60 protein-coding genes (2 of these 60 running past the window's edge) are annotated in these 57671 nt (G+C 50.4%); 59 read left to right on the plus strand and 1 reads right to left on the minus strand.

Annotated features, from left to right (window positions below; all coding sequences use genetic code 11):
* From fabD to PAECUDRAFT_RS02755, 20 genes are all read left to right on the plus strand, one after another.
* Positions 1–798 carry the 3' portion of an ACP S-malonyltransferase gene (gene fabD / locus PAECUDRAFT_RS02660; RefSeq protein ID WP_006036550.1) on the plus strand. The gene continues 138 nt to the left of window position 1, outside the view, so the window shows 798 of its 936 coding nt (coding positions 139–936); the start codon falls outside the window, past its left edge; it ends in the stop codon at positions 796–798.
* Positions 799–846: 48 nt separating this feature from the next.
* A complete protein-coding gene (fabG, locus tag PAECUDRAFT_RS02665) occupies positions 847–1596 on the plus strand; it encodes a 3-oxoacyl-[acyl-carrier-protein] reductase (RefSeq protein ID WP_006036551.1) in 750 nt (249 codons plus the stop codon).
* A gap of 94 nt (positions 1597–1690) precedes the next feature.
* Complete coding sequence (gene acpP, locus PAECUDRAFT_RS02670) at positions 1691–1924, plus strand: acyl carrier protein (protein ID WP_006036552.1); 234 nt, start codon at positions 1691–1693, stop codon at positions 1922–1924.
* A 193-nt stretch (positions 1925–2117) separates the two neighbouring features.
* On the plus strand, positions 2118–3356 hold the full coding sequence (gene fabF / locus PAECUDRAFT_RS02675) for a beta-ketoacyl-ACP synthase II (RefSeq protein WP_006036553.1): 1239 nt from the start codon (positions 2118–2120) through the stop codon (positions 3354–3356).
* A complete protein-coding gene (gene rnc, locus PAECUDRAFT_RS02680; protein WP_006036554.1) occupies positions 3346–4044 on the plus strand; it encodes a ribonuclease III in 699 nt (232 codons plus the stop codon). The genes fabF and rnc overlap by 11 nt, the downstream gene beginning before the upstream one ends.
* Before the next feature lie 224 nt (positions 4045–4268).
* Positions 4269–7859: a chromosome segregation protein SMC gene (gene smc / locus PAECUDRAFT_RS02685; RefSeq protein WP_006036555.1), complete on the plus strand. Its 3591-nt coding sequence runs from the start codon at positions 4269–4271 to the stop codon at positions 7857–7859.
* 46 nt (positions 7860–7905) lie between these two features.
* Positions 7906–8901, plus strand: coding sequence for a signal recognition particle-docking protein FtsY (ftsY, locus tag PAECUDRAFT_RS02690; protein ID WP_006036556.1), 996 nt, complete (start codon positions 7906–7908; stop codon positions 8899–8901).
* A gap of 132 nt (positions 8902–9033) precedes the next feature.
* Entirely contained in the window at positions 9034–9411 is a 378-nt protein-coding gene (ylxM, locus tag PAECUDRAFT_RS02695; protein ID WP_006036557.1) for a YlxM family DNA-binding protein, read from the plus strand.
* A gap of 19 nt (positions 9412–9430) precedes the next feature.
* On the plus strand, positions 9431–10816 hold the full coding sequence (gene ffh, locus PAECUDRAFT_RS02700; RefSeq protein ID WP_040711095.1) for a signal recognition particle protein: 1386 nt from the start codon (positions 9431–9433) through the stop codon (positions 10814–10816).
* A gap of 60 nt (positions 10817–10876) precedes the next feature.
* Positions 10877–11149, plus strand: a complete 273-nt coding sequence (rpsP, locus tag PAECUDRAFT_RS02705; protein ID WP_006036559.1) for a 30S ribosomal protein S16 — start codon at positions 10877–10879, stop codon at positions 11147–11149.
* A gap of 24 nt (positions 11150–11173) precedes the next feature.
* Positions 11174–11407: a KH domain-containing protein gene (locus PAECUDRAFT_RS02710; RefSeq protein ID WP_006036560.1), complete on the plus strand. Its 234-nt coding sequence runs from the start codon at positions 11174–11176 to the stop codon at positions 11405–11407.
* 123 nt (positions 11408–11530) lie between these two features.
* Positions 11531–12061 carry a ribosome maturation factor RimM gene (gene rimM, locus PAECUDRAFT_RS02715; RefSeq protein ID WP_006036561.1) on the plus strand — a complete coding sequence of 177 codons (531 nt, stop codon included), beginning with the start codon at positions 11531–11533 and terminating at the stop codon, positions 12059–12061.
* Between the two features lie 5 nt (positions 12062–12066).
* On the plus strand, positions 12067–12831 hold the full coding sequence (trmD, locus tag PAECUDRAFT_RS02720; RefSeq protein ID WP_006036562.1) for a tRNA (guanosine(37)-N1)-methyltransferase TrmD: 765 nt from the start codon (positions 12067–12069) through the stop codon (positions 12829–12831).
* A 155-nt stretch (positions 12832–12986) separates the two neighbouring features.
* Positions 12987–13328 carry a 50S ribosomal protein L19 gene (rplS, locus tag PAECUDRAFT_RS02725; RefSeq protein ID WP_006036563.1) on the plus strand — a complete coding sequence of 114 codons (342 nt, stop codon included), beginning with the start codon at positions 12987–12989 and terminating at the stop codon, positions 13326–13328.
* Between the two features lie 156 nt (positions 13329–13484).
* Positions 13485–14138 (plus strand): signal peptidase I, encoded by a 654-nt coding sequence (gene lepB / locus PAECUDRAFT_RS02730; RefSeq protein WP_040711383.1) that lies wholly within the window; start codon positions 13485–13487, stop codon positions 14136–14138.
* Between the two features lie 70 nt (positions 14139–14208).
* A complete protein-coding gene (gene ylqF / locus PAECUDRAFT_RS02735) occupies positions 14209–15081 on the plus strand; it encodes a ribosome biogenesis GTPase YlqF (RefSeq protein WP_006036565.1) in 873 nt (290 codons plus the stop codon).
* 38 nt (positions 15082–15119) lie between these two features.
* A complete protein-coding gene (locus tag PAECUDRAFT_RS02740) occupies positions 15120–15740 on the plus strand; it encodes a ribonuclease HII (protein ID WP_006036566.1) in 621 nt (206 codons plus the stop codon).
* 195 nt (positions 15741–15935) lie between these two features.
* Positions 15936–18023 (plus strand): hypothetical protein, encoded by a 2088-nt coding sequence (locus PAECUDRAFT_RS02745; protein ID WP_006036567.1) that lies wholly within the window; start codon positions 15936–15938, stop codon positions 18021–18023.
* Entirely contained in the window at positions 18020–18334 is a 315-nt protein-coding gene (locus PAECUDRAFT_RS02750) for an EscU/YscU/HrcU family type III secretion system export apparatus switch protein (RefSeq protein ID WP_006036568.1), read from the plus strand. Before PAECUDRAFT_RS02745 ends, PAECUDRAFT_RS02750 begins: the two co-directional genes overlap by 4 nt.
* Entirely contained in the window at positions 18327–18701 is a 375-nt protein-coding gene (locus tag PAECUDRAFT_RS02755; RefSeq protein ID WP_006036569.1) for a YraN family protein, read from the plus strand. Before PAECUDRAFT_RS02750 ends, PAECUDRAFT_RS02755 begins: the two co-directional genes overlap by 8 nt.
* Before the next feature lie 79 nt (positions 18702–18780).
* Here the strand turns inward: PAECUDRAFT_RS02755 and PAECUDRAFT_RS02760 are convergent, their stop codons facing one another.
* Positions 18781–20343 carry a YifB family Mg chelatase-like AAA ATPase gene (locus PAECUDRAFT_RS02760; RefSeq protein ID WP_006036570.1) on the minus strand — a complete coding sequence of 521 codons (1563 nt, stop codon included), beginning with the start codon at positions 20341–20343 and terminating at the stop codon, positions 18781–18783.
* A gap of 354 nt (positions 20344–20697) precedes the next feature.
* Between PAECUDRAFT_RS02760 and sucC the strand changes: the two genes are divergently transcribed.
* The 39 genes from sucC to PAECUDRAFT_RS02955 all read left to right on the plus strand — a co-directional run.
* Positions 20698–21858 (plus strand): ADP-forming succinate--CoA ligase subunit beta, encoded by a 1161-nt coding sequence (gene sucC, locus PAECUDRAFT_RS02765; protein ID WP_006036571.1) that lies wholly within the window; start codon positions 20698–20700, stop codon positions 21856–21858.
* 51 nt (positions 21859–21909) lie between these two features.
* The gene (sucD, locus tag PAECUDRAFT_RS02770; RefSeq protein ID WP_006036572.1) at positions 21910–22842 is read left to right on the plus strand and encodes a succinate--CoA ligase subunit alpha; all 933 of its coding nucleotides are present in this window, start codon (positions 21910–21912) and stop codon (positions 22840–22842) included.
* A 192-nt stretch (positions 22843–23034) separates the two neighbouring features.
* A complete protein-coding gene (dprA, locus tag PAECUDRAFT_RS02775) occupies positions 23035–24147 on the plus strand; it encodes a DNA-processing protein DprA (RefSeq protein WP_006036573.1) in 1113 nt (370 codons plus the stop codon).
* An 18-nt stretch (positions 24148–24165) separates the two neighbouring features.
* Complete coding sequence (gene topA / locus PAECUDRAFT_RS02780; protein WP_006036574.1) at positions 24166–26280, plus strand: type I DNA topoisomerase; 2115 nt, start codon at positions 24166–24168, stop codon at positions 26278–26280.
* Between the two features lie 87 nt (positions 26281–26367).
* Entirely contained in the window at positions 26368–27687 is a 1320-nt protein-coding gene (trmFO, locus tag PAECUDRAFT_RS02785; RefSeq protein ID WP_006036575.1) for an FADH(2)-oxidizing methylenetetrahydrofolate--tRNA-(uracil(54)-C(5))-methyltransferase TrmFO, read from the plus strand.
* 42 nt (positions 27688–27729) lie between these two features.
* Positions 27730–28272, plus strand: coding sequence for an ATP-dependent protease subunit HslV (gene hslV, locus PAECUDRAFT_RS02790; RefSeq protein WP_006036576.1), 543 nt, complete (start codon positions 27730–27732; stop codon positions 28270–28272).
* 84 nt (positions 28273–28356) lie between these two features.
* Entirely contained in the window at positions 28357–29754 is a 1398-nt protein-coding gene (gene hslU, locus PAECUDRAFT_RS02795; RefSeq protein WP_006036577.1) for an ATP-dependent protease ATPase subunit HslU, read from the plus strand.
* Between the two features lie 28 nt (positions 29755–29782).
* Positions 29783–30553 (plus strand): GTP-sensing pleiotropic transcriptional regulator CodY, encoded by a 771-nt coding sequence (codY, locus tag PAECUDRAFT_RS02800; RefSeq protein WP_006036578.1) that lies wholly within the window; start codon positions 29783–29785, stop codon positions 30551–30553.
* Between the two features lie 218 nt (positions 30554–30771).
* The gene (gene flgB, locus PAECUDRAFT_RS02805) at positions 30772–31182 is read left to right on the plus strand and encodes a flagellar basal body rod protein FlgB (protein WP_006036579.1); all 411 of its coding nucleotides are present in this window, start codon (positions 30772–30774) and stop codon (positions 31180–31182) included.
* Between the two features lie 3 nt (positions 31183–31185).
* Positions 31186–31635 carry a flagellar basal body rod protein FlgC gene (flgC, locus tag PAECUDRAFT_RS02810; RefSeq protein WP_006036580.1) on the plus strand — a complete coding sequence of 150 codons (450 nt, stop codon included), beginning with the start codon at positions 31186–31188 and terminating at the stop codon, positions 31633–31635.
* A 19-nt stretch (positions 31636–31654) separates the two neighbouring features.
* Positions 31655–31963, plus strand: coding sequence for a flagellar hook-basal body complex protein FliE (gene fliE / locus PAECUDRAFT_RS02815; RefSeq protein WP_006036581.1), 309 nt, complete (start codon positions 31655–31657; stop codon positions 31961–31963).
* Between the two features lie 44 nt (positions 31964–32007).
* Entirely contained in the window at positions 32008–33591 is a 1584-nt protein-coding gene (fliF, locus tag PAECUDRAFT_RS02820) for a flagellar basal-body MS-ring/collar protein FliF (RefSeq protein WP_006036582.1), read from the plus strand.
* A gap of 11 nt (positions 33592–33602) precedes the next feature.
* On the plus strand, positions 33603–34616 hold the full coding sequence (fliG, locus tag PAECUDRAFT_RS02825; protein WP_006036583.1) for a flagellar motor switch protein FliG: 1014 nt from the start codon (positions 33603–33605) through the stop codon (positions 34614–34616).
* Positions 34609–35448 (plus strand): FliH/SctL family protein, encoded by an 840-nt coding sequence (locus tag PAECUDRAFT_RS02830; protein WP_006036584.1) that lies wholly within the window; start codon positions 34609–34611, stop codon positions 35446–35448. The genes fliG and PAECUDRAFT_RS02830 overlap by 8 nt, the downstream gene beginning before the upstream one ends.
* Positions 35429–36754: a flagellar protein export ATPase FliI gene (gene fliI, locus PAECUDRAFT_RS02835; protein WP_006036585.1), complete on the plus strand. Its 1326-nt coding sequence runs from the start codon at positions 35429–35431 to the stop codon at positions 36752–36754. Before PAECUDRAFT_RS02830 ends, fliI begins: the two co-directional genes overlap by 20 nt.
* A gap of 7 nt (positions 36755–36761) precedes the next feature.
* Positions 36762–37208, plus strand: a complete 447-nt coding sequence (fliJ, locus tag PAECUDRAFT_RS02840; RefSeq protein ID WP_006036586.1) for a flagellar export protein FliJ — start codon at positions 36762–36764, stop codon at positions 37206–37208.
* 39 nt (positions 37209–37247) lie between these two features.
* Positions 37248–38162 (plus strand): magnesium transporter MgtE N-terminal domain-containing protein, encoded by a 915-nt coding sequence (locus PAECUDRAFT_RS02845; RefSeq protein ID WP_407636288.1) that lies wholly within the window; start codon positions 37248–37250, stop codon positions 38160–38162.
* A gap of 56 nt (positions 38163–38218) precedes the next feature.
* Positions 38219–39589, plus strand: a complete 1371-nt coding sequence (locus PAECUDRAFT_RS02850) for a flagellar hook-length control protein FliK (RefSeq protein WP_006036588.1) — start codon at positions 38219–38221, stop codon at positions 39587–39589.
* 42 nt (positions 39590–39631) lie between these two features.
* Entirely contained in the window at positions 39632–40123 is a 492-nt protein-coding gene (locus tag PAECUDRAFT_RS02855; protein WP_006036589.1) for a flagellar hook capping FlgD N-terminal domain-containing protein, read from the plus strand.
* Positions 40116–40508, plus strand: coding sequence for a TIGR02530 family flagellar biosynthesis protein (locus PAECUDRAFT_RS02860; protein ID WP_006036590.1), 393 nt, complete (start codon positions 40116–40118; stop codon positions 40506–40508). The genes PAECUDRAFT_RS02855 and PAECUDRAFT_RS02860 overlap by 8 nt, the downstream gene beginning before the upstream one ends.
* 99 nt (positions 40509–40607) lie before the next feature.
* Positions 40608–41426, plus strand: a complete 819-nt coding sequence (gene flgG, locus PAECUDRAFT_RS02865; protein ID WP_006036591.1) for a flagellar basal body rod protein FlgG — start codon at positions 40608–40610, stop codon at positions 41424–41426.
* A 123-nt stretch (positions 41427–41549) separates the two neighbouring features.
* Positions 41550–41777, plus strand: a complete 228-nt coding sequence (locus PAECUDRAFT_RS02870) for a flagellar FlbD family protein (RefSeq protein WP_006036592.1) — start codon at positions 41550–41552, stop codon at positions 41775–41777.
* A complete protein-coding gene (locus tag PAECUDRAFT_RS02875; protein ID WP_006036593.1) occupies positions 41774–42238 on the plus strand; it encodes a flagellar basal body-associated FliL family protein in 465 nt (154 codons plus the stop codon). The genes PAECUDRAFT_RS02870 and PAECUDRAFT_RS02875 overlap by 4 nt, the downstream gene beginning before the upstream one ends.
* Positions 42239–42274: 36 nt before the next feature.
* The gene (fliM, locus tag PAECUDRAFT_RS02880) at positions 42275–43276 is read left to right on the plus strand and encodes a flagellar motor switch protein FliM (protein ID WP_006036594.1); all 1002 of its coding nucleotides are present in this window, start codon (positions 42275–42277) and stop codon (positions 43274–43276) included.
* A complete protein-coding gene (fliY, locus tag PAECUDRAFT_RS02885; protein WP_006036595.1) occupies positions 43266–44501 on the plus strand; it encodes a flagellar motor switch phosphatase FliY in 1236 nt (411 codons plus the stop codon). The genes fliM and fliY overlap by 11 nt, the downstream gene beginning before the upstream one ends.
* A 23-nt stretch (positions 44502–44524) precedes the next feature.
* Positions 44525–44887 (plus strand): response regulator, encoded by a 363-nt coding sequence (locus PAECUDRAFT_RS02890; RefSeq protein WP_006036596.1) that lies wholly within the window; start codon positions 44525–44527, stop codon positions 44885–44887.
* 12 nt (positions 44888–44899) lie between these two features.
* The gene (locus PAECUDRAFT_RS02895) at positions 44900–45526 is read left to right on the plus strand and encodes a flagellar biosynthetic protein FliO (protein ID WP_006036597.1); all 627 of its coding nucleotides are present in this window, start codon (positions 44900–44902) and stop codon (positions 45524–45526) included.
* Positions 45519–46289: a flagellar type III secretion system pore protein FliP gene (gene fliP, locus PAECUDRAFT_RS02900; protein ID WP_006036598.1), complete on the plus strand. Its 771-nt coding sequence runs from the start codon at positions 45519–45521 to the stop codon at positions 46287–46289. Before PAECUDRAFT_RS02895 ends, fliP begins: the two co-directional genes overlap by 8 nt.
* 21 nt (positions 46290–46310) lie before the next feature.
* Positions 46311–46580, plus strand: a complete 270-nt coding sequence (fliQ, locus tag PAECUDRAFT_RS02905) for a flagellar biosynthesis protein FliQ (RefSeq protein ID WP_006036599.1) — start codon at positions 46311–46313, stop codon at positions 46578–46580.
* An 11-nt stretch (positions 46581–46591) separates the two neighbouring features.
* A complete protein-coding gene (gene fliR, locus PAECUDRAFT_RS02910) occupies positions 46592–47383 on the plus strand; it encodes a flagellar biosynthetic protein FliR (protein ID WP_006036600.1) in 792 nt (263 codons plus the stop codon).
* A 45-nt stretch (positions 47384–47428) separates the two neighbouring features.
* Positions 47429–48538 (plus strand): flagellar biosynthesis protein FlhB, encoded by a 1110-nt coding sequence (gene flhB, locus PAECUDRAFT_RS02915; RefSeq protein ID WP_006036601.1) that lies wholly within the window; start codon positions 47429–47431, stop codon positions 48536–48538.
* Positions 48539–48554: 16 nt separating this feature from the next.
* Positions 48555–50588, plus strand: a complete 2034-nt coding sequence (gene flhA / locus PAECUDRAFT_RS02920) for a flagellar biosynthesis protein FlhA (protein WP_006036602.1) — start codon at positions 48555–48557, stop codon at positions 50586–50588.
* Entirely contained in the window at positions 50585–51988 is a 1404-nt protein-coding gene (flhF, locus tag PAECUDRAFT_RS02925; RefSeq protein ID WP_040711101.1) for a flagellar biosynthesis protein FlhF, read from the plus strand. Before flhA ends, flhF begins: the two co-directional genes overlap by 4 nt.
* Complete coding sequence (locus PAECUDRAFT_RS02930) at positions 51981–52853, plus strand: MinD/ParA family protein (protein WP_006036604.1); 873 nt, start codon at positions 51981–51983, stop codon at positions 52851–52853. The genes flhF and PAECUDRAFT_RS02930 overlap by 8 nt, the downstream gene beginning before the upstream one ends.
* A gap of 23 nt (positions 52854–52876) precedes the next feature.
* Complete coding sequence (locus tag PAECUDRAFT_RS02935; protein WP_006036605.1) at positions 52877–54226, plus strand: protein-glutamate methylesterase/protein-glutamine glutaminase; 1350 nt, start codon at positions 52877–52879, stop codon at positions 54224–54226.
* 60 nt (positions 54227–54286) lie between these two features.
* A complete protein-coding gene (locus PAECUDRAFT_RS02940; protein WP_006036606.1) occupies positions 54287–56350 on the plus strand; it encodes a chemotaxis protein CheA in 2064 nt (687 codons plus the stop codon).
* 14 nt (positions 56351–56364) lie between these two features.
* Complete coding sequence (locus tag PAECUDRAFT_RS02945) at positions 56365–56826, plus strand: chemotaxis protein CheW (protein ID WP_006036607.1); 462 nt, start codon at positions 56365–56367, stop codon at positions 56824–56826.
* Between the two features lie 3 nt (positions 56827–56829).
* Positions 56830–57450, plus strand: a complete 621-nt coding sequence (locus tag PAECUDRAFT_RS02950; RefSeq protein WP_006036608.1) for a chemotaxis protein CheC — start codon at positions 56830–56832, stop codon at positions 57448–57450.
* Positions 57447–57671: the 5' end (the start) of a chemotaxis protein CheD gene (locus PAECUDRAFT_RS02955; RefSeq protein ID WP_040711104.1), read on the plus strand. 270 nt of this gene lie beyond the right edge of the window; only the first 225 of its 495 coding nucleotides appear in the window; the start codon lies at positions 57447–57449; its stop codon lies beyond the right edge, outside the window. Before PAECUDRAFT_RS02950 ends, PAECUDRAFT_RS02955 begins: the two co-directional genes overlap by 4 nt.

A 57671-nucleotide genomic window follows, 5' to 3' on the forward strand; every position in this document is an offset into this window, starting at 1 on the left:
ATTATTTTTAACGGCCCGGACGATTCCCTTAAGCAAACCGCCAATACGCAGCCTGCGCTTCTCACTGTAAGCGTGGCGTTGCTTGAGGCGCTTAAGGATCGTGGGCTAACGCCGGATTACGTAGCAGGGCATAGCCTCGGCGAGTATAGCGCGCTCGTTGCGTCGGGCGTACTGTCATTTGCAGATGCTGTGCGTACGGTACGTTCGCGAGGCGAGTTTATGGAGCAAGCTGTACCTAGCGGCAATGGCGCGATGGCTGCTGTTCTTGGCGCAGAGCGCGAAGCGTTGGCACAGCTGTGTAAAGCCGTTACCGCTGAGGTTGGCGCTGTCGAATTAGCGAATGTCAATTGCCCGGGCCAAATTGTCGTTTCAGGCACAGCTGCAGGCGTACAAGGCGTTGTCGAGCGCGGGAAGGAAGCAGGCGCTAAGCGGGTAATCCCTCTTGAGGTTAGCGGACCGTTCCACTCCTCGCTCATGAAACCGGCTGCTGAGCGGTTGGCTGGCGTTTTGGAGGGCGTATCGTTCCATGATGCGGCAATCCCTGTCATTGCTAACGTGACGGCAGAGCCTGTATCGGCGGCTAGTTCGATTCGAGAGCTGCTGGTCGAGCAAGTTTATTCGCCGGTTTTATGGGAAGATACGATTCGGAAGCTGATCGACCTGGGAGTCACGACCTTCGTTGAAATCGGATCCGGGAACGTGTTGGCAGGGTTGATTAAGAAGGTTGACCGCAGCGTTACCATTATCCCTGTAAACAGCGTCGAAACGCTTCAGGCCGTTGTTACGCCTGCTGGCTAACGATTTGTTTAAACTAGTCACATAACGACGTAAGATAGGGGGCATACGATGTACGCAAGTTTGGAAGGACAAACCGCACTCGTTACAGGCGCATCGCGCGGCCTGGGTCGCGCAATTGCAATCGCGCTGGCTGAAGCAGGCGCAGATGTGGCTGTTAACTATGCGGGCAGCGAGGCTGCTGCGCAAGAGACGGCTGATGCTATTAAGGCACTTGGCCGACAAGCAATCCTTGTGCAAGGCAATGTAGGGAAGTTTGATGAGTTCGACGGCATCGTTAAGAGCACGATTGAACAATTCGGCAAGCTTGATATTTTGGTGAATAACGCTGGCATTACTAGAGATAATTTAATCATGCGCATGAAAGAAGAGGAGTTCGATCAAGTGATCGAAACGAATCTGAAAGGCGTGTTCAACGGCATTAAAGCTGTGACTCGCCAAATGATGAAGCAGCGCGCTGGCCGCATTATTAATATTTCTTCGGTTGTCGGCTCTCTTGGCAACCCTGGGCAAGCGAACTACGTTGCGGCGAAGGCAGGCGTTATGGGCTTGACGAAGTCAGCAGCTCGCGAGCTTGCGTCACGCGGTATTACGGTTAACTGCATCGCGCCAGGGTTTATTGAGACCGATATGACGGACAAGCTGTCGGATGAGGCGAAGGCGCATCATGTCGGCCAAATTCCGCTAGCGCGCCTCGGGCAACCGAACGATATTGCGAATGCTGTGCGCTTCCTTGCATCTGACGCTGCATCGTACATGACGGGACAGACGATTCATATCGACGGCGGCATGTACATGTAAGGTGCTATACTAGGGTGGTTCCGTGCAAAATGAAACGGTTACTCTGGTATTTTGTCTGCAATTCTCGTATAATACCATGGAGGAGGTGAACCGGATGTCCGAAGTATTGGATCGTGTCAAACGCATCGTCGTTGACCGCCTCGGCGCAGAAGAAGCTGAAGTTACGCTTGAAGCGAACTTCAAGGATGACCTCGGCGCTGACTCTCTCGACGTAGTCGAGTTGGTCATGGAGCTTGAAGACGAGTTTGACTTGGAAATCTCTGATGAAGATGCAGAGAAAATCACCACTGTGGGAGAAGTAGTAAACTACATACAATCTCATACGTAAGGAACGTAAGTCCCGTTATTGCAACGGGACTTCTCTCCATCATTAACGGTTTTCTGATTGTAATGTGCGGCGAATCGTGCAATGTTACAGCCGTAGATTAGGCAAGGAAAACGAAGGCTGATGCCTTCGTTACATATAAAGCTTTTGATGGTAGCGCATACCATTCATATTGCTGTCCGTAGAGGTGAACTGAATGAAACAGAGAGTTGTTGTCACAGGCATGGGGGTCATGACCTCGCTCGGCTCCGATCTGGATCAGTTTTGGGGTAATTTGATGGAAGGCAAATCCGGTGTTTCGGTGATCGAAGCGTTTGACGTATCCGAGTATCCGACACGTATCGCTGCCGAGATCAAAGGGTTCAACCCGGAATTGTTTGCAGATCGCAAAGAAGCTCGCAAGATGGATCGTTTCGTCCAACTTGCCGTAGCGGCTACGAAGAAAGCGGTTGAGGATGCAAAGCTTGAGATTGGTACGAATGCAGATCCAGAGCGCGTTGGCGTTATGATTGGATCAGGCATTGGCGGTTTGGGCACATGGGAAGATCAACATAATATTTTGCTGGAGAAAGGGCCGAAGCGGGTTAGCCCATTCTTCATTCCGATGATGATCGCGAATATGGCGTCCGGCCAAGTGTCGATGGCAACAGGTGCAAAAGGTCCGAACAGCACAGCTGTAACGGCATGTGCAACAGGCACCCATTCCATTGGCGACTCGTACAAAATGATTCAACGCGGAGATGCCGATGTGATGTTATGCGGTGGTGCCGAAGCGACGATCAGACCGACGGGGATGGCAGGATTTTGCGCCATGCGCGCGATGAGCGTGCGGAACGACGAGCCAGAGAAAGCTAGCCGTCCGTTTGACGTAGACCGTGACGGTTTCGTTATGGGCGAAGGCTCAGGCGTATTGGTGCTTGAGTCGCTAGAGCACGCGCTGAAGCGCGGTGCGCACATTTATGCAGAAGTTATTGGCTATGGCATGAGCGGCGACGCTCACCATATGACTGAGCCTGATCCAGACGGTGCAGCGCGTTGTATGACGCGTGCATTGAAGGATGCTGGCATTGCGCCTGAAGAGATCGATTATATTAATGCACATGGTACATCGACGCCAGTGGGCGACCGTTCCGAAACATTAGCTGTGAAAAAAGCTATGGGCGATCATGCTTACAAGGTTGCTATTAGCTCAACGAAGTCGATGACAGGCCATCTGCTCGGCGCAGCAGGCGGCGTTGAAGCTGTTATCCTCGGATTGACGATCCAAAATGGCATCATCGCACCGACGATCAACCTCGATAATCAGGATCCGGAGTGCGATCTCGATTACGTGCCGAACAAACCGCGTAAAGCGTCGGTTCGTACAGCTCTTTCCAACTCGTTTGGATTCGGCGGTCACAATGCGACGATCGTGATGAGAGCGTATGAGGCATGATGCGCTTGACCAGTTACAGCAGCGGCTGCTGATTCGTTTTCGGCAACCGCGGCTGCTGAGGCAGGCCTTTACGCACACGTCATATGTGAATGAACATAGAGGCAAGCCGATCGAGGATAATGAACGTTTAGAATTTCTTGGCGATGCTGTACTTCAGTTACTGGTTTCCGAGCATCTATTCCTAACCTATCCGAATCGTCCTGAGGGCGAGCTTACTCGCATGCGCGCGTCGATTGTTTGCGAGCCATCGCTTGCGCGCTTTGCCGATCTGCTCGGGCTCGGGGCGTGCGTGCTTCTAGGGCGGGGCGAGGAACAGCTGGGAGGACGGCATCGTCCGGCATTGCTAGCCGATTTGTTCGAAGCTTTCGTAGGCGCTGTATATTTGGATCAAGGCCTGGACCGTGTGCGACTCTTTTTGACCGAGCGTATTTTTCCTCAGATCGAGGAGAATGGTTCCTTGCTAGTGAAAGACTTCAAGTCGAAGCTGCAAGAAAAAGCGCAGCACGGTACGCTTGGTACCGTGGAATATCGGATCGCAGAGGAGCGCGGGCCTGCGCATGATCGTGAATTTGTCGTTGAAGTCCGGATTGGCGACCAGCCATATGGTATCGGAGTCGGTCGGACGAAGAAGGAAGCGGAACAGCGTTCTGCTGAAGCAGCTTGCTTGAAGCTTGAACAGGACAACTAGAGCGATGATGGAGGCGCCGCGGCAGCATAACCTATGCTGCCGCGGCGCTTCGCGTATGGGTACCTTTCCTCTTGTAAAGCGGCTATGCGACCAACTGCGGAACACCGCTCCCTAGTCCATGTGGATATAGAGGAGCGGTTTTTTGATGGACGGTTATGCGGATGTATAGTCCTGACCTTTCTTCTGCAATATGGTACAATAGTCGGTGAGGTGAACGGGAGAACATGTTCCTGAAACGGATTGAATTAGCTGGGTTTAAGTCGTTTGCCGACAAGACAGAAATGGAGTTCGTACGCGGCATAACAGCCGTCGTAGGGCCCAACGGCAGCGGAAAGAGCAACATATCGGACAGCATCCGGTGGGTGCTGGGCGAACAAAGCGCGAAGAGCTTGCGCGGCGGTAAAATGGAAGATATCATATTCGCCGGTAGTGACGCGCGTAAAGCTGTGAATTTCGGAGAAGTTTCGTTAACGCTGGATAACGGCGATAACGCGCTCCCTCTTGAGTACGATGAGGTTACGGTGACAAGGCGTGTTCATCGCAGCGGCGATAGCGAATATATGATTAATAAACAGCCATGCCGGCTTAAGGACATTACCGAGCTGTTCATGGACACCGGGATCGGGAAAGAAGCGTATTCGATTATCGGGCAGGGCCGGATCGAAGAAATATTAAGTACGCGTTCCGAAGACCGCCGAGGCATTTTTGAAGAGGCATCCGGTATCGTGAAATTCAAGTCGCGTAAACGCGAGGCGCAGCGCAAGCTGGACGAGACGGAGCAAAACCTGCTGCGTATTCATGACTTGGTTTCTGAGCTCGAAGATCAGGTTGAGCCTTTGCGCGCACAATCCGAGAAAGCGATTCGTTACAAATCGTTGCGCGAACAGTTGCAAACGCAAGAGATTTCCATGTATGTGCATCAAATTGAGACCGTACATACGTCGTGGAACGAAGCGACGGCCAAGCTGGGTGACCTGGAGAAGGTGCGGCTGACGCATGCATCCGTTGTAAGCAAACATGATGCTTTGCTAGAGAAGGATCGCCAGCGGCTGCGGGAAATTGAGACAGAGCTCGATCAGTTGCATGAATCGATGCTTCAGCTAAGCGAGGATTATGAGAAATGCGAGGGTTTCGGTGAAGTTCTGAAGGAACGGAAGCGAAACCTTGAGCAAAATAAACGTCAGTTGGAAGAGTCGGTCACTTCTTTGGATGAGCGTATCGTTTCGCTAATGAAAGAAGAAGCCGATTATCGTGCGAAAGTGGCAGTCTTGGAAGAGCAAACAGCTCGCCTTCGAGAACAGCTTGTCCAAGAGGAAGAGCAGCTCATTGGCGCTGTAGGCGCCTCCGGCCAAGAGGCAGAAGAGACGCTGAAGACGGAACTGCTTGAAGTTTTGAGCGCAATGTCCCAAGCACGCAATGAAATTCGTTACTGCGAGCAGCAGCAGGAAGCTGTGAAGCGGAAGATGGATCGGCTAGGCGATGAAGAGACGAAGTGGTCGCAGCAGCAAGAGGAGCTAAGCGCTAGACGGGTAGAGCTATCCGAGCGTTTGGAATCGACGCTTGAATCGCTTAACAAAGCCAAGACTCGCTATATGGAAGAGAATCAACGGTCACAATCCTCGAGCAAGCTCCTTGAGGAGACGCAGCAGACGGTGCGTAAATGGGAGCAGCGGCTGGATGCGCTCGTAGCTCGTCGAGATACGATGAAGGAAATGCAGGATGCGCTCGATGGCTTTATGCACGGGGTACGAGAGGTGCTTAAAGCAGCGCGGAAGCCCCAAGGCGGCTTAAGCGGCGTGCATGGCGCGGTAGCGGAGCTCATGCGTGTTCCTGAACGGATTGAGATGGCAGTTGAGACCGCGTTAAGCGGGGCCCTTCAGCACGTTGTCATGGAGAATGAGGCGTCCGCTCGTACGGCGATTGCTTTCCTGAAGCAGCGTCAGCTTGGCAGAGCCACGTTCTTGCCGCTTGACGTTATTCGTGGACGGAATGTGCCCGAGGCTGACCGCCGGCATGCCTCTTCTGTAGAAGGGTTCGTAGGCGTAGCAGCAGACCTCGTATCCTGCGAGCGCAAATACGAATCGATTGTTGCCAATTTGCTAGGCAATGTGCTTATAGCAGAGACGCTGGAGCAAGCGAATCGAATCGCTTCCAAATGCCAATATCGCTACCGGGTCGTTACGCTTGAAGGCGATATTGTGAACGCAGGCGGCTCCATGACGGGCGGCAGCTTGCAGAAGAAAGGCGCTAGCTTGCTTGGTCGCCAACGGCAAATCGAGCAGATGGACGAGGAAATTAAACAATCGGAGCAGCAAGTAGAGAAGCTGCGATTGCAGCTGTCCGACCTGCGCAAGGAGCAATCAATACGCGGCCAAGATATCGAAGAGCTGCGCGCGCAGGGCGAGCGCTATCGGATTGAGGAGCAGCATCTGAAATCGGAACTGCAGCAGATCGACAAACAGCTGGCGCAGCTTCAAGAGCAACTGGAGCTTCATCATGCGGATCGCACGGGACAATTGACCGAGCAGGGGGATTTGGCAGCGGCATCAGAAGCTGCGCGTGCGAGATTAGTTGAACTGACAGCTCGCGAAGCGCAGCTGCAGCAGCTTATTCAAGAGGCTGAGGTACGGCGTAAAGCGTCCGAATCCGCACGTGAAGAGCTGCAAGGGCAGCTGACGGATTTGAAGATATTAGCGGCGAAGACCGAGCAGGAGAAGTTCTCGTTAGAGGATCAAGCTGCAAGGATTCGGGTCGATATCAATCGCGCGAAGCAAGAGTTGTCGGCGATGCGGGGCATCCAAGCCCAACTGAAGGAAGACGAGGATCGTCACGCAGAGGAATCGATCGGACAAATCGAGCAGTTGAATGATCTGAGGCTCAAGAAGGATGGCTGTGCGGAACGGACCGACTTCATGCGTGCCGAGCGGGCCCAAATGGTCAGAGGCCTCGAGGATGGCGAAAGCGAGACGAAAGAGCAGCGGAACATGCTCCGAGAGACCGAGGATAAAATGCGCCAAACCGAAATCGCGGTGAATCGCTTGGATGTCGAATTGGACAATCTTCTTCGTAAGCTTAGTGAAGAGTACGAGCTCAGCTATGAGCTTGCCAAAGAACGATATCCAGTGCCTGAGGACGTTCCGGCTGCACAGCAAGCGGTTCGCGACTTGAAGCGCCAAATTGCATCATTAGGCGATGTCAATCTCGGGGCGATCGAGGAATACCAGCGCGTGAAGGAACGGTATGAGTTTTTGGATACGCAGCGCAACGACCTCATTGATGCGAAGACGACGCTCTATCAAGTCATACGTGAGATGGACGATGAGATGTCGAAACGTTTCCGCGTGACGTTCGAGGCGATTCGTACCCATTTTGTTGTCGTTTTTGCGAAGCTGTTCGGCGGAGGCCGAGCGGATTTGATTTTGGCAGAGCCAGATCGTATTCTGGATACGGGCATCGATATCGTAGCTCAGCCACCTGGTAAGAAGCTTCAAAACTTGCAGCTGCTGTCGGGCGGCGAGCGCGCGCTTACCGCGATTGCGTTATTGTTTGCCATTTTGCAGGTCAAGCCTGTGCCATTCTGCGTGCTTGACGAGGTTGAAGCCGCATTGGATGAAGCAAACGTCGCTCGTTTTGCACAATATTTGCGCGAGTTCTCGCACTTGACGCAGTTTATCGTCGTTACTCACCGGAAGGGCACGATGGAAGAAGCAGATGTGCTGTATGGCGTAACGATGGAGGAAGGCGGCGTTTCCAAGCTTGTATCCGTTCGTTTGGAAGACGAGGATTTCGCTGATGAGGAAGTCGCTTCGGCTTAGCGCATAGACATAGAATAGACTCGGATGTGGAAAGGGACGGCATGATATGAGCTTTTTTAAACGATTGAAAGAAACGATCGCTTCCAAAACGGAAGCAGTTACGAATATATTCAAGGATGGTCTTGCGAAAACCCGCACTGCGATCGTCGAGAAGGTTGAAGAGCTGATCACGCGGCGCAAAAAGATCGATGAGGCATTCTTCGAGGAACTGGAAGAGATTTTGATCGGTGCAGACGTAGGCGTAAACACGGTCATGCAGTTGATTGACGATTTGCGCGCGGAAGTAAAAGCGAGGAAAATCGAGGACGCATCCGATCTCCAGCCTGTGCTTTCGGAGAAGCTGGTCGAGATTTTGAAGGGCGTTGACGATCCTGAGCTGCATATGGCAGAGAGCGGAATGACGGTTATTTTGTTCGTTGGCGTCAACGGTGTCGGCAAAACGACAACGATTGGCAAGCTGGCGCACAAGTTTAAGTCAGAGGGCAAAAGCGTGCTGCTTGCGGCAGGCGATACGTTCCGTGCCGGCGCGATCGAGCAGCTCGAGGTTTGGGGACAACGCGTCGGCGTAGACGTCATTAAGCAAAGCGCAGGCGCAGATCCAGCAGCGGTTATGTATGATGCGGTACAGGCGGCAAAACAACGCAGCGTTGATGTGCTGCTCTGCGATACGGCGGGACGTCTGCAAAACAAAACGAACTTGATGGATGAGCTGAATAAAATTTTCCGCGTCATCCAGCGTGAGGTTCCGACGGCGCCGCATGAGGTTCTGCTCGTGTTGGACGCAACGACGGGGCAAAATGCGCTTAGCCAAGCGAAGCTGTTCGGTGAGAAGAGCGGCGTAACCGGTCTCGTGCTCACGAAGCTTGACGGTACGGCTAAAGGCGGCATTATCATTGCCATCCGCAATGAATTGAATCTGCCGGTTAAACTCGTCGGACTGGGCGAAAAAATGGACGATCTTCAGCAATTTGATTCCGATCAATTCGTTCATGCGCTATTCGCGGGGCTCATTCAGAAAAAGGATGAGGAAGAGCAAGCATAGCATCTATTGATGGAGAATGAGTTATTTTTGCCCTGACAAGGACAAAAGCTTGACACCAGCTATCGTATCCTGTACCATAAGGAAAGTTGATACAGTGTCAAGGTGTTTGACTTGACGGAAGGAGACGTGCCCGTGACCAGCGGTGGACCGGATGCGCTCGATAAGACGAATCGCATCAACCTGCTGTTTGACTTTTACGAGCCGTTACTGACGGATAAGCAACGGACGTTTCTCATGCATTACTTTATCGAAGATTTCTCGCTTGGCGAGATTGCGGCTGACTTCGGCATTAGCCGCCAAGCGGTCTATGAACATATTAAACGTGCACAGACGGTGCTCGAGAGCTATGAAGCCAAGCTGGGCCTCTTAACTCGACACGAGTCATTGCGTCGTGCGATGGATGGGCTAGAGGCGTGCGTCGAAGCGTTGCCAGATGATAGCCAATATAAATCGGAGCTGCTTGGCATAGCGGAATTGCTTCGCGAAGCGGAACAAACAAGGATTAAATAGTGAAAGCGGGTGATTCATCATGGCGTTTGAAGGTTTGACGAGCAGGCTGCAGAATGTGTTCGGCAAATTGCGGGGCAAAGGAAAGCTGTCGGAGGACGATGTTAACGAAGCGATGCGTGAAGTCCGGCTAGCCCTGCTGGAAGCGGACGTAAACTTCAAGGTCGTCAAAGATTTTGTCGCCAAGGTGAAAGAGCAGGCCGTTGGCATTGAGGTTCAGAAGAGCTTCACGCCAGGCATGGTCGTCGTTGACATCGTGCACAAAGAGCTCATTGAGCTCATGGGCGGTTCAGCGACGCAGATTGCCAAGGCAAGCAAGCCGCCAACCGTCATTTTGATGGCTGGTCTCCAAGGTGCAGGTAAGACGACGACGACTGCAAAGCTTGCTAAAATGCTCATGAAGAACAATCATAAGCCATTGCTTATTGCAGGCGATATTTATCGTCCTGCAGCAATCAAGCAGCTGCAAGTGCTCGGCGAACAGATTGGCGCGCAAGTGTTTACGCTCGGAAACGACGTATCGCCAGTCGAGATCGCTCGCCAAGGCTTACAGCATGCCAAAGCGAACAGCTTTGATTATGTAATCGTCGATACGGCAGGGCGCCTGCAAATCGATGAAGCGCTTATGGATGAGATCAAACAAATTCATGCGGTAGTCGAGCCAGACGAGGTCTTGCTCGTTGTCGATGCGATGACAGGTCAAGAAGCGGTCAACGTCGCACAGAGCTTCCATGAGCAGCTGGAGCTAACGGGCGTTGTGCTGACGAAGCTGGACGGCGATACGCGTGGCGGTGCAGCGTTGTCCGTCAAAGCAGTCACCGGATGCCCGATTAAATTCGTTGCAACTGGCGAGAAAATCGAGCCATTGGAGGCTTTCCATCCTGAGCGGATGGCTTCTCGGATACTCGGAATGGGCGACATGCTTTCCCTTATTGAGAAAGCACAGTCCAATATCGATGCTGATAAAGCGGCTGAGATGGAACGGAAAATGCGCAATGCAGAATTCACGTTCGAAGATTTCCTCGATCAGATGGAGCAGGTTCGTAAGCTAGGTCCATTGGACCAACTGCTCGACATGCTCCCAGGCATGAACAAAGTCAAGGGCTTGAAGGATATGAAGGTTGACGACAAGCAGATCGGCCGCGTCGAAGCGATTGTACGCTCGATGACGACGGACGAGAAACGCAATCCTGATCTTCTCAACTATAGCCGCCGCAGACGGATAGCAGCAGGCAGCGGTACGCAGATCGCTGACGTTAACCGTCTCATCAAGCAGTTCGATGAGATGCGCAAAATGATGAAGCAGTTCTCAGGCATGATGGGGCCGAAAGGTCCTAAAGGCGGCCTGAAAGGCTTGAAGGGTCTTATGGGTAAAGGAAAAGGCATGAAATTCCCGCCATTCGGCTAAGCAACCCTGAATTGCTATGCAATACAACGAAGTTGATTCTTGTAAGGAGGTGAATGAATAATGGCAGTTCGTATTCGTCTGAAACGTATGGGTGCTCACAAAGCTCCTTTCTATCGCGTAGTCGTATCCGATTCCCGTTCCCCGCGTGACGGCCGCTTCATCGAAGAAATCGGCACGTACAATCCGGTTGCTCAACCGGCGCAAGTGAACATCGATGAAGAGAAAGCGCTGAAATGGCTGCAAACCGGTGCACAAGCTTCTGATACGGTTCGCAACCTGCTTTCCAAAGCAGGCGTCCTCAAGAAGTTCCATGAGCTTAAGCAACAGAAATAACTGTTGATAGCGGAGGGCCTTTAGATGAAAGATTTAGTTCTTGTCATAGCAAAGGCTTTAGTGGATCATCCGAATGACGTTCGCGTCAGTGAGAAGGAAGACGGACGAGGGAATCTTGCATTCAGCTTGTCTGTTCATCCTTCCGATGTCGGTAAAGTCATCGGCAAGCAAGGCCGCATAGCGAAGGCGCTGCGAACTGTCGTATCGTCTGCTGCGGTTAAGACCGGTCGAAGAGTGACCATTGACATCGATTCTTGAATAGCGTACGACACCGAGGGTTAGGATGAATGTCCTAGCCCTTTTTCGATACATAATAATAAGGACCATTGAACGGATTGAACGATCGCAAGTTGTTAGGATTGCGGGAAAGGCGGAATAGAGATGGCAGAAAAATGGTTTACTGTTGGCAAGCTTGTGAATACGCATGGCATTCGCGGGGAAGTTAAAATTTGGCCGCAGACGGATTTTCCAGATGTTCGCTTTGCTCCGGGCAGCAAGCTGACCTTGTTCGAGGAAGGTAAAAACGGGCGTCTGGACGTAGAAGTGGTGAGTTCGCGTTCGCAAAAAAATGTGTATGTTTTGAAATTAAAGGGCTATGACAATATAAACGACGTCGAGAAATATAAAGGGTGGATTCTTAAGGTCTCAGAGCAAGACCTGATCGATCTGGATGAGGATGAATATTATTACCATGAAATTATCGGCTGCGTTGTCATCACCGATGCGGGCGAAGAGCTGGGTACAGTAACGGAGATATTGTCGCCTGGAGCGAATGACGTGTGGGTTGTCAAAGGCAAGGGCGCCAATGGCAGACCGAAAGAAATCTTAATTCCAGTCATCGACGATGTGCTTGTAGACGTTGATGTCGACAGCAAAAAAATTACGGTTCATCTGATCGAAGGATTGATCTAACCACTATGCAAATTGATGTGCTAACGCTTTTCCCTGAAATGTTCGACGGCGTGTTTGGCGCCAGCATTCTGGGGAAAGCACGGGATAAAGGGATTGTATCGCTTAAGGCGACGAACTTCAGGCAGTTTTCGACCAATAAGCATAGTACGGTTGATGACTATCCTTATGGCGGCGGCGGCGGGATGGTGCTTAAGCCTGAGCCAATGTTCGCAGCGGTTGAACATTTGGTGCCGCATGAGGGACCTCGGCCTCGCATCATTTTACTATGTCCGCAAGGCGAGACGTTTACGCAGCGCAAAGCAGAGGAGCTGTCGCAGGAGAAGCACTTGATCTTCGTGTGCGGCCATTATGAAGGCTATGATGAGCGGATTCGCGAGCATTTGGTCACAGATGAGCTGTCAATCGGGGATTACGTGCTAACAGGCGGGGAGCTGCCTGCGATGGTTGCTATTGATAGCATCGTTCGTCTGCTGCCAGGCGTGCTAGGCAATGAGACGTCTGCGGTAACCGATTCGTTCAGCACGGGACTGCTTGAATACCCGCATTATACGAGACCCGCTGTTTTTCGCGATTGGGAAGTGCCTGAAGTACTGATTTCGGGCAATCATGCGCGAATTGATGCATGGAGACGCGAGCAGTCGTTGCTTCGAACATTGCGGAGAAGGCCTGAGTTGCTGGATCGTGTTGCGTTGACGCCCAAAGAAAAGGCCTGGCTTCAAGCTATAGCAGAGCAGGAGTCGAATACGGCAGGATCTTCCGATTCTGAGTAAGAAAAATGCTCGCATAGCATTGTGTTTTGGCCTATCGTATGATAAAATTGACGATGTTGTGTGAAAGTCGGACGGTCCGCTATTAGCCATGACCTGGTCGATCGATTGATCAGCGAGCTCATAAGAACGTCTGTTGGGGAAGGAGTGATTACAAGATGAATATTGTACAAGCGATTACGCAAGAACAACTGCGCAAAGACATTCCTAGCTTCCGTCCAGGCGACACGCTGAAGGTGTACGTAAAAGTCATCGAGGGCTCGCGCGAGCGGATTCAGCTCTTCGAAGGCGTTGTCATCAAGCGTCGCGGTGGCGGCATTAGCGAAACGTTCACGGTTCGTAAAATTTCTTACGGCGTTGGCGTGGAAAGAACGTTCCCGGTTAACTCGCCTAAGATTGATAAAATCGACGTGGCTCGCCGTGGTAAAGTTCGTCGTGCGAAGCTCTACTACTTGCGCGAACTGCGCGGTAAAGCAGCAAGAATTAAAGAAATCCGTTAATCGGATGGTTGAGAGGGGCTTGCCACAGACAAGCCCCTTTTCGCATTCCAATAACGATCGTTCGTCCAAGCACAAGTCCCCCCTGTCAGGGCAAAGACAGTATGATGAGAAGCGGGTGATAATATGGAGCATAATCGTACGAACGACCAGGAAAATATGAATCATGCTACAGATTCCGATGTGGACAAGCAGCCGGTGAGCAATTCGCCTGCAGACCACAAGCCGGCAAAGCGCAGCGGTGCAACGAAAGAAATTACGGAGTGGGTAAAAGCAATCGGGATCGCCGTTATCCTCGTTTTGATCATTCGCTGGCTGTTATTTATGCCATTTATCGTGGACGGGCCTTCGATGCAGCCTAACTTCGAAACAGGCGAGCGCGTTATCGTTAATAAAGTGCTTTATAAATTCCGTGAGCCAAAGCATGGTGAAGTTGTTGTATTCTTTGTTCCTGAAGAGAATCGTAATTTTATTAAGCGCGTTATCGGCGTGCCAGGCGATAAAATTCGATACGAGGGCGACGACTTGTATGTGAATGATCAGAAGGTTGACGAAACGTACTTGAAGGAGCCGATCGCTCAGGCGCATGCCAAAGGCGAGCTTTATAACAACAGCGCGATGACTCCGAACTATCCGAATGAACGGTTTACAGAGTCTGTCGTACCGGAAGGCCATATTTTCGTTCTTGGCGATAATCGCCCGAACAGCAAGGACAGCCGGATGATCGGCTTTGTTGACATGGACAACGTGATTGGACGCAGTGATGTCATATTCTGGCCGCTGAACAAGGTTAGAGTAATCGGACATAAATAAGCAACGACATGCCTCGTGAATGTCTGCTCCGGTAGACGTTGACGAGGCATGTTAGCAATGAGGTGATGGAATGACGATTCAGTGGTTCCCCGGACATATGACAAGAGCCCGGAGACAGATTCAAGATAAATTGAAGCTGATTGATATTGCGGTCGAGCTTCTCGACGCACGGATACCGCTTTCGAGCCGCAATCCGATGGTTGATGAGATTTTGCTTAACAAGCCGCGGATGATTGTGTTAGGGAAAAGCGATCTTGCTGATCCAAGAGAAACCGAAGCGTGGATCGAGCGGTTCAAATATGAAGGACATGAATGTATTGCGGTTGATGCATCGACGGGTACTCGGGTAGGAGAGATTCCCGGCCTGGCAAAAAAGCTGCTGCATGAAAAAATTGCGAAGCAATTGTCCAAAGGCATTAATCCGCGCGCGGTTCGTGCACTCATTGTCGGTATCCCGAATGTGGGCAAATCGACGCTGATTAATCGCCTTGCTGGCCGTAATATTGCGATAACGGGCGATCGTCCAGGCGTTACCAAAGGCCAACAGTGGATTAAGGTAGGCACGGAAATGGAGCTCCTGGATACTCCGGGTATTTTGTGGCCCAAATTCGAGGACCCCATCGTAGGCTATCGCTTGGCGATGACAGGCGCGATTCGCGAGCAGATTCTTAATATCGAGGATATTGCGTTCTTCGCAACTCGTGAACTGATTAGCCGTTATTGGGACACGCTGGTGGACCGATTCGGTATTGATGTAGAGCGCCCTACTGATCTGGAGGATTCCAGCGAAGTTGTTCGCATCATGGAAGCGATCGGGCGTAAGCGCGGTTGTCTCATTAGCGGCGGCAACGTTGATTTGGAGAAGTCTTCGGGCATTATTTTGCGCGAGATGCGTGCAGGAAAGCTCGGGCGGCTAACATTGGAATCCGCTTCGACTTATTAAGCCTCACAAACTAAAGGCAACGCATGGGAGAATGGGGAATGCTGGAATACGAAAAGCTGCTTTGGGAGCAGGGCTGCAGCAACATCGCGGGTATCGACGAGGTAGGGCGAGGCTGCTTGTTCGGTGATGTCGTAGCCGCTGCCGTCATTTTGCCGCCCGGGCTCGTGCTGGATGGCGTCAACGACTCCAAGAAGCTGTCCGAGAAAAAGCGAAATGAGCTGTATGATATCATCATCGAGCACGCGCTCTATTGGTCAATTGCACGAATTGATTCCGACGAAATCGATCGAATCAATATTAAGCAGGCTTCACGTTTAGCGATGAAGCAAGCCGTGCAGACGCTCGGCGTTGATCCTGATCATTTATTAGTCGATGCCGAGAAGATTGATCTTGACCTTCCGCAGCAGGCGATTATAAAAGGAGATGCGACTAGCCAATCGATTGCAGCCGCATCGATCCTTGCGAAGGTAACCCGCGATCGATTATGTACGACAGAGTGGGAGAGCCTGTATCCAGGCTATGGAATCGCCATACATAAAGGATATGCGACGAAGCTGCATCGAGAGAAGCTGCTCGAGCTCGGACCGACACCGCTGCATCGGAAATCGTTTCTGGGAAACATCATGGCGCAAATGGAGCAGCAGCAAATGTTGTTCTAGCCGTTCGTTAAATATGGATATGAAGAATTCGTAAACCGTTCATTTGAGCAGCTGCGCATGCGGTGCAGCCACATGAACGGTTTTTTACTTTTCGCATAATGTAATAGATTTTCAGCAAGAATGGTTTAGCTTCGCCCGTTTTGTGCCGATATAAACGATATACGGAGTGATCGATCGACAAAAGGGGAATTTACTTTGAATATAAGCCAGATGATGAGAAGCCTGCTCGGTGACGTGCAGAATGGCGAGAGCCGTAAGCTTGAGTTAAAAGCAGGTCAAGTGGTGCGCGGTGTCGTGCTGCAAACACAGGGAGAGCAAGAGGCTCTGGTGCAAATAAACGGAGTACAAGTCCGTGCTAAGCTGGAAACGCCGCTATCTCCCGGACAAACAGCGACCTTAAAGGTTCAGCCTGAATCGAATTCCGGGATGATCGTACTGAAGCCAATCGATTCGGCTGAGCAGCAAGCATCGGACGATACGGTGCGGCAATTGGTAAAAGCAGCAGGGCTGCCGGATTCGAAATGGGCGATGGAAATCGTCCGAGATATGAAGCGTGATGGGATTCCGATGACGCGTGAAGTTGCGCAAGCGTTAAAGCAGGTATTTAGCGCGATTCCAAAAGGGGTCGATCCAGCAGAGTGGATGCAGGCTGCGGCTGCGGCGCTCAAACGAGGGTTGCCAATGACGGAGCAAACGGTGGCGGCTATGCGGCAGGTGATGTTTGGGAAGCCGATGCATGTTTTGCTGGATACGATCAGCCATCAGTTAACCCAAGTGGCTGGCACAGAGGCTGATGGAAGGGCGGCTGAACCAGAGGCGGCGGAAGGGGCGGCAAATAAGCCGATACTGCCGGATGGCACGGTGAAAAATGGAGCGGCGGGAGGTCCATCCGCAACGTCAGCAACAGCTCTAGCAGCGCGTGTGAAGGAACTGCTTGCACAAGCAGCAGCGCTGCAGCAGCAGGCTGTGGAAGGCAGCGGAGGAGACGGGCTATCACAAGAAGCGGCGGACTCGCAGACACACGCAGCTGCCAATGCTAAAACGTCTCCAGCACAGGCTGAAGGGCCACTGGGTAGACAACCGAACACGGTGCCTACCGACAGCAAAACAGCCCCTTCATCTATGGCGACAGGCGGCCATGCAGAAGTTACGTCGAATGCGACAAGCGGCCAAGGAAATAACGGACGCTTTACTGAACCAGCCGTGACCGGCCGTCCCGCCTCGACAGATTCGGGAGGCTGGCTGGGCAAGATGCTGCAGGTGCTCGGCGTAAACCATGAGCATGAGCTGCTTCAAGAGACAACGCGTATGCGGGCAATCGAAACAACGAATGCGTCGCAAAATAGCAATAAGCCTGCTGCTACGGGCTTGAGCACTAATGTTAACAACCAGGCTGAAACACGAAGCAATGTTGATGCACAAGGCGAACCGATACCGTTGCCCCGCAATGGAGGTAATGGGACAGCGCCTAATATGGTTGGAGCCGACATGAGGAAGCCTAGTGGAACCCCGTCATCTGGGGCTGCTTCAACGGAAGTTGAAAAAGCGGCGAGTGATATGCAAGCGGAAGGTGAAGCAAACGCGGCAGGGCGTTTGACGGGTGGACAAAATGGTCTCATGCGTCAAGCGATTGGCGCTGAGGGGCTGCGTGCCGCACCTTCGATTCCACTGCAGAACCATGCTCACGCGGCAGAGGGGATAACATCGGAATCGCTGAAAAGCGCGTTAATGTCCCTCGCATCAATGGATGATGCCCCTGCTCAGCTCAAAGAGACGGCTCAGCAGCTCGTTCAGCAAATTACCGGCCAGCAGTTGCTCTTGTCGCCCGAACGCAACGGGTCAATGCTAACGCATCTTACGTTATTCATTCCGCTGCTTAACCAAGAAGGCAGCCAGACTGCATCCGTTCATGTCCAAACGAAGCGGGGACCGAAGAATGAACTCGACGCATCCAATTGCCGACTGCTGTTTGATTTGAATTTAAAATCAATCGGCAATACGATCGTGGATGTGCATGTCGTCGATAAAATCGTAAACTTAAACGTGTGGAACGATCATCCGCTCATGCAGACGATTGCGTTGGGGGAACGAAATGCGGTTGCTGCCGCGCTTCAGCAGGCGGGTTATCAGCTGCTGACGTTCAAAGTCACCGCCATGCCAGACGAGTCAATCAAAGCCAATGGGAGCAGCGCTGAGGGCGCGTCAGGGGGCGAAGCGGCATTTCCACCGACAGTACCCTCCTATGGGGCGAAGCCGTACAAAGGAGTCGATTTCCGGATATGAGCCCACTACATGAATCTGCCAAGGACGGGGAGCCAACGAATCAAGCCCGTAAGGCAGTAGCCTTAAAGTATGAGCCTGGAGAACGTTCGGCGCCTGTCGTAATTGCGAAAGGAAAAGGCCACTTAGCGGAAGCGATCGTCGCGAAGGCAGCGGAAAATGGCGTTCCGATTCAAGAGGATTCCTCGTTGGTGGAGGTGCTCTCGAAGCTCGATATCGATCAAGAAATTCCGCAAGAGCTATACGCGCTTGTCGCCGAGATATTAAGTTTTGTCTATCGTTCGGACAAACGAGCAGGAGCGTGGGATGATTAAAAGTAACCGAATCGAAACGGGAAAAATCGGGGAAGCGGCTGCGGAGCGGCATTTGGTTGAAGCGGGCTACTTGATACGGGAACGAAACTGGCGATGCCGCGCCGGTGAGGTCGATATTATTGCAGAGCAGGACGGAACGATGGTTGTCATTGAAGTGCGTACGAGGCGCTCGAGCTCTTCGGCTGCGTTCGGGTTAGCGGCGGAATCCGTCGATTTTCGAAAATGCCAGAAGGTGCGCATGGTTACGGAAATTTATTTGCAAACACGCAAGCTGAGCGGTCGAACCGTTCGGTTCGATGTCATTACGGTAATGCTGGGCGCAGATAATACCCTGATCAATTTGACTCATATTCAAAATGCTTTCTAAAGAAAAAGCAGAAGGAACCGCAGGATGGCTTCGTCCATCTCGATTCTTTCTGCTTTTATTATTGAAGGACTTCTAGGGGCTATTCGCTTATGACTTCCCCGGATCGCCGATATTGAATGGCTTCCGACATATGCTCTTCATCGACTGCGGAGCTATTAGAAACATCAGCAATGGTTCGGGCAAGCCGCAGGATGCGGTCATGGGCACGGAAGCTGATTCCAAGCTTATCAAATGCATGCCGAAGCAACTTAGCGGAGCTTGCGGATAATTGCACGGCGCGATGAAGGGTAGCACCCGATAATTCGGCATTCCAATGGACACCAGTTGTTCTCGACCGGTGGTGCTGTCGTTCAGCAGCAGACATAACAAGAGCGTGCATATCGGAGCTTGTCATGCCAGGGCGTGCAGATTGAAATGTTTTTGGGCGGGGCACTTCGAGCAGCAGGTCAATTCGATCCAGGAGAGGCCCAGATATTTTGCTTCGATAACGAGCGACTGCTGCATCTGTACAAGTGCAATGCCGATCGTTGGCGTCATTGCCTAAGTAACCGCATGGACATGGATTCATGGAAGCAGCGAGCATGAAACGGGCAGGGAATCGGAATACTGCTTTTGTGCGAGCAATCGTTACAGCACGATCCTCCAGCGGTTGGCGTAGAACCTCGAGTGCGGGTCGTGTGAACTCGGGAAGCTCGTCGAGAAAAAGCACGCCGCGATGCGCGAGCGTGACTTCGCCAGGGCGGGGTATAGAGCCTCCACCGATTAACCCGCCAGCGGATATCGTATGATGAGGGGAACGAAACGGTCGAGTACGGATGAGTGAAGTGGGGCTTGCGCCTAGCTTGCCTGCAACGCTATATATTTTGGTCACCTCAAGCGCTTCTTCATCCGTTAGTGGCGGGAGAATAGTAGGAAGACGGCGAGCGAGCATCGTCTTACCTGTACCAGGAGGGCCGCATAACAGCACATTATGACTTCCGGCGGCAGCGATGAGCAGGGCGCGCTTGGCGCCGTGCAGCCCGAGCACGTCGCCATAGTCGAGCGAGCCTTCGCTAGCGGATGTCCCATCTACGATGTTGCGAGCCGGTTGAAGCTGATGCAACTCTGGCTTATAGCGAAAAGCTTGCCAGCGATCACCTTCGTTCCAAGCTGCAAGCTCGTTGAGATGAGAGATGGCGTAAACGTCTATTTTGTTCAACAGGGCAGCCTCAGCGGCGTTGCCGATCGGAAGAATAACGCGTGTAGCCTCGTTCCTGATCGCCTGCTCGACCATCGGCAGGACGCCAGGCACCGCGCGAACATCGCCATTGAGCGAAAGCTCGCCAATTAGGAGCGTACGTTGGAATGGGGCGGCTGGCAGCTGCTCACTGGCAACGAGTATAGCTGCGGCAATCGTAAGATCGAATGCGGAGCCTTCCTTGCGAAGATCGGCAGGAGCGAGGTTAATCGTAATGCGGCTCATTGGAAATTGAAAGCCGCAATTTCGAATCGCTGCCCGAACACGCTCGGAAGACTCGCGAATCGCGCTGTCTGGCAAACCGACCAGATTGACCTGGGGCAGCCCGCTTGCAATATCGGCTTCAACTGCGATGGAAATTCCATCTATGCCGGAAACGCTTGAACCCAGTAGGCTGGCATACATAACAAAATACACCTCCGTCATTATCGGTCGAAGGTGCTTCCTTACGGTTCCGTATCAGTCATTCATCTCTTGGCTCTATCATATCGATGGAAAAAGCTGCTGTCAACGAGGAGGCCGAATTGATGCGAAAGGAGTGGATAAATTGGCGTTCTAGCCTATTTTTTGAAATGTGAGAAATGCGAAAACCAATGTGATTCGATCTCATATCATCTCAAAACTAGATGAATTTCATATCAAAAGAGCAGTTTATTAATTTTGCAAAAGTGAGGTAAGGTTGTACATTTAGTGATACAATAAGCTTGTTTGTTTACATTCCATTGCTTGATACAGTTTGCGGATTGGAGGATTTCGTTAATGAATATCCATGAGTACCAAGGCAAAGAAGTCCTGAAGCAATACGGAGTTCTCGTGCCTGAAGGCAAAGTCGCTTTCACAGTTGACGAGGCTGTCGAAGCTGCAAAAGAGCTTGGCACTTCTGTTGTCGTTGTAAAAGCACAAATCCACGCAGGTGGCCGCGGTAAAGCGGGCGGCGTTAAAGTCGCGAAAAATCTGGATGAAGTGAAAGCTTACGCGAGTGAAATTCTCGGTAAAACGCTGATCACGCATCAAACAGGTCCAGAAGGCAAAGAAGTGAAGCGCCTGCTTATCGAGCAAGGCTGCGACATTAAGAAGGAATATTATGTTGGCGTTGTCGTCGACCGTGGCACTGGCCGCGTCGTTCTGATGGCATCCGAAGAGGGCGGCACGGAGATCGAAGAAGTAGCTGCGCACTCGCCAGAGAAAATTTTCAAAGAAATCGTTGACCCGGCAATCGGGCTGCAGGCTTTCCAAGCGAAACGTCTTGCATTCAACATCAACATTCCAAAAGAGCTCGTGAACAAAGCGGCCGGCTTTATGATCGCGTTGTACACGGCATTCGTTGACAAAGATTGCTCCATCGCGGAGATCAATCCACTCGTCGTTACGGGTGACGGCAACGTAATGGCTCTTGACGCGAAGTTGAACTTCGATTCCAATGCGCTGTATCGCCATGCTGATATTTTGGCGCTTCGCGACTTGGATGAAGAAGATGAGAAAGAAATCCAAGCGTCCAAATTCGACCTTAGCTACATCGCGCTCGATGGCAACATCGGCTGCATGGTTAACGGCGCAGGCCTTGCTATGGCGACGATGGACATTATCAAATATTATGGCGGCGACCCTGCCAACTTCCTCGACGTAGGTGGCGGTGCTACCAAGGAGAAAGTTACGGAAGCATTCAAGATCATCCTGTCCGACGAGAAAGTAAAAGGCATTTTCGTAAACATTTTCGGCGGCATCATGCGTTGCGACGTTATCGCTGAAGGCGTAATTGCTGCTGCAAAAGAGCTCGGACTCGACCGTCCGCTCGTTGTACGCCTGGAAGGCACGAACGTAGAGCTCGGCAAAAAAATGTTGAACGAATCCGGCCTGAACATCGTTGCGGCTGACTCCATGGCCGACGGCGCGCAAAAAATCGTTGCGCTCGTGAAATAGGACAAGCAACCGGCTAAATCCGAATTTTTTCTCAGGGGATGTGAAATTTCGATGAGCATTTTGATCAATAAAGATACGAAAGTCATCACGCAGGGGATTACGGGCAAAACAGCTCTGTTCCACGCGAAGGGCGCGCTCGATTACGGTACGCAAATGGTTGGCGGCACGTCGCCGGGCAAAGGCGGTACAACGGTTGAGATTGCACTCGAGAACGGCAGCACGGCTTCGCTTCCAGTGTTTAACACGGTAACAGAAGCAGTAGCGGCAACGGGCGCAACAGCATCCGTTATCTACGTACCGCCAGCGTTCGCAGCTGACGCAATCCTTGAAGCAGTTGACGCTGAATTGGAAATCGTTATCTGCATCACGGAAGGCATTCCAGTGCTTGACATGGTGAAGGTTCAACGTTACTTGGAAGGCAAAAAAACACGTTTGATCGGTCCTAACTGTCCGGGTCTCATTACGCCTGACGAGTGCAAAATCGGTATCATGCCTGGCTACATCCATACGAAAGGCCATGTAGGCGTCGTTTCCCGCAGCGGAACGCTTACTTACGAGGCTGTACACCAATTGACGACGCGCGGCATCGGCCAATCGTCGGCAGTCGGTATCGGCGGCGACCCGGTTAAAGGTACGGAGTTCATCGACGTACTGAACATGTTTAATGAAGATCCAGACACGTACGCTGTCATCATGATCGGTGAAATCGGCGGCACGGCTGAGGAAGAAGCGGCTGAATGGATCAAAGCAAACATGAAAAAACCAGTGGTTGGCTTTATCGGCGGCGCAACAGCTCCGGAAGGCAAACGCATGGGCCATGCTGGCGCTATTATTTCGGGCGGTAAAGGTACTGCTGCAGAGAAAATCGCAACGCTCGAAGCTTGTGGCGTAAAAGTATCCCCAACACCTTCGGAAATGGGCTCGACGCTCGTATCCGTGCTCGAAGAGCAAGGCTTGTTGGAAAAATGCATTACGCGCAAATAAATATAACTTTTGTTGGACTCATCGCATGCTTAGGCGGGTGGGTCCAAGAGGAGAGGCAAGCAGCCTTTCGTCCCTATACAGGGTACGATTGGCTGCTTTTTTGCATTTAAATCGGGCGGTCGGCTTGCAATCTCGTTCTGGCTAGAGCAAAATAGGAAAAGGATGCAAGCCTCCGTACAGGAGGAAGGTAAAATGTCTCATTTTAATAAAAGTAAAATGCTCGTCATGCTCCATGACATTCCAGGCATCGGATGGAAGACGATCAAAAGAGCGGTTGACGCACGACTGTGGCAGCGAGCGTCACTCGATTCGATTGAGCCGTGGTTATCGGCTGGATTTCGACCGGAGCAAGCGAATCAAGCAGCAAAACGTTTCTCAGAGTGCCAAAACGGGTATGATTTTATCATAAAGAAATATTTGCAGCGGAGCGCGAGCGTGATAACCGTGGATTCCGCGGAGTATCCGGACGGGCTTCGGAATATTCATGAGCCGCCATGGGTGTTATACGCAATAGGAAGATTGGAGCTTCTGAACCGGCCTGCCGTATCTATTGTAGGCACGCGAACGCCGACAGCCTACGGCAGACATATGACGGAGCAGCTGGCGTCGGGATTTGCAGAACGAGGGCTAACCGTTGTTAGCGGCCTTGCCAAAGGGATCGATGGCATCGCGCACGAAGCTTCTGTTGAACGTTCTGGAAGCACCATTGCTGTACTCGGAACGCCAATTGAGCGCATCTATCCGCCTCAGCATGCATCGCTGTTTCGCCGAATAGCGAAACAGGGCCTTCTTTTGACAGAAGCGCCCATAGGCACTGCATTCCACCCTGGATTATTTCCGTTACGCAACCGAATTATCGCAGGACTGTCTGCAGGGACGGTTGTCATCGAGGCGGCAGATCGAAGCGGTTCGCTGATCACCGCAGAGCAGGCGTTTTCATTCGATAGGGAGCTGTTCGCGCTGCCTGGTCCGGTCACCTCGCCGAAAAGCAACGGAACGAACCAACTGCTGGCATATGGAAAGGCTCGCGTTATCCGTTCCACCGAAGATTGGTTCAAGCATTTACCTTATATGGACATGGAATCCATTACGCAGAACGGCAGTTTATTAGCGACTAATGGCCTAGAGTCATTAAGCGAAGATGAACGAAGCGTGTACGAAATATTGCTCGATCAACCGTGCTCAGCCGATGAACTTCATGAGCTTACGGGAATGTCTCTTGGACATTTGCACGCTGTTCTGATAAATTTATGTATAAATCGTAAGGTTCAACAACAGCACGGAGCTACATATACCGTTATCTAAGGGAGAGGAGGACGCTTAATGGCGGATTCGCTCGTTATTGTCGAGTCGCCTGCCAAGGCGAAAACGATCGGCAAATATTTGGGCAGTAAATATATCGTAAAAGCGTCCATGGGTCACATTCGCGATTTGCCCAAAAGTCAAATCGGCGTTGAAGTTGAAAATGACTTTAATCCGAAGTACATAACGATCCGAGGAAAAGGCAGCATTCTGAAGGAACTGAAGGATGCGAGCAAAAAAGTGAAAAACGTCTATCTCGCGGCTGACCCCGATCGCGAGGGTGAAGCTATCGCATGGCATCTTGCCCACTATCTGGAGCTGGATGAGGCGAATAGCTGCCGAGTGGTATTCAATGAGATTACGAAGCAGGCCGTTAAGGATGCTTTCAAGACGCCAAGACCGATTAATATGGATCTGGTCAATGCCCAGCAAGCGCGTCGTATTCTTGACCGGCTTGTAGGCTACAAGATCAGTCCTTTGCTATGGAAGAAAGTCAAGAAAGGCCTCTCTGCCGGCCGTGTGCAGTCCGTTACAGTGAAGCTGATTATCGACCGCGAGAATGAAATTGATGCATTCGTGCCAGAGGAATATTGGACGATTACAGCACGTCTTATGAAGGGCGATGCTGCTTTCGATGCGAAATTTCATTCGATCTCCGGCGAGAAACGGGAACTTAACAGCGAAGCAGACGTACAAGCAATATTAGCAGAAATGAATGGCGCGCCGTTTACGGTGAGCGAGGTGCGGGAGAAGGAACGTTTGCGCAACCCGGCACCGCCATTCATCACGAGCTCCTTGCAGCAAGAGGCGGCACGCAAGCTTGGATTCCGCGCTTCGAAGACGATGTCTGTCGCGCAGCAGCTTTACGAGGGCGTTGACCTTGGCAAAGAAGGCACGGTCGGTCTGATCACGTATATGCGTACGGATTCGACTCGTATTTCGCCTGTCGCACAGGAAGAGGCGAAAGAATTCATAACGAATAAATACGGGGCGTCGTATTTCCCCGAAGAGCCGCGTATTTATGTGAGGAAAAACAGCAATGCGCAAGATGCGCATGAGGCCATTCGTCCAACTTCCGTCATGCGCGAGCCGGATCAAATGAAAGAGTTTTTGAGCCGTGATCAGCTTAGACTTTATAAACTGGTCTGGGAGCGGTTCGTGGCAAGCCAAATGTCTTCGGCAATCCTCGATACGATGACCGTCGACCTGAAGGCAAATGAAACCGGATTCCGAGCTGTCGGCTCGAAAGTAAAGTTCTCCGGCTTCATGAAGGTTTACGTCGAAGGCAACGATGACGGAACGCCGAATGATGATGATAAATTTCTTCCAGCGCTTGCGATAGGCGATACGATCGTAACGGAGGCCATCGATCCGAAGCAGCACTTTACGCAACCGCCGCCTCGCTATACAGAAGCAAGGCTGGTCAAGACGCTCGAGGAGCTCGGCATAGGGCGACCAAGTACGTATGCGCCTACGCTGGAAACCGTTCAAAAGCGCGGGTATGTGGCGATTGAAGAGAAAAAGTTCATTCCGACGGAGCTTGGCGATCTCGTCAGCCAGCTGATGGAAGAGTTTTTCCCGGAAATTCTTGACGCGGAGTTCACCGCCCAAATGGAGGATGAGCTTGACCACGTCGAGGATGGCAAAGAGAACTGGGTGAAAGTGCTCGCTGATTTCTATGAGTCATTCGAGAAGAGACTTGAAGTCGCTGAAGAAGAGATGAAAGAGATCGAGCTTCAAGATGAAGTGTCGGATGAAATCTGCGAGAAATGCGGACGCCATCTTGTATACAAAATGGGGCGGTTCGGCAAGTTTCTGGCATGCTCCGGCTTCCCGGAATGCCGAAACACGAAGCCGATCGTCAAAGATATCGGCGTAACATGTCCGAAGTGTGCGAAGGGCAGCATCATTGAACGCCGCAGCAAGAAAGGCCGGGTGTTCTACGGCTGCAACTTGTACCCGGAATGCGATTTTGTTTCATGGGATAAGCCAGCAAGCAAGCCGTGCCCATCCTGCGGGGGGTTGCTAGTGGAGAAACGCAGCAAGGCGGGCGTTAAGCTGCAATGCACGCAATGCGACCATAGCGAGCAAGTGGCTGATGATAACGATATGGATCATGAACAAGAGCAAGCGTAGCGTTCTGCTCGCTTGCCGGATTAACGACGCGCTGTCCGTCCATCTCAGGGCGGCAGCCGTTTTCATTCAGAAAGGTAGGTACTTCATTTGTCTTCAACTACAAGAGTAACGGTCGTTGGTGCTGGTTTAGCCGGCAGCGAGGCCGCATGGCAGATCGCATCACAAGGCGTTCCAGTAACCTTATATGAAATGCGTCCGGTTACCCGTACGCCAGCCCATCATACCGATAAATTTGCGGAGCTCGTGTGCAGCAACAGCTTGCGCGCCAATGGTTTAGCAAATGCAGTAGGCGTACTGAAAGAAGAAATGCGCGCGCTAGACTCTCTGATTCTAGGCTCTGCAGATCGCAATGCCGTACCGGCAGGAGGCGCGCTTGCGGTTGACCGCGATGGCTTCTCAGGCGAGGTAACGCGATTGCTGCGCGAGCATCCATTGATCGAGGTACGCAATGAAGAGCTGACAGCCATTCCAGAGGATGGCATCGTCGTTATCGCGACGGGACCATTGACGGCCCCTTCGTTGTCGCAAGGCATTCAAGCGCTTCTAGGCGAAGAATATTTTTACTTCTATGACGCTGCAGCACCGATTATCGAGAAAGATTCGATCGATATGTCGAAGGTGTATCTCGCATCACGTTACGACAAGGGCGAGGCGGCTTATTTGAACTGTCCAATGACAGAAGAGGAATTCAACATTTTCCACGAGGCGCTGACGACTGCAGAAAAGGCAGAATTGAAAGACTTCGAGAAGGAAGTTTATTTTGAGGGCTGCATGCCAATCGAGATTATGGCGAGTCGCGGCAAGCAAACGGTTCTATTTGGACCAATGAAGCCCGTAGGCTTAATTAACCCGCATACTGGCAAGCTGCCTCATGCGGTCATCCAGCTTCGCCAAGATAACGCTGCTGGCACTCTGTATAATATGGTTGGCTTCCAAACGCATCTGAAATGGGGAGAGCAAAAACGGGTATTCTCGCTCATTCCTGGCTTGGAGAATGCAGAGTTTGTCCGCTTTGGCGTCATGCACAGAAATACATTCATTAACTCGCCGCGGCTGCTCCGGTCGACTTATCAATTTAAAGCGCGTGAGACGCTCTTCTTTGCCGGCCAAATGACTGGGGTAGAGGGTTATGTAGAGTCAGCTGCCTCTGGGCTTATAGCGGGCTTAAACGCGGGCAGGCTCGCACGCGGGCTGGAGCCGGTTGAGCTCCCTGCCGATACAACGCTGGGCAGTATGGCGCAGTACATAACAACAGCGGATTTCAAGCATTTTCAACCGATGAATGCGAACTTTGGCTTGTTCCCGCCGCTTGAAAAACGAATGAAAAGCAAGAAAGAGAAAAATGAAGCGATTGCCAATCGTGCTTTAGCTTCACTTGAACAGTTCAAAAACGAGTTCTTAAGCTAACGCTCCAAGCGAAACGCGGAAAAACTACAGGAGGTGTCCATCATGGAGATGCAGTTTCACGCAACGACGATTTGTGCGGTTCGTCATAATGGCCAAGGCGCGATTGCAGGCGACGGTCAAGTTACCTTCGGCAACAGCATGGTCATGAAGGGGACCGCGAAAAAAGTACGCCGCTTGTATCGCGGACAAGTGGTTGCCGGCTTTGCCGGATCTGTCGCTGATGCGATTACATTGTTTGAGAAGTTTGAAGGCAAGCTGGAGGAGCATCACGGCAACCTGCAGCGCTCTGCTGTCGAGCTTGCCAAAGAATGGCGATCCGACCGCGTGCTTCGCAAGCTCGAAGCGATGCTGCTCGTTATGGATGCGCAAGGGCTTTTATTGATTTCGGGAAATGGCGAAATTATCGAACCGGATGATGATGTGCTTGCGATCGGTTCCGGAGGAAGCTTTGCATTGTCTGCGGCACGAGCGCTTAAACAGCATGCAACGCATATGGAAGCAAAAGATATGGCCAAGGCTGCCCTTGAGATTGCAGCCGACATCTGTGTGTTTACGAATCGCAATATTATAGTGGAAGAAGTGTAGTAGTTGTACCTTGCAATAGGTAGGAAGAAGGATATTAACAGAAGTGGACTAGGGACAATACACTAACCGGCGGAGGGATGTACAATGGGGAATGAGTCGATGACACCGCGACAAATTGTCGCAGAGTTAGATAAATATATTATCGGTCAAAAACAAGCGAAGCGCTCCGTTGCCATCGCATTGCGCAATCGGTACAGAAGAAGCAGGCTGTCTGAAGAATTGCGGGACGAGATCGTTCCTAAAAATATACTGATGATCGGTCCTACAGGCGTAGGCAAAACGGAAATTGCTCGACGTCTGGCGAAGCTCGTGCAGGCTCCTTTCGTTAAAGTCGAGGCAACCAAGTTCACCGAGGTCGGGTATGTTGGCCGAGATGTAGAGTCCATGGTGCGTGATCTGGTTGAAACGGCCATTCGCATTGTCAAAGCAGAGCGTACGGAACGCGTCAAGGATCGTGCAGAGGTGCTTGCGAATGAACGGATCGTAGCACTGCTTGTTCCTTCTGCCACTAAGTCCAAAACGCAAAAAAATCCGTTTGAAATGTTATTCGGTGGACAACAGGGCAAGGAGTCTGAGCCTGAACCGGAATACGACTCTTCTGTATCGGAGCAGCGCAAGGCTGCGAAGGAAAAGCTGGCAGCCGGGCTGTTGGAAAATGAAATGATTGAGATCGAAGTCGAAGACAACACGCCGAATATGATGGATATGCTTTCTGGCCAGCCAGGCGAGGGCATGGGAGCGAACATGCAGGACTTGCTCGGCCAATTCATGCCAAAGCGGACGAAGAAGCGCAAGCTCAAAATAAAGGAAGCGCGTAAAGCGCTTATCCAAGAAGAAGCGACAAAGCTGATCGACATGGATGATGTGATTACCGAGTCGGTATTGCGTGCCGAGCAGTCCGGTATCATTTTCATCGATGAGATCGATAAAATCGCCAGCCCGTCGAGAGGCTCCGGTCCGGATGTGTCGCGAGAAGGCGTACAGCGCGATATTTTGCCGATCGTTGAGGGCTCTACGGTTATGACCAAATATGGTCCTGTCAAAACGGATTATGTGTTATTCGTTGCAGCGGGGGCTTTCCATGTCGCGAAGCCATCGGATCTTATCCCGGAACTTCAAGGACGCTTCCCGATTCGGGTAGAGCTGACGAGCTTAAGCCTAGAAGATTTTGTGAAAATCTTGCAAGAGCCTAAAAATGCTTTAACCAAGCAATATTCAGCTTTGCTGGAAACGGAAGGCATCGCAATCGATTTCTCCGATGAAGCGATTCGGGAGCTCGCATCCATAGCTGCTGATGTAAACAAAAATACCGAAAATATCGGCGCACGCCGGCTTCATACGATACTGGAAAAGCTGCTCGAGGATTTATCTTTCGAGGCGCCTGACTTGAATTTGGAGCGTATTACGATTACGCCTGAATATGTGAAGGAGAAGCTGAGCAGCATCGCGCAAAACCGCGATCTTAGCCAGTATATTTTGTAGTAGGGGTCGTTTTGGGAGGACAGGTAACATGACTTTACTAGCTAAGACTAGGACATTAAACCGGCTGCTGCAGCGGGCTGCCGGCAAAGCGCTTAACTTTCGAGAGATGGCGGAAGTCCTGAGCTCCACCATGCAAGGCAACGTATTCGTCGTGAGCAGAAAAGGCAAGATTCTCGGATGCGCCGCAATGGGCGCTTATGAGCATGATCACCTGCGGGCAATGTCCAGCGGCGAGATTCGCTTAACGTCGGAAAGCAATGACCGTTTCCTGCTTCTGCAGGAAACGGTTACGAATGTTGAGGCGGATCCTGGTGTAACCGAGGCGTTCCCGCTATTATCCGGACATCGTACGATGACGGTAGTGCCAATTATTGGCGGTGGAGATCGGCTTGGAACGCTTGTATTAACGCGTGATGCAGAGACATTCGTCGATGAGGATCTTATTCTTGCAGAATATGGTTCTACGATTGTCGGAATGGAAATATTGCGGGAGCGTGCAGAAGAAGTTGAACTGGAAGCGCGCAGCCGCGCTGTCGTCGCAGTCGCAGTCGGGTCGTTATCGTTCAGCGAGATGGAAGCCGTGGAACATATTTTCGAGGAACTTGATGGAAAAGAAGGCTTGTTAGTTGCTTCCAAAATTGCGGATCGCGTTGGCATTACCCGTTCAGTAATTGTAAATGCTTTGAGAAAACTGGAAAGTGCTGGCGTGATTGAGACGCGATCACTCGGTATGAAAGGCACTTACATTAAAATTCTGAATCCGCAGCTATTAGTGGAACTAGAGAAGATAAAAGCATAGTTTAGTCCGTTCGGACGAGGAAAGCCCTGTCTTTAATTTAAAAGATAGGGCTTTTTTCTTATTGTATATATTTTGGAAATTGATGAATATATTCATGTCGGCAAAACTCGACATCCCTTTCTCATTTTTTTAACAAAATGATGTCGAAACAAGAAGGAATAGCGAAGTCCGAGTGGAATACGTAAAGAGATCACGAATCAGAAAGTGGGGAACAATCGGTGAAATTGTTGAATGGCATCGAATTTCGACGATTGGAGACGGCGATACAATCGGCTGAGACTAGGCAGAAGGTAATTTCCGACAACATCGCAAATGTCGATACGCCGAATTTTAAGCGATCTGAAGTACTATTCGAAGATCTGCTTGCGGATGCAATGGGGACAAACGAGAAAAAGATTGCGGGCATTCGGACGAATGCAAGGCATATCCCAATTGGACAATCCTCTTCCATTCCGACTCCTGAGGTAGTGTTGGACGAGAACAATTCGATAAACAATAATGGCAACAACGTTGATATCGATCGTGAGATGACGCTTCTCGCAAAAAACCAGCTCGCTTACAACTTCTACATTCAGCAAGTGAATCATGACGCAAAGATGATGACAACCGCCATTGAAGGGAGAGCGTAACAGATGAGGCTTAGTAATGGTTTTGATGCAAATGCATCGGCGTTAACCGCCCAACGGCTTCGGATGGACGTCATTTCTTCTAACATCGCCAACGCGGAAACAACTCGTGCAGGCTATGTGAATGGCAAATTCGTTCCTTACACACGCAAGATGGTCGTAATGGAGCCTGCAAACAAAAGCTTCTCAGACGTACTCTCCGGCCAAATGAATGGTACGGCAGCTAACCCTGGTGTTAAAGTAACCAAAATCGTCGAGGATAAAACACCTCCAAAGCTGGTATACAATCCAAGTCATCCTGATGCAGACGAATTCGGATACGTAAGCATGCCAAACGTTGATATCGCGAAGGAAATGATTGATATGATCTCAGCCTCACGTTCTTACGAAGCGAATATTACAGCGCTTAACGCTACGAAAGGCATGTTCGCCAAGGCGCTCGAAATCGGCAGATAAAGGAATGGAGGGATGACGCTTGATTCAGGCAGTCACCGCGATACCGGTACAACCGGTTCAAGTAAATAACAACATTACGGCAGTAGGACAATCAACGCCGGCCGAAGTTACACAATCATTTGGCAACTTTTTAGAGCAAGCTTTGAATAGCGTGAGTGCACAAGAGCAAAACGCGCAAGTGCAAGCAACACAGTTTATGGCAGGCAAGGTAGATGTATCGCAAGTCATGATCGCCTCAGAGCAGGCGCAACTCAGTCTTCAGCTCACCACACAGATTCGTAATCGCGTAGTTGAAGCATACCAAGACATAATGCGAATGCAGCTGTAGAACTTGAATTGACGAACTGGCAAAGCAATGGGTGAGGTGACACTGTGAATGAGACAATCGCCCGGTATCGTGACCGACTCTCGCAATGGTGGAGTCAGACGGGCAAGAAGCAGAAGATTTGGCTAGGCGGTACGTTAGGATTTTTGATTCTGGCAATCATTCTTTTAACTTACATATTCTCAAGAACGGATTACGAGATTGCGTTTCAGAATCTCGATACAACAGACTCAGCTGCTGTGATGACATACTTGGATAGCAGCGGCATCAAGTATCAGCTGTCCTCGGACGGAAAGAGCATTTTGGTTCCAAGTGCGGTTGCATCGCGAGTCAAAATCGACGTTGGTTCGCAAGGCTTAGTTCGTAACGGTTCCATCGGATTTGATTCCTTTAATCAGAATTCATCCCAATGGGGTACGACGGATAATGAATTCAACGTCAAATATCGCAACGCGCTCAATGGTGAAGTTCAGCAGTTGTTGAACAACATGCAGGGTGTAGAGTCTTCCAAAGTCCTTGTGACGCTTCCGCAAGAAAGCGTATTCGCGGATAGAGAGGAAGAACATGCCATTGCATCGATCACGCTGAAGTTCACAAACGGCTACCGTCCAAGTCAAAAAGAGGTAGATGGGTACTTCAAGCTCGTGAAAACGGCTGTTCCTAATCTCGCAATTGATGATATTACAATTGCAAGCACGGAAGGCGAACTGGTCTCTTCGGAGGCAGGCGGCAGCCCTGCTAATGGCGGTACGGAAGTAGCGGATCAACTGTTCCAAATTCAGCGCAAATACGAAACCGAGTTGAAAAAGAACATTCAACAGTACTTAAGCACAATGATCGGCGAAGGTAATGTTGCCGTATATATTGCGAGCAGCTTGAACTTCGACCAGAAGACATCAGAGCAAAACCTCGTGGAGCCAATTGCGAACAATAACAACAAGGGCGTTGTGTTGAGCGAGCAGGAAACGAGCAAAACGTCGACGAACACGGATTCAGCTGTGGGCGGCGTGCCAGGCTCAGGCGAAACGGATGTGCCGGGTTATACGGCTGCAAACGGTGCGGGCAACTCTTCCAACGAAGAAACGTCGAGCATTCGCAATTATGAAATTAACCGAATCAAAAACATCGTGGAATCAAGCCCGTTCATGATTAAGGATTTGAATATCAGCATCGGCGTCAACCGTGCATCGCTGCAAGGCGAGGCGCAAACGCAGATTACGAATTATGTAAAACAAATTTTGCGCACGCAGCTTGCACAATCCGGACTTGATGTGACGAGTGATTCAGTCGTAAGCCAGCGTGTAACGGTTATGGCGCAAGACTTCGCAGCAGGCGGGGCTGGATCGGAATCCTCCAAACTCAGCACAGCTTGGATGGCGGGAATCGGTATTGCAGCATTGGCGCTTATTGCCGGCTTTGCAATCGGCATGATGCGCAAGCGCAAACGGAATGCAGAGATCGCAGCAGCTGAAGCGGCGGCGGCAGCAGATCCGGTGCGCGTTGAATTCCCTACGCTTGATCTGGATAGCGGCGCAAACGACCATCAGGTACGTAAAAATCTTGAAACACTTGCCAAACGCAAGCCAGAAGAATTCGTTAATCTTCTCCGGACTTGGCTTGTGGACGAATAGAGGTGGCTGGCATGGCGAAAACATTCGGAGGGTTATCCGGCAGGCAAAAAGCCGCCATCCTGTTAATTACATTAGGTCCAGAAGTTTCGGCAGAAATTTTCAAGCAATTGCGTGAAGACGAGATTGAGCAATTGACGCTTGAGATTGCGAATGTCCGTAAGGTGGACAGCACGGAACGTGAACAAATCCTATCTGAGTTCCATCAGATCTGTCTGGCGCAAGAGTACATTCAACAGGGCGGTATCGCGTACGCCAAAGATATTTTGGAAAAAGCGCTCGGCGAGCAAAAAGCAGTTGAAGTTATTAATCGCCTGACGGCGACGCTTCAAGTAAGACCATTTGACTTTGCCCGCAAAGCAGAGCCGACACAAATTCTAAACTTTATCCAAAATGAGAACCCTCAAACGATTGCATTGGTTCTCTCTTATTTACAGGCTGACCAATCCTCGCATATCTTGTCTTCACTTCCACAAGAGAAGCAGGCAGAGGTTGCACGCCGAATTGCATTGATGGACAGCACCTCGCCGGAAGTCATTAATCAAGTCGAACGCGTGCTGGAACAAAAGCTATCGGCAACGGTAACGCAAGATTACTCGACGGCTGGCGGCATCGAATCGATCGTTATGATTTTGAATGGTGTTGACCGCGGTACTGAACGAACGATTCTCGATGCGCTCGAGATTCAAGATCCCGAGCTGGCAGAAGAAATCAAAAAACGGATGTTCGTGTTCGAGGATATTGTCAATATCGACAATCGTTCCATTCAACGGATCATTCGCGATCTCGAAAATTCGGACCTTCAGCTCGCGCTCAAAGTTGCAAGCGAAGAGGTGCGCGAAGCGATCTTCCGCAATATGTCGAAGCGTATGGCCGAGACATTCAAGGAAGAAATGGAATATATGGGCCCAGTGCGGCTGCGTGACGTTGAAGAGGCGCAAACGCGCATCGTAGCAACGATTCGCCGACTGGAAGAAGCAAGTGAAATCATCATCGCCCGTGGTGGAGGAGATGATATCATTGTCTAATTTGATAAAGTCTTCACATGTCGTGTCGGTCGAAGACTTGCGCAAATTGGAATGGTTCAACCGTTATGTACCGCCAGTGCCTGAAGAGGAATGGGTTGTTGACGAGACGCCCAAACCTGATGCAGAAACCATCTCGTTGCGAGACGAAATTATCGCGGACGCGCAGCAGTTCGCTGAAGAGCATGTACGTGATGCAGTCGAGCACAGCAATACGCTTCTAGCCAACGCCGAGTCGCAAATTAACGAGTGGTGGCAAGAACGCCGTATCGAAGATGAAGCGATCGTGACGCAAGCTAGAGAAGAAGGCTTTCAGTCCGGGTATGATGACGGTCGGTCTCAAGCGTTGCATGAGCTTCATCAAGAATGGCAGCAGCGGATTGAAGAAGCAAGCAGTCTACTTACCGCAGCTTATCGCATGCGTGAGCAAATCATTCAGGAATCCGAGCCTTTTCTCGTTGATCTGAGCTGTGCAATCGCCGAGAAGCTAATCGGTCGCCAACTGAGCGTTTCGCCTGAGATCGCAATTGAAATGATTCGTAAGTCTCTTGCTAGAAGACGTGAACAAGGTGTAATCACCTTATGTGTTGCGCCTCAGCATCTTGCTTTCATGCAAGCGGCAAGGGAAGAGCTGACATTATCGATCGATTCACAGGCTGAGTTGCATATTTTGCCGGATCCGACGGTTCGCGATCATGGATGTGTGATCCGCTCCAGTTTCGGCAGCATCGATGCGCGTATTGACACACAGCTTACGGAGATTAAGCGAGAGCTCGTGCAATTGGCGTTAGACAGCGACGAGTGGAGGAACGCAGATGAGCATTCCGAAGCTTAATGCTGCTAAATATGTAGAGCACATGGGGCCGTTGGATCCAGTGCGTGTAAATGGCAAAGTAACGCAAGTTATCGGATTGACAGTTGAATCTGAAGGCCCGGATGCCAGTATCGGCGAGGTGTGCTACATCTATCCGACTAAAGGCGCAAAGCCGCTTAAAGCGGAGGTTGTTGGCTTCAAAGACAACAAAGTCATTCTTATGCCGCTCGGTGAGCTCGAATCGATTGGACCCGGCTGTGACGTAGTCGGTACAGGCAAGCCGCTAACCGTGCAAGTAGGTTCGGAATTGCTTGGCAAAGTACTCGATGGGTTAGGGCAGCCGCTGGATGGCTCATTCATTCCAAGCCGGATGCCGCACAGCTCAACGAATAACGTACCTAACAATCCGCTCATGCGGCCGCGGGTCAAACAACCGCTAGGTATCGGCGTAAGAGCGATCGATGGATTGCTTACGGTTGGCCAAGGCCAGCGCGTTGGTATTTTTGCCGGATCAGGTGTTGGTAAAAGTACATTGCTCGGCATGATTGCTCGCAACACTTCTGCAGACGTCAATGTTATTGCCTTAATCGGCGAACGCGGGCGCGAGGTGTTAGAGTTTATCGAAAAGGATCTTGGTCCGGAAGGACTAGCGCGATCCGTCGTCATTGTCGCAACATCAGACCAGCCGGCACTTATCCGGATGAAAGGCGCGCTTATCGCAACGACGATTGCCGAATATTTTCGAGATCGCGGACTCAATGTCATGCTGATGATGGATTCGGTCACGAGGTACGCGATGGCACTTCGGGAAGTTGGTCTTGCGATTGGCGAACCGCCAGCAACTCGGGGATATACGCCATCTGTCTTCGCTGCATTGCCCAAATTGCTTGAGCGGGCAGGAACAGGACCAACCGGATCGATTACCGCCTTTTATACCGTGCTCGTAGACGGCGATGATATGAACGAGCCAATCGCAGATGCTGTACGCGGTATCTTGGACGGCCATATCGTACTAAGTCGCGATTTAGCGCATCAAGGTCATTTTCCAGCAATTGATGTTCTCGCATCGATCAGCCGGGTTATGAAAGAAATCGTAACGGACGAGCAGCAGGATGCAGCAAACTCGCTCAAGGGATTGCTCGCTACTTATAAGAGTTCGGAAGACTTGATCAATATTGGGGCGTATCAGTACGGTTCTAATGCAAAAATCGATCAAGCGATTGAAGCGATTGACGAAATTAGGGCCTACACCAGGCAGAAAACGAACGAGAAGGTCATTTTGGAAGACGCGCAACAGCAGCTCATTCAACATTTTCTCGGGAGATGACATGTAATTGGCGAAATTCCGGTATGCCTATGAGAAGATCGTCGGCCTGAAAGCAAGTGAGAAGAGACAAGCGGAATGGATGCTATCCGATGCAATCGGTAAGCTACAGACGGAGCAAATGTCTTTGGATCAATTGCGATCGGAACGCAAACAGTGGGAGGAACGGCTGCTGGAGCTTTCAACATCGGCTGTTTCCCTGAGCGAGTTAACGACGATTCAGCATTATTTGGACCATTTGGACAGTTGTATAATGAACAAAATCGCGGAGGTCCATCAAGCGAAGGGTGTTGTTGAACAGAGTCGAAGCCACCTTGGCATGAAGATGAAGGATGAAAAGGTCTGGCTTCAGGCGAAGGAACGGGAGTTGTTCCGGTTCCAGCAAGCGACTCTGCTGCAAGAGCAAAATGAGCTTGATGAGATGGCAACCGTCCGTTTCATGATCGCAGCCCCTTAACCGATATAGGAGCCTTCGTGAACCGGGACCGCGGGAGGGATGAAGTTGGCGAATATGGATTTGGACAACGAACGCTATAACGGATTTGAACGATTCATGTTCTTTTTGACTCCGATTCTATTCACTATCATTTTGCTGGGCGTTTTATTGATGCTATTCAACAATGACATGCGTAACAAAATGCTTGACGTAGGAAACAAGGTGCCTTATCTTGCCGATGTTCTACCCGATCCGCAAACAGCGGATGGTGAAGAGAATGTACAGATGACTGCTCAAAAATCGATGGTTAAAATCGATGAGCTTCGGAAGCAATTGAACGAGAAGGACGCAACGATCGCGGCAGACAAGGATAAGTCGGCGCAAGCTGATGAGCTGATCAAATCGCTGCAAGGCGAGATTGAGCAGCTGAAGCAGTCCAATGCAGACGAAGCGTTAAATGATGAGCAGTATCAAGGGAAAATAAATGAACTCGCTGCCATGTACGCGCAGATGACGCCAAGCAAAGCAGCGCCGATTTTACAGAGCATGTCGACGGATGAAGCAGTTCTTGTCATCGCCGCTATGTCTTCAGAGAACCGCTCCAAGGTGCTGGAGAAAATGACGCCGCAAAAAGCAGCGGACATTTCGATGAAGCTTAAAGACGTCGTTCCTGCAAAGGATCGTCAAATTGCTGCGCTTCAAGCACAAGTGAATCGTCAATCGAGCACAACGACGGCTGCGACCCAATCCCAGACGCTCTTGGATACGGCGCAATTGAAACAAACCTTCTCTGGCATGGATCCAAAAAGCGCGGCTGAGCTTCTTCTGAAAATGTCAGACGTGAGCCCGAGCAAGGTGCTTCGCATACTCAATGCTGTAGATGATAGTGCGCGTTCAAGCATTCTTGCAGAAATGTCTTCTGTTAATAAAGGCGTTACCGCGCAGCTCGTTACGAAGCTGATGTCTGGTAAATAAGCCATTCGATTGATAGGTATTCCCTCTTTAATGTGTAGAAAGGAGGTGAAAACAAAATGGAGATGGCAATAACGCCAGCAGTGTCGGCAGCGCCGAAGGGCAATACGTCGAACGCGTCCGTGGATGCAACGAACGCTTCTCAATCTGGCAACAGCCAGTTTAAGCAAACGTTATCAGCAAGCATGAACGGTCAATCGCAAACGTCGGGAACGACTTCAACGGATAGTACGACTGCTACCGCTACAGCGCAAACTGCGAGCACTGAAATGACTGGTCAAACGCCGTTGACGGCGGACCAACTGCTTGCTGCGATCGGCGAGTTGATCGCTTCGTTGCAATCGGAAGATTTGGCCAACGCACCCGAGCTGCCTGTTGTCAAGGATCAATTGCAGGATATGATGGACCAGTTGAACGCGATGCTTTCATTGTTAGGCGTACAATCCGTTCCGGCAATGCCGATTTATGCGGACAACGTGACGGATGCTTTGAAGGCTGACGTTCAACAAGCGCTTGTCCAGTTGCAGGATGTTATCAACAAGGGACAACTTGGCACGGCTCAATTAGGCAATGCTTTGCAATGGATTGGCGAGCAAGTCAAGGGGCTGCAGCAAGCGGTTCAGCAATTGAAAGTGAATGTAAAAACTAGCGCTACAGATGCGGCTGGAGCACAGCAGCAGGATGATTTTGTCGTGGAGGATCAGCCTCAAGCGGCTAAATCGCAACCAGTTGTTCAAGCTCAAGCGCCTGTAGCAACGTCGAACAAGGCAGTCACGTTCTTGGAGCAGCTGAACCGACAATCGGTTAATCCGCATGTTCTACAAGCGCTGGCTTCACAGCAAACGGAGCAAGAGACGGTTGATCAACAGCCAGCAACAGAACAAGCAGCGAACACTGTATTCCCAAACATCCAAACAACTGAAAGCGCTCGTGCGGCTGTTGCAATCAGACAGGTTACTGGTTTAGCTCATGTGCCTGCTCAGCAGTTCGCTGAAACGATGGCGAATTTGATGGTTGATAAGTTTGAGGTGAAAACGGTTGGCGGCATTTCTGAGGCAAAGCTTACGCTCACGCCAGAGCATCTTGGGCAGGTTGATGTGCGTATTTCGGTACAAAACGGTCAACTGACAGCTTTGTTCGTAACAGATTCCAGCGCCTCCAAAGAACTGTTGGATAATCAACTCGCTCAATTGCGCGCTAACTTGCAATCGCAAGGTTTGAACGTAGAGAAGCTTGAGGTTTCCCAGCAGTCGGTGAACACGCAGATGTCCCAACAGCAGCATGGCAACGGCAATGGACAACAGCAATCGAATGGCAACGGCCCTTCGGGAGATGGCGATTCAGAAGAAGCAGCTTTCGAATCCGAGCTTGCACAGCAAACGGTCATTCGCGGACTAGGATATGGACGAGCGATTAACGTGAAGGCATAGCATAGCGTGAATGATGAGCAGGTAGGAACGGAGGTGACAGGAATGGCGGAAGTGATTAATCCGAATGCGGCAGTCTGGCCGAACTATAGTACGTCTAACGTACAGAAGGCGGCTGCAACTAAGAAGGATACGACGTTAGGTAAGGATGACTTCCTGAAGATCTTAGTGACGCAATTGCGCAATCAGGACCCAAGCCAACCGCTTCAAGACCGGGACTTTATTGCACAGATGGCACAATTCTCCTCGGTTGAGCAGTTGATGAATATGTCGGAGGAGATGACGAAGCTTCGTCAAAATCTCGGTTCTGCATCTAGCATGATCGGCATGACAGTCGAGTGGAATGGGATGTCGGATACGGGTATCGGCACGACTTATTCGGGTCTTGTAGAAGCGATATCGATCAAGGATGGCGTACAATATGCCAAAGTTGGCGATAAGACAGTTAAGGTTGATGATCTGACTTCGATCACGTACGTGCCGCAAACGGGCCAAACGACTCCACCTAAAGAGGAAGCGGGCGGTTCGAATGGCTAATGGGATGAAGATCGGAACACTGTATCCAATACCTAATCGACCTGGGAGCATTACACCTAATGCTGCGGCACGCAACAGGGTTTCATCGCAAGACAAGCCGTTTGATCAAATTCTTCAGCAGCAGCAATCGGCTATCAAATTCAGCCAACATGCTGAACAGCGCATTCGTCAACGGGGGATTCAGCTTCAACCGGAAGCGATACGTAAGATTGAGAGTGCAGTAGATCAAGCAGCCTCCAAAGGGGCGGTTGATTCGCTTATTGTCATGCGAGATGTTGCGCTTATCGTCAATGTTCCTAATCGCACGGTAGTAACGGCATTGGATCATTCGCAAATGGCTGGAAATGTTTTCACTCAGATTGATAGTGCAGTCGTATTAACTTAATAAACGGGGCCGGACCTCTATGAGGGAGCCTTAATGCCGTGGAACGACAGAAGCGGCATCACTTTCAAACCTAAAGTTAACAGGAGGCTGATTGTCAAGATGCTTAGATCGATGTACTCCGGTGTATCCGGCATGCGTGGCTTTCAAACGAAGCTTGACGTTATTGGTAACAATATCGCGAACGTGAACACAGTCGGCTTTAAAGCGGGTCGCGTCATGTTCAAAGACATTTTGAGCCAAAACGTCGCCGGCGTAACAGCACCGGAAGAAGGCGCTAAAGGCGGGGTAAACGCTAAGCAAGTCGGTCTTGGCGTAGCTATCGCTGCGATTGACACGCTCCATACAGCAGGCAGCGCAATGACGACGAACGTTCCTACAGATGTTCGTATTGATGGAGACGGCTTCTTTGCTGTCAAAACTAGCCCAGAGCAAGAGGTTCCTTACCTGACACGCGCAGGTAACTTCTATCTGGATGCTAGTCGACAGCTGGTAACGGCTGACGGCGCGTTCGTTCTTGCTGAAGGCGGAGAGCCGATCGTACTGGACGAGGGCGTAACTTCCTTCTCCATCGCGCAAGACGGGTCGATTATCTCGATCAACGCTGACGGGACTGCCGAACCGACTGACTTCAAGATTGGCGTAGTAAAAGTGGTAAACCCTAGCGGATTGGAAAAAGTGGGAAGCAACATGTACCGTGTAACGCCGAATGCAAACCTGGAAGACATCGAGGTTGGATCGGCTAACAATGCAGAGACTGGCACTGGCGCAATCATCGCTGGCCAGCTCGAGATGTCGAACGTCGATTTGACGAGCGAGTTTACGGAAATGATCATTGCACAACGCGGTTTCCAAGCAAACTCCCGAATCATTACGACTTCAGATGAAGTGCTGCAAGAAGTCGTTAACCTGAAACGATAAGGTGCATCCGTCGGTAAGCCTTAACGGCTTGCCGACGGTATAAGCTCATCCTTAGGAAGCAGCAAATGCTGCAGGCGTCATTTTAGATGAACGCTGCGCAGCATATCTATAGGAGGAAGCGTAATGGTAGCTTTAACCCGATTGAATGGTACGACCATAATTATTAACGCTTTGTTGATAGAGACGATTGAAGAGACGCCTGATACCTTAATTACCCTAACGACAGGCAAGAAATTACTTGTACTCGAAAAATCTTCGGAAGTGATTTCGCTCATTCAGCGCTACCTTCAGACAATCGGCGTCATTGCGGCGACCTACAGAAGCGAGCAAACGGAGGGACCCTCGACATGAAAAAGATGTTACCATGGTTAGTTTCGATTCTATTAGCGATTACGCTAATTGCGATCGTAGCCATCATACTGTTGAACTCTCTGTTCGACGACTCCGGTAAGAAAGAAACTACGGAGCCGGTTAAGGTGGAAACGTTATCCGCCGATGAGCGCGTAGAAGTGACTTCTGAATTGAAAGATATTAAACGCAATCTGTTGGACAACGACTATATTCTCATTGCGAGTTTTGCTTTCCAGCTGGACAGCAAGAAGTCGAAGGAAGAGTTCGAGAAGATTAAGGATATTCTAATCCGTCCGATCATTAACAGTGTTATCGCTGATACGACAGTGGAGCAGCTGAATGGCTCGAAAGGACAAGATATGCTGGCTTCGAAAATTCTGAACCTCATTAACCAAAAGCTGCCTGAGAAACAGAAGCTAATCAAGGTAGAAATTACGAACTTTATGATGAGCCCTATCTAATTCATTGACCGGCATACCTGTAAGGGGGTGAGAAATGTGGTTGATGTGTTATCGCAGAACGAGATTGACGCGCTGCTAGCTGCCTTGTCCTCAGGTGAAATGGACGCCGAGGATCTTAAAAAGGAAGATACGCAGAAAAAAGTTCGTGCATACGACTTCAAACGCGCCGTTCGTTTCTCTAAAGATCACATCCGAAGCTTGACGCGCATACACGAGAACTTCGCGCGATATTTGACAACCTATTTCTCCGCACAGCTGCGCACATTCGTTCAAATTAGTGTCGTGGATGTGGAGCAGTTGCCATATGACGAGTTCATTCGCTCGATTCCGAAAATGACGATCCTGAATATTTTCGAAGCGGAGCCGCTTGAAGGTCGTATGGTAATGGAGGTGCATCCGAACGTCGCTTATGCGATGCTGGATCGCTTGCTTGGAGGCCAGGGAACGGCACCGTCGAAGATGAATGCCCTCACTGAGATTGAGATGACTGTACTGGAACGCATCTTTAGCAGAGCGTTTGAGAGCCTGCAGGAAGCTTGGAAAACAGTTATAGACATATCGCCAAAACTTGAAGCTTTGGAAACAAACCCGCAGTTTATGCAGATTGTTTCGCCCAATGAGACGATCGCATTAATCTCGCTTAGCACGAAGATTGGCGATACGACGGGGATGATTAACCTATGTATTCCTCACGTCGTCATAGAGCCAATTATGCCGAAGCTTTCTGTGCACCATTGGTTCGTATCGCAGAAGAAATCTCGTTCTCCGGAAGAAGTCGAAGTTCTGGAGCAGCGTGTGAATCGAGCACAGCTGCCGATCGCTGTCGAGCTAGGCGAGTCTGTAATTAACGTCCATGAATTCCTTAACTTGATGCAAGGCGACGTAATTACGCTCAATAAACCTGTCGGCGAAGGCTTAAACATTAAAGTCGGCAACAAAATCAAGTTTATCGGCAGTCCAGGATCGATTAAAGACCGGGTAGCCGTGCAGGTTGACGAAATTGTCAGCGAAGGGGTAGAGGAAGAACATGACGAGTAAAGATTACTTGAGCCAAGAAGAAATTGATGCGCTGCTCCGTCAATCGTCTGATGATGATACAGATTCGGTTGCACCATCGGCTGAGACTGCTGTAATTGCTGATTTCTTGAACAATATTGAACAAGATGCACTTGGCGAAATCGGCAACATTACGTTCGGAAGCGCAGCGACAGCACTATCTACTTTGTTGGGTAAAAAAGTCGACATTACGACGCCACAAGTTACGTTAGTGAAACGTTCGGAGCTCAAGGATGTATTCCCTAAGCCGCATGTGGCCGTTTCGGTTCAATACGTAGATGGATTCCAAGGGATTAATTCTCTAGTCATTAAGACGCACGATGCTCAAGTTATCGCTGATTTGATGCTCGGCGGCGAAGGAGAAGTAATGCCAGCGGAGCTGAATGAGATTCATATCAGCGCCGTGCAAGAGGCAATGAATCAAATGATGGGCTCGTCTGCAACTTCGATGTCTACGATCTTTAACCGTTTCGTAAACATCTCGCCGCCAGGCATCAACATTCTTGATGTTGAAAACGGTGACGGAGTAAACACGCTGCCAGATGAAGATGTTTTCATCAATGTTTCGTTCCGTTTGATGATTGGGGATCTGATTGACTCCACGATCATGCAGCTATTGCCAGTCTCTTTCGCGAAGCAAATGGTTGCTACGCTGATGGGCGGAATGGATGAGCCAGCTGCGCCAGCGCCAGTAGCTGCAGCTGTCGAGACAGCAGCGCCAGCGGCGCCTGCACAAGTATCTGCACCGCCTGCTGCCGCTTACACACCGCCGCCAATGCAAGAAGCACCGCCAATGTATGCGCAGCAGCCAATGTACGCGCAACAACCGATGTATGCACAACCGCCGCAAGGACCGAATACATATGGGCAAGTGCCAGGACGCAACGTAAACGTTCAACCTGTGCAATTCGCCAACTTCCAAGGTGCACCATATGTGCAAGCTGATGATACAAACTTAAATTTGCTTCTCGACATACCGCTTAAAGTAACGGTAGAATTGGGTAGGACCCAAAAGCAGATCAAAGATATTCTTGAGCTGTCGCAAGGCTCGATTATCGAGTTGGACAAGCTGGCAGGCGAACCTGTTGACATCTTGGTCAACAACAAGCTGATTGCCAAGGGTGAAGTTGTCGTTATTGACGAAAACTTCGGTGTCCGTGTAACGGATATCGTGAGTCAATGGGACCGCATGCAAAAAATTCAATAACATCCTAGGGGGAAATGAAAACGATGGCTAACCGTATTTTGATCGTGGACGACGCTGCATTTATGCGAATGATGATTCGTGACATTTTGACGAAAAACGGCTACGAGGTTGTCGGGGAAGCGCCGGACGGTTCGGTTGCTGTTGAGAAGTTCAAAGAGCTGAAGCCGGATCTGACTACGATGGACATTACGATGCCAGAGATGGACGGCATTGCAGCGCTGAAAGAAATCAAGAAGCTTGATCCGAATGCAAAAGTCATCATGTGCTCGGCAATGGGCCAACAAGCGATGGTTATTGACGCGATTCAAGCCGGCGCAAAAGACTTTATTGTAAAGCCATTCCAAGCGGATCGCGTAATCGAAGCTATCAAGAAAACGCTGGGTTAGGCCGCTCACAACATGAAGAACATCCAGATTCGTATCGCGGCGCTCGCGACAGCTATTTTGCCTTTCACGGCATTACATGCTGCCGCGGCGTCCGAAGGACTGGAGACGACCGACACCGCTCCGACATTTGACGGGAGCATGACGGGCAGTCTCGTGTCCGTACTGATAGCATTAGCCGTAATTATCGGACTCATTGTCCTTGTCATCAAGCTGCTTTCCCGGCGCAATCGTGGCTGGGGGACGAACCGCGCGCTCCGCACGCTCGGCGGAGTCGCGCTCGGGCAGCATAAATCGCTTCAAGTCGTAGAATTGACCGGCAAAGTTTATATTGTCGGGATTGGCGAAGATGTTCGGCTGCTGGATAAGATCGATGATCCTGAAGAAGCTGCTAGGATTATTGCCGTTATGGAGCAGCAGAACAACATCACTTGGAACGCGGCGACCATCACGGACTTTATGAACAAGTTTCGTAAGCGGGATGGCAGTCAGGCTGTACAAGATCCAACGCGAGCAAATGAAGGGCCTGATTTTGAGCGCTTGCTTCGGAAAAAGCTGGACGAGCAGTCTCAACGCAAGCAGCAGGTAGAAACGCTCCTTCGCTCACCAAATCAAAGCGATCGGTTGATGGACGATGAATAAAAAATGGATTTATGCAGTCGTCATAGCGCAATTGCTCTTGCTTGGGTTGTTCCATTCTCATGCTTACGCAGAGCCATTGCCTAACGTCAGCATACAAATAGGGGATGGCACTGGTACTGGCACGGAAACGCCAGGAACGAGCGCCGTTTCGATTTTACTGCTTTTGACTGTATTAAGTGTCGCTCCTGCCATACTGGTACTGATGACGAGCTTTACGAGAATTGTCATTGTACTGGGGTTCGTAAGAACGTCACTCGGAACGCAACAGATGCCGCCGAATCAGGTGTTAATCGGACTTGCGATGTTTTTAACCTTTTTCGTCATGGCGCCTACGCTATCGCAAGTGAATCAGGTAGCGCTTCAACCTTATCTCAAGGGTGAGATTACCCAGATGCAAGCTTTTGATAAGGCCGCGGTTCCAATGAAGAAGTTTATGTTCTCGCAAACCCGTGAGAAGGATCTGCTGCTTTTCATGAAGTATACCAAAACGGAAAAGCCGAAAAGCTACGAGGATATCCCGATTACGGTGCTTGTCCCTGCTTACGCAATAAGTGAGCTGAAAACGGCATTCCAGATGGGCTTCATGATTTTTATACCGTTCTTAATAATCGACATGGTCGTGTCCAGTACACTAATGGCAATGGGGATGATGATGCTACCTCCGGTCATGATCTCGCTTCCGTTCAAGATTCTGCTGTTCGTCCTGGTCGACGGGTGGTACTTGATCGTCAAGTCACTGCTCATCAGCTTTAACATGACATAAGCAGAAAGGAACGAGCTTGCGATGAGTGCTGAGTTTATTATCGGATTGGCCGGGCAAGCCATTTACACCATTTTGAAAGCTAGCGCACCGATGCTCATTATCGGTCTTGTCGTCGGACTAATCGTCAGTATCTTCCAAGCTACGACGCAAATCCAGGAACAAACGCTAGCCTTTGTTCCCAAAATTGTGGCTGTGTTCGTGTCCATGATCATATTCGGGCCATGGATTCTTAATACGCTGGTTGACTTTACTTTCAATCTGCTCAACAACTTGTACAAATATATCGGATAGGCTGGTTGAAGATGGAGCTGATCGCACAGGGGTTCCCTATTTTTTTGCTAATCTTTTGTCGAATGACAGCGTTTTTCGTCGTAGCACCATTGTTTTCGATGCGCGGCGTGCCGACAACGTTCAAAATCGGTCTCGGCTTTTTCCTTACTCTGATCGTCTTCTTAACTTATGGGGTGAAGGAAAGCATCGTGCCGGATGCCACCTATATTTTGTTCGTCATTCGAGAAGTATTAGTCGGTCTGCTTCTCGGCTTTGTTGTCTATCTATTCTTTACCGTCGTGCAAACGGCTGGCGCCTTGATGGATATCTCGATGGGCTTTGCGATGTCTAATGTCGTAGATCCGATGACTGGCGCCTCATCGCCGATGCTCGGTAATCTGAAGTATATGATTCTTGTGCTCGTCTTTCTGTCCATGAACGGCCATCATTACATGCTGACAGCATTAATGGACAGCTACAAATGGATGCCGTTGGACAACGACCTGTTTGCAAGAATCTACAGCGGCAAGGTTTCTGAATTCATTGTTCTGGCATTTTCAGAAACGTTCATGCTCGCTTTTCAAATTGCGTCTCCGATCATTGTTGCGATGTTTTTAACGGATGTCGGATTGGGCTTCCTTGCCAAAACAGCGCCTCAATATAACGTTTTTGTAATCGGGATGCCTTTGAAAATTTTGATCGGCGTGTTCATGCTGACCCTTATTTTACCTTCAATGTCGGGCGTGTTTGAGCATTTGTTCTCAACCATGTTTGAACATCTTCAACAACTGTTGACGATGCTGCAACGAAAAGAAGCAAGCTGAGCAATCGCTTCCGAAGGCTCTAGCATTCCTTAAGGAGGTGACCTTGTGACGGCCCGCTTAACCCCGTACCGGTTTTCGCTGGATTTGCAACTGTTCAGCCAAGAGAAAACAGAATCAGCAACGCCGAAGAAACGGCAAGAGGCTCGTGAAAAAGGTCAGGTCGCCAAATCTCAGGAGCTGCCAGGGGCTTTCATTCTTCTATTCGTATTTATGAGCTTCTATATGATTGGTCCTTATTACAAGTCACGTATTCTCGCGATGTTCGGCGATTTGTTCGAGGACTGGTTGACGCTCGATCTCACGATGGGCAATGTCATGTCGCTTTTCACGCAACTGATGTATGAAATGTTGATGATGCTCGCACCGATTTTCGCAATTGCTTTGTTAGTCGCTTTACTTGGCAATTATGTGCAGGTCGGTATCCTGTTTACAGGCGATCCGCTCAAGATGAAGTTCAGCAAGCTGAGTCCTATTCAAGGGTTCAAGAACATCTTTGCGATGCGAACCGTCGTGGAATTTATCAAAAACATATTAAAGCTGGTCGTCATTGGACTTGTCGTTTTTATGACGCTGAAGAGCCAATGGGGCCGAATTATCCAATTGGATACCTTGCCTGTCGAATATGTTCTCGGGTTTACAGGCGGAATTGCACTTAAGTTAGGTATCGAGATAGGGGTAATACTCGTTGTACTGGCTTTAGGCGATTATTTCTATAAGAAATATGAATACGAAAAAGGTTTACGGATGTCAAAGCAAGACATTAAAGACGAGTTCAAGAAAACAGAAGGTAACCCGTTGATTAAAGGCCGCATCCGGGAGCGCCAACGCAAAATGGCGCTGCAGCGCATGATGCAGGATGTGCCTAAAGCGGACGTTATCATCACCAACCCTACTCACTTCGCCGTAGCGCTAAAGTATGATGCTTCCAAGATGGAGGCGCCAGTCGTACTCGCCAAAGGGATGGATCATGTGGCATTGCGTATACGGGAAACAGCCAAGGAACACGGCGTCATTACGATGGAAAACAAGCCGCTCGCCAGAGCGTTGTACGATCGGTCGGAAATCGGCGACTCGATTCCCTCGGATCTGTTTCAAGCGGTGGCGGAAGTACTGGCATATGTATATAAGCTAAAAGGCCGAGTTAAATCTTCGTGAATCGGGGGAACGCGTCATGAAACCTAGGGATCTGGTCATATTGATCGGCATCATCGGCATCGTGCTCATGATGGTCATTCCTGTCCCAACTGTCCTTATGGACGTGCTTCTCATAATTAACATTTCAGCAGCCTTAATGATCCTTCTGATTTCAATGAATACGAAGGATGCGCTGCAATTTTCGATCTTCCCATCCGTTTTGCTTATCACGACGCTGTTCCGGCTCGCGTTGAACGTTTCGACGACAAGAAATATTTTAAGTAAGCATGAGGCGGGTTCTGTCGTTGAAACATTCGGTAACTGGGTTGCAGGCGGAGAAATTGCAATCGGCTTTATCGTCTTTCTTATCCTCGTCGTCGTTCAGTTTATCGTCATTACGAAAGGCTCCGAACGGGTAGCTGAAGTAGCTGCACGCTTCACGCTCGACGCGATGCCAGGTAAACAGATGAGTATCGACGCGGATTTGAACGCCGGATTGATTAATGAGCAGCAGGCCAAAGAGCGCCGTTCCAAAATCGAGCGGGAAGCCGACTTCTACGGTGCGATGGACGGTGCAAGTAAATTCGTCAAAGGCGACGCGATTGCAGCCATCGTTATATTGTTCATTAACCTGATTGGCGGTTTTATAGTCGGCATGGCCATTCATGGCATGCCATTCAGTGAATCTCTACATACGTATTCTATCTTGACGATTGGTGACGGTCTCGTGAGCCAGATCCCGGCGCTTTTGATCTCGACTGCTGCCGGCATGATCGTGACACGCGCATCCTCGGAAGGAAATTTGGCCGAAGATTTGACCTCCCAAATGCTGAAGTATCCGAAACTGCTTTACATCGTTGCGGGCACGGTTGCTTTGCTCGGCATCTTCACGCCGATTGGACCGCTATCCACCATTCCGATTGCTGGGATTCTCGTGTACGGGGGGTGGAAGCTCCAGTCGAACATGGACAAGAAGCAAGAGGAAGAGGATATGCTCGTTGAGGAACAGCAGATCGAAGAGGTACGCAGTCCAGAGAGCGTAATCGGCCTTCTGAATGTGGACCCAATCGAGTTCGAATTCGGTTATGGATTAATTCCGTTGGCGGATGCGCAGCAAGGCGGCGACTTGCTCGATCGGATCATAATGATTCGTCGTCAATGCGCGTTAGAGCTTGGCTTAGTCGTACCGGTCATTCGGATACGCGATAACATCCAGCTGAAGCCGAACGAATATGTGATCAAAATTAAAGGAAACACGGTGGCCCGCGGAGACTTGCTGCTGAATCACTACTTAGCAATGAGTCCTGGTTTCGAGGATGATTCCATTATCGGGATCGAAACGACAGAGCCAGCCTTCGGTCTTCCTGCGCTTTGGATTGATGAAGCGATGAAGGAACGCGCGGAGATGTCTGGTTATACGGTCGTAGATCCGCCGTCTGTCGTGGCTACTCATTTGACGGAGATTGTGAAGCGACATGCTCACGAACTGATTGGCCGCCAAGAGACGAAAGCGCTCGTAGAGAATGTGAAAGAAAATTATCCAGCATTGGTCGACGAGCTGATCCCGAACGTTCTTGCCATCGGGGATGTGCAGAAAGTGCTCGCCAAGCTGCTGCGTGAGAAAATCTCGATCCGCGATTTGGTGACGATTTTTGAGACGCTTGCCGATCAAGGCCAATACACCAAAGATACGGACGTTCTAACGGAGTATGTGCGCCAAGGGCTCTCTAGGCAAATCACACAGCAATTCTCGCCAAGCGGGGATATGCTTCGCGTTATTACCGTGGGACCAGGCTTGGAAAAGAAGATTGCGGAATCGGTGCAGCAGTCCGATCAAGGCAGCTATTTATCCATTGACCCTGTGTCCACGCAGCAAATTTACCAGAAGTTAACGGAACAAGTCACGAAACAGATTCAATCCGGCCATCAGCCCGTCGTTCTTGCTTCACCAACGATTCGCATGTACTTGCGCAAGCTAGTGGAACGAACGATGCAGGATGTCCCTGTATTGTCCTACAGTGAGCTTGAGCCTAATATCGAAGTACAAAGCGTTGGGGTGGTGAACCTGTGAGAGTGAAACGTTACCTCGTAAATGAAGTGTCGGAGGCGCTGCCGATGATCCGAACCGATCTGGGCAGCGATGCAGTCATTCTCAGCACCAAGGAGATTAAGGTCGGCGGGTTCATGGGGATGTTTAGAAAACGCAAGACTGAGGTCGTTGCAGCAATTGAATCGGATGCTCCACAACCAGCAAAGGGCCGCAAGGCCCCTTCTGCGCAATCAGTGAAGCAAGCGCCTACACGATCGGCTGCATCAGCAGCTGCAGCGTACGGCGGAAGCAATCCGATGGCCTCGCCTGCAAATGCTGGATCAAGCGAATCGCGAGCTGCAGCTACTGCCGTTTTAGAGCAAGAAGAGGCGGCAATCGCAGCAGAAAGAGCTGCAGCTGTGATACAAGCGATGAGCTCGCAACCATCACAAGCGACCCGACAGTCGAATGCAGCGGCAGTCACAGCCGAGCCACGTACGGAACGAGTTGTTCCTGATCCTGCAAGGCAAGAGCGAGGCGAAGGTTCAACGAGACAGATAGCCGAGGAAGCGCTAATTAGTGAAATTCGCGACATGAAGGAATGGATACTCAAGCTTTCCCGCCAACAAGCGGCGGAGTCGCAGCCTGCTGCGATTCGTGCTTTACGCGAGCGGTTGGATGAGCAAGAGGTTTCGACTGAGTGGATTGACAAGCTTATCGATGAGCTTGAGCAATTGCCAGAGGCAGGAGATGGCTGGAAGGATGCTGCGATCGTTTGGAAGTTGGCAGCGCAGCAATTAACTGCCTGGTTAAAGCCATCTGAGCATGCGGGCATTGCGAGCGGTGGGCGCGTCATTTATTTTGTCGGTCCAACAGGCGTAGGCAAAACAACGACAATCGCTAAGCTGGCAGCGGAACAGACGATCAAGTATGGACGGAAAGTAGGCTTTATTACTTCCGATACGTACCGGATTGCTGCCGTTGACCAGCTTCGCACCTACGCTAACATTTTGAATGTGCCGATGGAAGTTGTGTTTTCCCCTAATGAGGTGCCGCGCGCATTCGAGCAACTGCAAGAACAAGAAATGATTCTAATGGACACAGCGGGGCGGAATTATCGGAGCGAGCTGCATGTATCCGAGGTTAATAGTTTGATGTATCACAAACAAGCAGAAGGCTCCGCTTATCTGGTACTAAGCATGACAGGCCGAACGAAGGATATGGCGGTCGTGGCCGAACGGTTTTTGCCGTATGGCATCCGAAATGCGGTTTTCACCAAACTGGATGAGACGAACGTGTATGGCATGCTCATGAACCTCACTTTGGAATTTGGCTTAATGCCTGCCTATGTGACAAGCGGACAGACCGTGCCAGACGATATCGCGCCATTCAACGCCGAGACTTATGTCGCACTGCTTCTAGGGGAACCTGTCCATGCATGACCAAGCAGAGGCGCTTCGTAACCTGATACGCAACAACGAGAAGCTAGCGGCGGGTAAAAAAACACGTATCATCACGGTAACGAGCGGGAAGGGGGGCGTGGGCAAATCAAACTTTAGTTTGAATTTTGCGCTCGCTCTTGAGCGGCTGGGCAAAAGCGTCTTAGTATTTGATGCTGACATCGGCATGGCCAATCTCGATGTTCTGATGGGGCATTCGTCCACGTATTCGATCTATCATTTGCTCAAGCAGGACAAGACGATTTGGGATATTATCCAGCTTGGCCCGCAAAGGCTGCATTTTGTTGCTGGCGGTTCCGGAATGAACGAACTGCTTGAATTAAGCGAAGCACAGCTGGCGAAATTCATCGATCAGCTTGATAAGCTGCAAGGGCGTTACGATTATTTATTGTTCGACACAGGTGCAGGTCTATCGAAGGAGGCTGCCAGCTTTATAGCTGCTGCTCATGAAACGATCGTGGTAACGACACCTGAACCGACAGCGATAACGGATGCTTATGCTTTAATGAAAATGGTCAGGTCTCTAGGACATGAGCCGTCTTTCCGGCTTGTTGTCAATCGCGCGATGGATCGCCGCGAAGGGCAACAGACCGCGGACAAAATGGCAATGGCAGCGCATAAATTTATGGGCATTGAAGTACCTTTGCTCGGTGTCATAGCTGATGACCCAAATGTAAGCCGTGCAGTCAAGCAACAAACACCGTTCTCTATTGCGTTTCCGAATACGGATGCAACAAGAGATATCCAAGCGATCGCGCGGGCTTACCTTGATATGCCCGCACAGCGTGAAGCAGTGAGCGGTGGCGTCAAAGGATTTCTAACCAAGATGATCAAACTTATGAAATAATCCTTTGGAATCGGGAGGGCATTATGGCGCCTTATCGTGTGCTTGTAGTGGACGACTCCGCTTTTATGCGGACCATCATCTCCGACCTTGTGTCCCACGATAAACAGTTCGAAATTGTCGCAACTGCATCTAACGGACTCGAGGCGATTGATGCAATTGGTCATTTTAAACCAGATGCTGTCACGATGGACTTGGAAATGCCTGTAATGAATGGCTTGGAAGCATTGAAACGCATTATGAAAGACTGTCCTCTGCCTGTTATTATGCTTTCGGGCATTAGTGAAGAGAATACGCGAGACACAATCAAAGCCTTACATACTGGTGCGTTTGATTTTATTCGAAAGCCTGCAATTGACGGATCAGTTGATATTGAACAAGTTGGCGAGCAGTTGCGGGATAAGCTCCGTATCGCTGTATTAATTGGCCGGATTCGCTATCGCACGGAAACGAAAGAGAGCTTGTCGGGCATCGGTTCACAGGCCGAACGGAAGAGACCGGGAGGCAGCCAAGGACAAGCTGTTGATCGAAACGCCCCGATAAGCAGTGCTTCTATTCCGAATACGAAGCGGAGCAGCAAAGGATCGCAGTCGATACTCGGTCTTGAAAAAAGCAAGGAAAAGGATGATCAGCAAGCAGCGACTGATCGGCAGCCTGAAAGTAAGTTGACTGCGAAAAGCAGCAAGGCCGTTTCTAATTTGAAAAAGAGGCCAGATACGGAGCCTGTTCATCTCGTGTCTCATGAGGATGAGGACGTTCCGCGTAGCCAGTCCAAGCCGAAGGGGTCAACAACGTTTGATAACCTCGTTGTTGTGGGGACGTCGACAGGCGGGCCACGCGCGTTGCACGAAGTGATCTGCTCGCTGCCGGATCAGTTCGAGGCGCCGGTGCTGGTTGTTCAGCATATGCCGGCCAAATTCACCAAATCGCTCGCGCAACGTCTTGATGCTTATAGCGCTGTTCGAGTTACTGAAGCGGTACAAGGCGAGCGAATTGAGACGGGTACGGTTTATATCGCACCTGGCGGCTACCATCTCGAGATTGCGAGGGATCGTGCTGGGTACTATGTCAATCTGACAGAAGCCGAGCCGCGCAACGGCCATCGGCCTTCGGTTGATGTGTTGTTCGAATCTGCAGCGCAGCGCTCAGAACTGCGCAAGCATGCCGTAATTATGACCGGGATGGGCAGTGACGGAGCCAAGGGCATGAAGCTTTTAAGGGAACAAGGCGCAGCCACTACGATTGCAGAAGCAGAAGAGACCTGTGTCGTATATGGCATGCCGCGTACTGCAGTGGAGATTGGGGCTGCGATGGATGTGCTGCCACTGCCCCGCATTTCGGGTCGGATCGTTGAAGCAGTAGCTAAGCGCCGCTAATCTATAACAATCTATAACAATCGATAGTGTCGGCGAAGTAATCTCTGGAGGTGCTCGAGTATGGACATGAACGCATATTTGTCAATGTTTATCGACGAATCGAATGATCACCTGCAAGCGCTCAATGAAAATTTGCTGAAGCTGGAAAATGACCCTCAAGATCTGAGCATTGTTCAAGTCATCTTCCGGTCTGCCCATACACTGAAGGGCATGTCTGCAACGATGGGGTTCGAGGATCTCGCATCATTGACGCATGAGATGGAGAACGTGCTTGACCTCGTCCGCAACAGCAAGCTTTCAATGGACAGCTTTATCTTTGATACGTTATTCAAAGGTCTGGACGCATTAGAAGCAATGGTGCAGGACGTCGTAGAAGGCGGTACGGGTAAAGCGGATGTTTCCGCATTGATCGTTTCCTTGCAATCCATCGTAAAAGGTGATTATAAAACAAACGCTTCGGCTGCTCCATCTGCGGCAGCGAACGCAGCGGAAGGCAATTTGTCCTCCGGGAATGAATTGCTCGATATTTTCCAGCTTTCTGTATTAAAGCAGTCGATCGAGGCGGGAAGCAAAGCTTATTACATTAAAGTAACCTTGCGCGAAGACTGTGTGCTTAAGGCTGTACGTGCTTACATGGTATTCGATGTGCTTGAGCGCAATGGCGAGGTGATCAAGTCAGATCCATCCGTTCAGGATATCGAGCAGGATAAGTTTGATCGTTCGTTTATCGTGTTCCTCATCTCCTCCTCGGATCAACAAGCATTGAAGGATGGTATCGAATCGGTATCCGAGGTAGAGCTGGCAGAGGTCGTGCTGTTGGATGCAGAGTCGATTCAGCTGTATGGCCCGCAAAACGAGCAATCGCCCGCGCCCAAAGCAGCAGCGCCAAGCGCAGTCCCTCAACCGCAACAGGAAGCGAAGCAGCAAGTAGCGGCGGCTAAAGCGCAAACGGCTGCAGCAGCTACAGCTCCAGTGAACCGGACAATTCGCGTAGATATCGATCGATTGGATTCGCTTATGAATCTATTCAGCGAACTGCTCATTGACCGCGTTCGTTTGGAGCAGCTATCTAGTGAAATCAAGCGCGGGGACCTGAGCGAGACGGTCGAGCACATGGCTCGAGTCAGCACTGATTTGCAGGACATCGTTTTGAAGCTCCGGATGGTTCCGGTCGAATCAGTCTTCAACCGGTTCCCGCGGATGGTAAGGGATATCGCCAAAAATCTAGATAAAAAAATCGATCTGGTCATTACCGGCGCAGAAACCGAATTGGATCGCACGGTAATCGATGAGATTGGTGACCCGCTCGTCCACTTGCTTCGCAACTCGCTCGACCATGGCGTAGAGATGCCTGCAGACCGTATTGCAGCGGGCAAATCTGATACGGGCACAGTTCATCTAAGAGCGTTCCATAGCGGAAATCATGTGTTTATCGAGGTTGAGGATGACGGCAATGGCATCGATGCGGCAAAAGTGTCGCGCATCGCGATCAAGAACGGTGTTTTAACGGAGGAAGAGGCGAAGAAGCTGTCCGAAGAGCAGCTCCAGATGCTTATCTTTGCCCCAGGGTTCAGTACAGCGGATAAAATTTCTGACCTTTCCGGGCGCGGCGTAGGACTTGACGTCGTTAAATCCAAAATCACCTCATTAGGCGGACATGTAAGCATTCGCTCCAAGCTGGGCCAAGGGACCATTTTCTCAATACAGCTGCCGCTTACGCTATCTATCATCGCAGCGATGCTGATTAAGATGGGTGATGAGAAATACGCGATCCCGCTTTCGTCGATCGTTGAGACAGGCATCATTCAGCGGGACAAAATCGCAACCGTGCACGGCAATCAGATGATCGAGTTCCGCGGCAGCGTCATTCCAGTTGTTTCGCTTAGCCGGGTGCTGGACGTTGAATCCTTCAATGAGGATGATGAGCAAGAAACGGAAATTGTCGTGATTCGCAAGGGCGACAAGCTAGCTGCGCTCATGATCGATTCCTTCATCGGACAAAGTGAAATCGTCCTGAAATCATTAGGCAAGTATTTGCCAGCGGTTAAAGCAATCTCGGGAGCAACCATTCTTGGCGATGGCCAAGTCGCACTTATTATCGATCCGAACGCGTTTATTAAATAAAGGAGGGATAAGCAATGGGAGAAGAATTGAAAGTCATTGTCTTCGCGCTAGGTCAGGAAGAGTATGGGATTGAAGTAGACAAAGTACGCACCATTGAACGAATGCAGCCGATTACGAGAGTACCAAAGACGCCAACATTCATCAAAGGGGTCATCAATCTTCGCGGCATAGTTATTCCAGTGCTTGACCTTCGCGGACGTTTTGGACTGAATGAAACGGAGCCTACGGAAAACTCGCGTATCATTATCGTCGCAGCGAATGAGATGGAAGTCGGATTTATCGTAGATTCAGCGAATGACGTTATTGACATCGATTCTGATACGATCGATTCGCCGCCAGAGGTTGTAGGAGGCATTCAAGCAAAGTATTTGCAAGGGATTGCTAAGATCGGCGACAAGCGACTGCTCGTCATGCTCAATCTATCGGAAGTATTGAACAAGAATGAAATCATGCAGCTTGAACAGCTAGAGGTATAAGCAGTGAAAGATTTTAGCGGATTGGAAGCATTCAAACTGGATGTCTTGAAGGAAGTTGGTAACATCGGAGCGGGCAACGCAGCAACAGCGTTGTCCCGCCTGTTGGATAAGCCCGTTGACATGGCCGTTCCGCAGGTCAGCCTCTTGCCTTTTGAACAGATTTCAGAAATTGTCGGCGGATCAGAGCAGACGGTAATTGCCGTATTTTTGCGGGTAGATGGCGATGCGCCAGGTAATATGTTCTTCATCATTGAGGAACCATCGGCTAAACGGATGCTCCAGCGGTTGCTTGGCATGAACATTCAAATGGATGAAGCCTATTCGGAGCTTGAGCTTTCTGCGCTTTGTGAGATCGGCAATATTTTGGCGGGCTCCTATCTTTCATCGCTTGCTGACTTTACTGGCCTTGCAATGATGCCTACTGTGCCATCGGTCGCACTTGATATGGCGGGAGCGATTTTATCCTATGGATTGCTGCAATTCGGCGAGATGGGAGACTCCGCGCTGTTGATCGAAACTGCATTTCTCGAAGATCGGGATTTACTAGAAGGGCATTTCTTCCTAATACCGGATCCCGACTCGTTTGATAAAATATTCCGTGCGCTAGGGGTTACGTCAGAATGATGCAGCAAGTGACAGTAAAAGTCGGGATGGCCGACTTGAACATCGCGACAGATGGCGCTTTGCTTCGCACGACAGGCCTAGGCTCTTGCGTAGGGTTAACCTTGTATGATGCGAGTGCTGGCGTTGCCGGCATGGCCCACGTCATGCTGCCTTCCTCAGAAATCGCCAGAGAAACTTCGTTTAATGTGGCGAAATATGCAGACACTGCTATTCCCGTATTA

The organism is Paenibacillus curdlanolyticus YK9 (assembly GCF_000179615.1).
Lineage (GTDB): Bacteria > Bacillota > Bacilli > Paenibacillales > Paenibacillaceae > Paenibacillus_T > Paenibacillus_T curdlanolyticus.

Coding starts and splice junctions, on each gene's coding strand:
- fabG (WP_006036551.1), top strand. CDS start 847: ATGTACGCAAGTTTGGAAGGACAAACCGCACTCGTTACAGGCGCATCG.
- acpP (WP_006036552.1), top strand. CDS start 1,691: ATGTCCGAAGTATTGGATCGTGTCAAACGCATCGTCGTTGACCGCCTC.
- fabF (WP_006036553.1), top strand. CDS start 2,118: ATGAAACAGAGAGTTGTTGTCACAGGCATGGGGGTCATGACCTCGCTC.
- rnc (WP_006036554.1), top strand. CDS start 3,346: ATGAGGCATGATGCGCTTGACCAGTTACAGCAGCGGCTGCTGATTCGT.
- smc (WP_006036555.1), top strand. CDS start 4,269: ATGTTCCTGAAACGGATTGAATTAGCTGGGTTTAAGTCGTTTGCCGAC.
- ftsY (WP_006036556.1), top strand. CDS start 7,906: ATGAGCTTTTTTAAACGATTGAAAGAAACGATCGCTTCCAAAACGGAA.
- ffh (WP_040711095.1), top strand. CDS start 9,431: ATGGCGTTTGAAGGTTTGACGAGCAGGCTGCAGAATGTGTTCGGCAAA.
- rpsP (WP_006036559.1), top strand. CDS start 10,877: ATGGCAGTTCGTATTCGTCTGAAACGTATGGGTGCTCACAAAGCTCCT.
- PAECUDRAFT_RS02710 (WP_006036560.1), top strand. CDS start 11,174: ATGAAAGATTTAGTTCTTGTCATAGCAAAGGCTTTAGTGGATCATCCG.
- rimM (WP_006036561.1), top strand. CDS start 11,531: ATGGCAGAAAAATGGTTTACTGTTGGCAAGCTTGTGAATACGCATGGC.
- trmD (WP_006036562.1), top strand. CDS start 12,067: ATGCAAATTGATGTGCTAACGCTTTTCCCTGAAATGTTCGACGGCGTG.
- rplS (WP_006036563.1), top strand. CDS start 12,987: ATGAATATTGTACAAGCGATTACGCAAGAACAACTGCGCAAAGACATT.
- lepB (WP_040711383.1), top strand. CDS start 13,485: ATGAATCATGCTACAGATTCCGATGTGGACAAGCAGCCGGTGAGCAAT.
- ylqF (WP_006036565.1), top strand. CDS start 14,209: ATGACGATTCAGTGGTTCCCCGGACATATGACAAGAGCCCGGAGACAG.
- PAECUDRAFT_RS02740 (WP_006036566.1), top strand. CDS start 15,120: ATGCTGGAATACGAAAAGCTGCTTTGGGAGCAGGGCTGCAGCAACATC.
- PAECUDRAFT_RS02750 (WP_006036568.1), top strand. CDS start 18,020: ATGAGCCCACTACATGAATCTGCCAAGGACGGGGAGCCAACGAATCAA.
- PAECUDRAFT_RS02755 (WP_006036569.1), top strand. CDS start 18,327: ATGATTAAAAGTAACCGAATCGAAACGGGAAAAATCGGGGAAGCGGCT.
- PAECUDRAFT_RS02760 (WP_006036570.1), bottom strand. CDS start 20,343: ATGTATGCCAGCCTACTGGGTTCAAGCGTTTCCGGCATAGATGGAATT.
- sucC (WP_006036571.1), top strand. CDS start 20,698: ATGAATATCCATGAGTACCAAGGCAAAGAAGTCCTGAAGCAATACGGA.
- sucD (WP_006036572.1), top strand. CDS start 21,910: ATGAGCATTTTGATCAATAAAGATACGAAAGTCATCACGCAGGGGATT.
- dprA (WP_006036573.1), top strand. CDS start 23,035: ATGTCTCATTTTAATAAAAGTAAAATGCTCGTCATGCTCCATGACATT.
- topA (WP_006036574.1), top strand. CDS start 24,166: ATGGCGGATTCGCTCGTTATTGTCGAGTCGCCTGCCAAGGCGAAAACG.
- hslV (WP_006036576.1), top strand. CDS start 27,730: ATGGAGATGCAGTTTCACGCAACGACGATTTGTGCGGTTCGTCATAAT.
- hslU (WP_006036577.1), top strand. CDS start 28,357: ATGGGGAATGAGTCGATGACACCGCGACAAATTGTCGCAGAGTTAGAT.
- codY (WP_006036578.1), top strand. CDS start 29,783: ATGACTTTACTAGCTAAGACTAGGACATTAAACCGGCTGCTGCAGCGG.
- flgC (WP_006036580.1), top strand. CDS start 31,186: ATGAGGCTTAGTAATGGTTTTGATGCAAATGCATCGGCGTTAACCGCC.
- fliG (WP_006036583.1), top strand. CDS start 33,603: ATGGCGAAAACATTCGGAGGGTTATCCGGCAGGCAAAAAGCCGCCATC.
- fliI (WP_006036585.1), top strand. CDS start 35,429: ATGAGCATTCCGAAGCTTAATGCTGCTAAATATGTAGAGCACATGGGG.
- PAECUDRAFT_RS02845 (WP_407636288.1), top strand. CDS start 37,248: ATGAAGTTGGCGAATATGGATTTGGACAACGAACGCTATAACGGATTT.
- PAECUDRAFT_RS02850 (WP_006036588.1), top strand. CDS start 38,219: ATGGAGATGGCAATAACGCCAGCAGTGTCGGCAGCGCCGAAGGGCAAT.
- PAECUDRAFT_RS02855 (WP_006036589.1), top strand. CDS start 39,632: ATGGCGGAAGTGATTAATCCGAATGCGGCAGTCTGGCCGAACTATAGT.
- PAECUDRAFT_RS02860 (WP_006036590.1), top strand. CDS start 40,116: ATGGCTAATGGGATGAAGATCGGAACACTGTATCCAATACCTAATCGA.
- flgG (WP_006036591.1), top strand. CDS start 40,608: ATGCTTAGATCGATGTACTCCGGTGTATCCGGCATGCGTGGCTTTCAA.
- PAECUDRAFT_RS02870 (WP_006036592.1), top strand. CDS start 41,550: ATGGTAGCTTTAACCCGATTGAATGGTACGACCATAATTATTAACGCT.
- PAECUDRAFT_RS02875 (WP_006036593.1), top strand. CDS start 41,774: ATGAAAAAGATGTTACCATGGTTAGTTTCGATTCTATTAGCGATTACG.
- fliY (WP_006036595.1), top strand. CDS start 43,266: ATGACGAGTAAAGATTACTTGAGCCAAGAAGAAATTGATGCGCTGCTC.
- PAECUDRAFT_RS02890 (WP_006036596.1), top strand. CDS start 44,525: ATGGCTAACCGTATTTTGATCGTGGACGACGCTGCATTTATGCGAATG.
- PAECUDRAFT_RS02895 (WP_006036597.1), top strand. CDS start 44,900: ATGAAGAACATCCAGATTCGTATCGCGGCGCTCGCGACAGCTATTTTG.
- fliP (WP_006036598.1), top strand. CDS start 45,519: ATGAATAAAAAATGGATTTATGCAGTCGTCATAGCGCAATTGCTCTTG.
- fliQ (WP_006036599.1), top strand. CDS start 46,311: ATGAGTGCTGAGTTTATTATCGGATTGGCCGGGCAAGCCATTTACACC.
- fliR (WP_006036600.1), top strand. CDS start 46,592: ATGGAGCTGATCGCACAGGGGTTCCCTATTTTTTTGCTAATCTTTTGT.
- flhA (WP_006036602.1), top strand. CDS start 48,555: ATGAAACCTAGGGATCTGGTCATATTGATCGGCATCATCGGCATCGTG.
- PAECUDRAFT_RS02930 (WP_006036604.1), top strand. CDS start 51,981: ATGCATGACCAAGCAGAGGCGCTTCGTAACCTGATACGCAACAACGAG.
- PAECUDRAFT_RS02935 (WP_006036605.1), top strand. CDS start 52,877: ATGGCGCCTTATCGTGTGCTTGTAGTGGACGACTCCGCTTTTATGCGG.
- PAECUDRAFT_RS02940 (WP_006036606.1), top strand. CDS start 54,287: ATGGACATGAACGCATATTTGTCAATGTTTATCGACGAATCGAATGAT.
- PAECUDRAFT_RS02945 (WP_006036607.1), top strand. CDS start 56,365: ATGGGAGAAGAATTGAAAGTCATTGTCTTCGCGCTAGGTCAGGAAGAG.